Source organism: Shewanella sp., assembly GCF_013214165.1.
In the GTDB taxonomy this organism is placed as follows: Bacteria; Pseudomonadota; Gammaproteobacteria; order Enterobacterales; family Shewanellaceae; genus Shewanella.
This window is the reverse complement of the sequence record NZ_JABSSM010000002.1, coordinates 57,672-115,342: the sequence shown is the minus strand read 5'-3', so window position 1 is coordinate 115,342 and position 57,671 is coordinate 57,672. Positions and strand designations below refer to the sequence as shown.

46 protein-coding genes and 3 pseudogenes (1 of these 49 only partly in view) are annotated in these 57,671 nt (G+C 48.2%); 20 read left to right on the top strand and 29 right to left on the bottom strand.

Annotated elements, in window-relative coordinates; genetic code table 11:
- Window positions 1–216, top strand: partial view of a lytic transglycosylase domain-containing protein gene (locus HRU42_RS01225; protein ID WP_295028348.1) — the 3' end only. Its footprint begins 396 nt before the window's first position; only the last 216 of its 612 coding nucleotides appear in the window; its start codon lies off the left edge, out of view; it ends in the stop codon at window positions 214–216.
- 162 nt (window positions 217–378) lie between these two features.
- Here HRU42_RS01225 and HRU42_RS01220 read toward each other — a convergent pair whose 3' ends face one another.
- Entirely contained in the window at window positions 379–1,818 is a 1,440-nt protein-coding gene (locus tag HRU42_RS01220) for an MATE family efflux transporter (protein WP_295028240.1), read from the bottom strand.
- 148 nt (window positions 1,819–1,966) lie between these two features.
- Here HRU42_RS01220 and HRU42_RS01215 point away from each other — a divergent pair.
- Window positions 1,967–2,173 (top strand): annotated as a pseudogene (locus HRU42_RS01215) (LysR family transcriptional regulator); the annotation flags it as partial.
- Window positions 2,174–2,204: 31 nt separating this feature from the next.
- The gene (locus HRU42_RS01210) at window positions 2,205–2,327 is read left to right on the top strand and encodes a hypothetical protein (protein WP_295028238.1); all 123 of its coding nucleotides are present in this window, start codon (window positions 2,205–2,207) and stop codon (window positions 2,325–2,327) included.
- A gap of 81 nt (window positions 2,328–2,408) precedes the next feature.
- On the opposite strand, the gene HRU42_RS01205 is transcribed toward HRU42_RS01210, so the two are convergent.
- Window positions 2,409–3,251 (bottom strand): 23S rRNA (adenine(2030)-N(6))-methyltransferase RlmJ, encoded by an 843-nt coding sequence (locus tag HRU42_RS01205; protein WP_295028236.1) that lies wholly within the window; start codon window positions 3,249–3,251, stop codon window positions 2,409–2,411.
- Between the two features lie 181 nt (window positions 3,252–3,432).
- Between HRU42_RS01205 and HRU42_RS01200 the strand changes: the two genes are divergently transcribed.
- Window positions 3,433–4,209: a class I SAM-dependent methyltransferase gene (locus HRU42_RS01200; RefSeq protein WP_295028234.1), complete on the top strand. Its 777-nt coding sequence runs from the start codon at window positions 3,433–3,435 to the stop codon at window positions 4,207–4,209.
- 408 nt (window positions 4,210–4,617) lie between these two features.
- Window positions 4,618–6,246: a hypothetical protein gene (locus HRU42_RS01195; protein ID WP_295028232.1), complete on the top strand. Its 1,629-nt coding sequence runs from the start codon at window positions 4,618–4,620 to the stop codon at window positions 6,244–6,246.
- Between the two features lie 88 nt (window positions 6,247–6,334).
- Here HRU42_RS01195 and HRU42_RS01190 read toward each other — a convergent pair whose 3' ends face one another.
- Window positions 6,335–7,312, bottom strand: a complete 978-nt coding sequence (locus tag HRU42_RS01190) for a transposase (RefSeq protein ID WP_295028230.1) — start codon at window positions 7,310–7,312, stop codon at window positions 6,335–6,337.
- A gap of 311 nt (window positions 7,313–7,623) precedes the next feature.
- Between HRU42_RS01190 and HRU42_RS01185 the strand changes: the two genes are divergently transcribed.
- Entirely contained in the window at window positions 7,624–8,100 is a 477-nt protein-coding gene (locus HRU42_RS01185) for a peroxiredoxin (RefSeq protein WP_295028228.1), read from the top strand.
- A 72-nt stretch (window positions 8,101–8,172) separates the two neighbouring features.
- On the opposite strand, the gene HRU42_RS01180 is transcribed toward HRU42_RS01185, so the two are convergent.
- The 4 genes and pseudogenes from HRU42_RS01180 to ompR form a co-directional block, all read right to left on the bottom strand.
- Window positions 8,173–9,030, bottom strand: coding sequence for a hypothetical protein (locus HRU42_RS01180; RefSeq protein WP_295028226.1), 858 nt, complete (start codon window positions 9,028–9,030; stop codon window positions 8,173–8,175).
- 68 nt (window positions 9,031–9,098) lie between these two features.
- A pseudogene (locus HRU42_RS01175) lies at window positions 9,099–11,062 on the bottom strand (methyl-accepting chemotaxis protein).
- A gap of 221 nt (window positions 11,063–11,283) precedes the next feature.
- Window positions 11,284–12,594: a two-component system sensor histidine kinase EnvZ gene (gene envZ, locus HRU42_RS01170; protein WP_295028224.1), complete on the bottom strand. Its 1,311-nt coding sequence runs from the start codon at window positions 12,592–12,594 to the stop codon at window positions 11,284–11,286.
- Between the two features lie 64 nt (window positions 12,595–12,658).
- A complete protein-coding gene (gene ompR / locus HRU42_RS01165; RefSeq protein WP_295028222.1) occupies window positions 12,659–13,384 on the bottom strand; it encodes a two-component system response regulator OmpR in 726 nt (241 codons plus the stop codon).
- Between the two features lie 511 nt (window positions 13,385–13,895).
- Between ompR and greB the strand changes: the two genes are divergently transcribed.
- The 4 genes from greB (at window position 13,896) to HRU42_RS01145 (ending at window position 20,198) form a co-directional block, all read left to right on the top strand.
- Complete coding sequence (gene greB, locus HRU42_RS01160) at window positions 13,896–14,381, top strand: transcription elongation factor GreB (protein ID WP_295028220.1); 486 nt, start codon at window positions 13,896–13,898, stop codon at window positions 14,379–14,381.
- Between the two features lie 27 nt (window positions 14,382–14,408).
- Entirely contained in the window at window positions 14,409–15,293 is an 885-nt protein-coding gene (locus tag HRU42_RS01155; protein WP_295028218.1) for a class I SAM-dependent methyltransferase, read from the top strand.
- Between the two features lie 198 nt (window positions 15,294–15,491).
- A complete protein-coding gene (locus HRU42_RS01150) occupies window positions 15,492–17,822 on the top strand; it encodes a Tex family protein (protein ID WP_295028216.1) in 2,331 nt (776 codons plus the stop codon).
- 321 nt (window positions 17,823–18,143) lie between these two features.
- On the top strand, window positions 18,144–20,198 hold the full coding sequence (locus tag HRU42_RS01145) for an LTA synthase family protein (RefSeq protein WP_295028214.1): 2,055 nt from the start codon (window positions 18,144–18,146) through the stop codon (window positions 20,196–20,198).
- Here the strand turns inward: HRU42_RS01145 and HRU42_RS01140 are convergent.
- A complete protein-coding gene (locus HRU42_RS01140; protein WP_295028212.1) occupies window positions 20,195–20,707 on the bottom strand; it encodes a hypothetical protein in 513 nt (170 codons plus the stop codon). The two genes, HRU42_RS01145 and HRU42_RS01140, sit on opposite strands and share 4 nt — an antisense overlap.
- Window positions 20,708–20,785: 78 nt before the next feature.
- Complete coding sequence (bioH, locus tag HRU42_RS01135) at window positions 20,786–21,571, bottom strand: pimeloyl-ACP methyl ester esterase BioH (protein WP_295028210.1); 786 nt, start codon at window positions 21,569–21,571, stop codon at window positions 20,786–20,788.
- A gap of 36 nt (window positions 21,572–21,607) precedes the next feature.
- On the opposite strand from bioH, the gene HRU42_RS01130 reads away from it, so the two are divergent.
- Entirely contained in the window at window positions 21,608–22,384 is a 777-nt protein-coding gene (locus tag HRU42_RS01130; RefSeq protein ID WP_295028208.1) for a ComF family protein, read from the top strand.
- A 143-nt stretch (window positions 22,385–22,527) separates the two neighbouring features.
- Here HRU42_RS01130 and HRU42_RS01125 read toward each other — a convergent pair whose 3' ends face one another.
- Window positions 22,528–25,074: a M14 family zinc carboxypeptidase gene (locus HRU42_RS01125; protein WP_295028206.1), complete on the bottom strand. Its 2,547-nt coding sequence runs from the start codon at window positions 25,072–25,074 to the stop codon at window positions 22,528–22,530.
- A 252-nt stretch (window positions 25,075–25,326) separates the two neighbouring features.
- Here HRU42_RS01125 and nfuA point away from each other — a divergent pair, with 252 nt between their 5' ends.
- Entirely contained in the window at window positions 25,327–25,905 is a 579-nt protein-coding gene (nfuA, locus tag HRU42_RS01120; RefSeq protein ID WP_295028204.1) for a Fe-S biogenesis protein NfuA, read from the top strand.
- 114 nt (window positions 25,906–26,019) lie between these two features.
- Here the strand turns inward: nfuA and HRU42_RS01115 are convergent, their stop codons facing one another.
- Window positions 26,020–27,357 carry an MATE family efflux transporter gene (locus HRU42_RS01115; RefSeq protein ID WP_295028202.1) on the bottom strand — a complete coding sequence of 446 codons (1,338 nt, stop codon included), beginning with the start codon at window positions 27,355–27,357 and terminating at the stop codon, window positions 26,020–26,022.
- Between the two features lie 36 nt (window positions 27,358–27,393).
- On the opposite strand from HRU42_RS01115, the gene HRU42_RS01110 reads away from it, so the two are divergent.
- On the top strand, window positions 27,394–28,437 hold the full coding sequence (locus tag HRU42_RS01110) for a polysaccharide deacetylase family protein (RefSeq protein ID WP_295028346.1): 1,044 nt from the start codon (window positions 27,394–27,396) through the stop codon (window positions 28,435–28,437).
- Window positions 28,438–28,462: 25 nt separating this feature from the next.
- On the opposite strand, the gene HRU42_RS01105 is transcribed toward HRU42_RS01110, so the two are convergent.
- The 7 genes from HRU42_RS01105 to HRU42_RS01075 all read right to left on the bottom strand — a co-directional run bounded on the left by HRU42_RS01105 (window position 28,463) and on the right by HRU42_RS01075 (window position 37,210).
- Entirely contained in the window at window positions 28,463–29,506 is a 1,044-nt protein-coding gene (locus HRU42_RS01105) for a chemotaxis response regulator protein-glutamate methylesterase (RefSeq protein WP_295028200.1), read from the bottom strand.
- Window positions 29,507–29,559: 53 nt separating this feature from the next.
- Window positions 29,560–30,414, bottom strand: a complete 855-nt coding sequence (locus HRU42_RS01100) for a protein-glutamate O-methyltransferase CheR (protein WP_295028198.1) — start codon at window positions 30,412–30,414, stop codon at window positions 29,560–29,562.
- 153 nt (window positions 30,415–30,567) lie between these two features.
- Window positions 30,568–33,786, bottom strand: a complete 3,219-nt coding sequence (locus HRU42_RS01095; RefSeq protein WP_295028196.1) for a methyl-accepting chemotaxis protein — start codon at window positions 33,784–33,786, stop codon at window positions 30,568–30,570.
- A 17-nt stretch (window positions 33,787–33,803) separates the two neighbouring features.
- Entirely contained in the window at window positions 33,804–34,376 is a 573-nt protein-coding gene (locus HRU42_RS01090) for a chemotaxis protein CheW (protein WP_295028194.1), read from the bottom strand.
- A 110-nt stretch (window positions 34,377–34,486) separates the two neighbouring features.
- A complete protein-coding gene (locus HRU42_RS01085) occupies window positions 34,487–36,496 on the bottom strand; it encodes a chemotaxis protein CheA (RefSeq protein ID WP_295028192.1) in 2,010 nt (669 codons plus the stop codon).
- 40 nt (window positions 36,497–36,536) lie between these two features.
- The gene (locus HRU42_RS01080) at window positions 36,537–36,899 is read right to left on the bottom strand and encodes a response regulator (RefSeq protein ID WP_295028190.1); all 363 of its coding nucleotides are present in this window, start codon (window positions 36,897–36,899) and stop codon (window positions 36,537–36,539) included.
- 2 nt (window positions 36,900–36,901) lie between these two features.
- Window positions 36,902–37,210 carry a lipid asymmetry maintenance protein MlaB gene (locus HRU42_RS01075; protein ID WP_295028188.1) on the bottom strand — a complete coding sequence of 103 codons (309 nt, stop codon included), beginning with the start codon at window positions 37,208–37,210 and terminating at the stop codon, window positions 36,902–36,904.
- A gap of 258 nt (window positions 37,211–37,468) precedes the next feature.
- Between HRU42_RS01075 and HRU42_RS01070 the strand changes: the two genes are divergently transcribed.
- From HRU42_RS01070 to HRU42_RS01045, 6 genes are all read left to right on the top strand, one after another.
- Entirely contained in the window at window positions 37,469–38,719 is a 1,251-nt protein-coding gene (locus tag HRU42_RS01070) for a beta-ketoacyl synthase (RefSeq protein WP_295028186.1), read from the top strand.
- Window positions 38,720–38,874: 155 nt separating this feature from the next.
- Window positions 38,875–39,381 (top strand): hypothetical protein, encoded by a 507-nt coding sequence (locus HRU42_RS01065; protein ID WP_367227131.1) that lies wholly within the window; start codon window positions 38,875–38,877, stop codon window positions 39,379–39,381.
- A 12-nt stretch (window positions 39,382–39,393) separates the two neighbouring features.
- Window positions 39,394–39,633, top strand: a complete 240-nt coding sequence (locus HRU42_RS01060) for an acyl carrier protein (RefSeq protein WP_295028183.1) — start codon at window positions 39,394–39,396, stop codon at window positions 39,631–39,633.
- A 54-nt stretch (window positions 39,634–39,687) separates the two neighbouring features.
- Window positions 39,688–40,242 carry a hypothetical protein gene (locus tag HRU42_RS01055; RefSeq protein ID WP_295028181.1) on the top strand — a complete coding sequence of 185 codons (555 nt, stop codon included), beginning with the start codon at window positions 39,688–39,690 and terminating at the stop codon, window positions 40,240–40,242.
- Complete coding sequence (locus HRU42_RS01050; protein ID WP_295028179.1) at window positions 40,239–41,204, top strand: hypothetical protein; 966 nt, start codon at window positions 40,239–40,241, stop codon at window positions 41,202–41,204. Before HRU42_RS01055 ends, HRU42_RS01050 begins: the two co-directional genes overlap by 4 nt.
- 1,465 nt (window positions 41,205–42,669) lie before the next feature.
- On the top strand, window positions 42,670–46,107 hold the full coding sequence (locus HRU42_RS01045) for an RHS repeat-associated core domain-containing protein (protein WP_295028177.1): 3,438 nt from the start codon (window positions 42,670–42,672) through the stop codon (window positions 46,105–46,107).
- Between the two features lie 205 nt (window positions 46,108–46,312).
- Here the strand turns inward: HRU42_RS01045 and HRU42_RS01040 are convergent, their stop codons facing one another.
- The 5 genes from HRU42_RS01040 to HRU42_RS01020 all read right to left on the bottom strand — a co-directional run bounded on the left by HRU42_RS01040 (window position 46,313) and on the right by HRU42_RS01020 (window position 50,584).
- On the bottom strand, window positions 46,313–47,005 hold the full coding sequence (locus tag HRU42_RS01040; protein WP_295028176.1) for an SCO family protein: 693 nt from the start codon (window positions 47,003–47,005) through the stop codon (window positions 46,313–46,315).
- Between the two features lie 67 nt (window positions 47,006–47,072).
- Entirely contained in the window at window positions 47,073–47,987 is a 915-nt protein-coding gene (gene cyoE, locus HRU42_RS01035; protein ID WP_295028174.1) for a heme o synthase, read from the bottom strand.
- 82 nt (window positions 47,988–48,069) lie between these two features.
- A complete protein-coding gene (locus HRU42_RS01030) occupies window positions 48,070–49,053 on the bottom strand; it encodes a heme A synthase (RefSeq protein WP_295028172.1) in 984 nt (327 codons plus the stop codon).
- Complete coding sequence (locus HRU42_RS01025) at window positions 49,053–49,598, bottom strand: hypothetical protein (protein ID WP_295028170.1); 546 nt, start codon at window positions 49,596–49,598, stop codon at window positions 49,053–49,055. The genes HRU42_RS01030 and HRU42_RS01025 overlap by 1 nt, the downstream gene beginning before the upstream one ends.
- A 149-nt stretch (window positions 49,599–49,747) precedes the next feature.
- Window positions 49,748–50,584, bottom strand: a complete 837-nt coding sequence (locus HRU42_RS01020; protein ID WP_295028168.1) for an SURF1 family protein — start codon at window positions 50,582–50,584, stop codon at window positions 49,748–49,750.
- 132 nt (window positions 50,585–50,716) lie between these two features.
- Between HRU42_RS01020 and HRU42_RS01015 the strand changes: the two genes are divergently transcribed.
- Entirely contained in the window at window positions 50,717–50,935 is a 219-nt protein-coding gene (locus HRU42_RS01015) for a DUF2909 domain-containing protein (RefSeq protein ID WP_295028166.1), read from the top strand.
- Between the two features lie 107 nt (window positions 50,936–51,042).
- Here HRU42_RS01015 and HRU42_RS01010 read toward each other — a convergent pair whose 3' ends face one another.
- The 6 genes and pseudogenes from HRU42_RS01010 to lexA form a co-directional block, all read right to left on the bottom strand.
- On the bottom strand, window positions 51,043–51,918 hold the full coding sequence (locus HRU42_RS01010; protein ID WP_295028164.1) for a cytochrome c oxidase subunit 3: 876 nt from the start codon (window positions 51,916–51,918) through the stop codon (window positions 51,043–51,045).
- Entirely contained in the window at window positions 51,915–52,484 is a 570-nt protein-coding gene (locus HRU42_RS01005; RefSeq protein WP_295028162.1) for a cytochrome c oxidase assembly protein, read from the bottom strand. The genes HRU42_RS01010 and HRU42_RS01005 overlap by 4 nt, the downstream gene beginning before the upstream one ends.
- 2 nt (window positions 52,485–52,486) lie before the next feature.
- Window positions 52,487–54,118, bottom strand: coding sequence for a cytochrome c oxidase subunit I (gene ctaD / locus HRU42_RS01000; protein ID WP_295028160.1), 1,632 nt, complete (start codon window positions 54,116–54,118; stop codon window positions 52,487–52,489).
- An 18-nt stretch (window positions 54,119–54,136) separates the two neighbouring features.
- Window positions 54,137–55,249 (bottom strand): annotated as a pseudogene (coxB, locus tag HRU42_RS00995) (cytochrome c oxidase subunit II); the annotation flags it as partial.
- A 433-nt stretch (window positions 55,250–55,682) separates the two neighbouring features.
- Window positions 55,683–56,195, bottom strand: a complete 513-nt coding sequence (locus HRU42_RS00990) for a cell division inhibitor SulA (RefSeq protein ID WP_295028158.1) — start codon at window positions 56,193–56,195, stop codon at window positions 55,683–55,685.
- 32 nt (window positions 56,196–56,227) lie between these two features.
- Entirely contained in the window at window positions 56,228–56,845 is a 618-nt protein-coding gene (gene lexA, locus HRU42_RS00985) for a transcriptional repressor LexA (protein ID WP_295028156.1), read from the bottom strand.
- Window positions 56,846–57,671: the final 826 nt, after the last annotated feature.

The window sequence follows — 57,671 nt, the reverse complement described above, 5'->3', positions numbered from 1 at the left end:
GGCTTGATGCAGTTGATGCCGGAAACCGCCAAAGAGTTAGGCGTGATTAATGCCTTTAAACCGGATCAAAACATCGAGGGTGGCGCAGAATATCTGGCTCAGATGCTAAAGCGCTTCGATGGTGACATTGAGCTTGCCTGTGCCGCCTATAATGCAGGCCCCAGCACGGTTGTTCATTACAAGGGGATTCCACCGTACCCAGAAACTCAGGTCTAGGTAAAACGAGTGAAAATTCTGTTACAACGTTATCGTAAATCCTAGTTTGATCCGACTCAAAGCAAGCTAAGAAGGGGATTCCAGACTCTCTACCTGGCAGAAACTCAGGCCTAGGTAAAACGAGTTAGGATCCTTCTACAAAGATACCGTAAATCCTAGAACCTAGTTCCTAGGTTCTAGTAACCGATCAACCTCGCGTTCCTTATCTGCCTTCAGATGATGCCAAACCATAGGCGCGACTATGATAAACATCAGCACATTAGAGATAGGCATGGCGAGCCATACGCCTTTGACACCGAGCCAGGGGGGCAAGAAGTAGAGCAAGGGAAGCTGGACGAACATATTAGCTACAGATATAGCTAGCGCCTTCTTGCCCTGATTGACAGCCATGAAAAACATGATCGCTAACACCAGGTAGCCATCGAGAAACATGGCAAACAAGTGTAGTCGTATGCCAGATGTAGCCTCCTGTATCAGCTTGGTATCCTCCGCGTTAAAGAGGCCAATGATGCTACTCGGGAACAGATTCAAGATGAGTAACCAGACTATTCCCGCTGTGATGGTGACCTTAGTCGCTAGAACTAGCACCTTCTCGATGTTTTCCGTTTGCTTGGCACCGAAAAAATAACTCACCGGTGGTTGCATCCCTTCGCCTAATCCCTCGGCAACAAAGTAATAGAGCACCATCAGGTAGCCGACAATGGCAAAAGCACCTACGGTGACTGGTGAGCCATACTCCATAAAGAGTCGGTTATGCAGTGCGAACACGAAACTGGTGTAGAGGTACATGACAAAACTCGATGAACCTAAGAGTAATATCTGTCTGGCTAACTTAAAATCAAACCGCATACTCGCAAACTTAAGAGTTAACTTACTGATTTTCACCTTGGTAAAAGAAGATAGGAAATAGATGACTCCGCAAGTCGCCACGGCTATTTGGGCCGCAACAGTCGCAATTGCTGCACCATGAAGCGCCATGTTCATCTGCACGATAAAAATATAATCCAGCAAAATATTGAGACACGCTCCCATCACCATCAAGCTAGTGGCTAGGTTTGGGCTCTCATCGTTGCGAATTAAGATCGGGATCGCCGCGGCCAGGATGGTAAAAATGACGCTCCAGCTAAAGGGATCTAGGTATTCTTGGGCCAGTATTAAGGTGCTACCGGTTGCGCCTTGTGCCAGTAACAGGCCGGTTCCGCTCATAGACAGCATCAGGGAGCCTAACAAGCCGAAACCTATGATGAGGACTGTTGCAGTGGCTAAAGTATGGTTTGTCTTGAGTGATTGAGCGTGTGTGTTCTTGCCAGTATCTATGTTGGTTGAGGCTTGTTGTTGCCCTCGGTTGATTGATAACAGGCTACCGGAACCCATGCCGATCATCAGGCCAATGCCGGCAAAGAGATAGATGATTGGCCAGGCCATGTTGATGCCGGCTAAGCCTTCATAACCTAGGTATTGACCGATAAAGATGCCATCGACAATTTGATAGAAGCCGTTAACCAGCATGGCTGCTACCGACGGAATAGCATAACGCCAGAAGGTGCGGTTAATGTTCTGTTTCGAAGAGTCGGATATTGGATGGAGCTCGCTGGCCTGCATAGATCACTTCTGCATTGGAAAGTGTGGGATCTGGATGTGGCATTAGGTTACCCTTTATTTTCGGATTGATTAAGTTAGTTCGTATCCGATAATCGGATGCATCAAACAATTTTAGATGAGCCTAAGAGGTGAATATGGGAGAGATAATATGAACTGGACTCTGTATCAGCTGGAAGCCTTCGTGCTTGCGGTGAACCATGGTTCGTTCTCGGCGGCAGCAAGAAAGCTGGGCAGGGCACAATCCAGGATCAGTACCGCGATTGCTAATCTTGAGGTCGATCTGGGATTTGAGCTATTCGATCGCAGTGCCAAGTTACCTGTGCTGACTAAACATGGTGAAGATATGTTTATCCAATGATCTCGCTCAGCTGAGGTATCGGGCCACGATGAAGCAACAGGATGAATATGCTGTCCGTTATTCACTGAGAAGCTCGCTGTGGAAACTGAATGAAGATGTTGGCGAATGGCAGATGATCTTCCACCAAGGGACATACTGTGAGCGGTTTTAATACCATCTTGTGCCTATGTTCAGCTAAAAATAAAGCCGCATAATAGCGGCTTGTTTGTTTTAACGTGTTGGGGTTGGCTGGTTATTCGCCGACTTCCCATTTCACTGTGACCTTGCCACCACCTTGATTGAGTAGCGGAGCAAGATAGTCGAGCATCTCTGTGGCTGTCTCATCTAGCTGCCAAGGAGGGTTGATGATCCACAGGCCCGCAGCGGTCATGCCAAACTCATCACTGTCGGCTTTCACCGCTTGTTCGATTCTAAGCTGACGTTTGATACCACTGCCGATGAGTATCTTAAGCATCTCTTCGGTCTGGGCGCGCTTGACTACAGGATACCAGAGCATGAAAACCCCAGTTGAAAACCGTTTATAGGCCTTGATTAACGCGTTGGGAACATCCTGGTAGTCGGTCTTCATCTCATAGCTAGGATCGATCAGCACCACGCCGCGGCGCTCCTGGGGGGGGACGGCACTTATCAGCCCGGCTAAACCATCGCCTTTGATGACGCGCACTTGCTTATCTGCGCCGAGTTGCTCGTCAAGCAGGGCATGATCGGCGCCGTGTAGCTCATGTAATACCATACGATCTTTCTGGCGCATGTTCATATCGACAAAAGCTGGCGAGCCGGGGTAGAAGCTTAATTCTGACTTGCCTTGGTTGAAGTGTCTAACATCATCAATATATTGCTGTAGTGATTCTGGTAGATCTTGCTTGTCCCAAAGCTTAGCCACACCGTCCAGGTATTCTCCGGTTTTTTGGGCAAACTCATCGGTGAGGGCATATCCACCTGCACCTGCATGGCTATCGATATAGGCCAGTGGCTTATTTTTCTTATGCAGTGATTTCAGTACTTGTAGCAAGAGCGCGTGCTTTAATACGTCGGCATAATTTCCGGCATGATAGCCGTGGCGATAACTGAGCATGAGAGTTCCAAAATTTAGCTTGAACCTAGTGAATGACGTGACAGGTTAGATTCATTCGAGTGATTGCGCGCATTATAGTGGCTTAACCTCCGCAGGTAAATCAGCTTGCAGAGAAGCTCTTGTATTCACTGGGCAGAGCTTTTGGCATAATGGAGAGATAATCGTCCACATTCGAGTTAACGTGATCAAAGACAAGCAAGCCAATCCCACTCTAGGCATTTTCTTCAATGCTCAATATCCATCGCTAGAAGCTATCTGTCAGCGTTGGGGCCTCAGCTTCGATAAAGATGCCGAGTTTGAGCTGGTTTTTGAAAATAATACCTTGATCCTCAACAAGCGTGATGAGCCAAAACTCAAGGGGATCAGTGTCGATTTCGTTGGCGGCGCCGTGGCCCATAGACGTAAATTTGGTGGTGGACGCGGTCAATCCATTGCTAAGGCCGTAGGCTTGAAGCAGGGAGTTAATCCTAAGGTTGTTGATGGCACTGCGGGTCTTGGGCGGGATGCATTCGTGTTGGCAGGCCTAGGCTGCACCGTGACTATGGTGGAGCGTCACCCTGTTGTTGCTGCGCTGCTCGAAGATGGCTTGCGTCGTGCCTACGAGGACCCTTATATCGGTGACTGGATGCGTGAGCGGATGATCTTGGTTCATGGCTCTAGCCTAGAATCGGTTAGCGAGCTAGGTAACGAGATCGATGTGGTTTATCTGGATCCCATGTATCCCCATAGAGAAAAATCGGCGCTGGTCAAGAAAGAGATGCGCGTGTTTCAATCCCTGGTGGGGGCCGACATGGACGCCGATGGCTTACTTGCACCTGCTTTGGCACTGGCCTCGAAGCGAGTGGTAGTCAAGCGTCCAGATTATGCAGAAGACTTAGATGGGGTGAAACCCTCTATGGTTATTGCTACCAAGAAAAACCGCTTCGATGTTTACGTGAAAGCCGCGATGACGACCTGAATCGTTGGCAGCTCTTGTCGCTCTAGCGGCGACAGCCTCGCCTGATTTTGAGCCAAGCGTCACATTCTTCACGTTGAAAGTCACTGACGCGTTATTTATCCCCCCCCAAAAAAAATTTACTAGCCTTTGAATCAAGGCTTAGTACATTTTCTATGTTTAGTGTTTAGTTGAGTTGGTATTGGGAAGTGTGTTTGAAGGTCGTCCCTTCATTGTTACTTATTTGAACTTAATGGAAGTTAAAGTATCAAAAATCTTATGGGTGTCCACTTATCACGATTGCATCAAACTCATCGCCTTGATACTTTAAATTAAAACAAATCATCGTCTTACATGCCATTTATCACTCACAATGTCAGACCTGATATGTGGTCAATGGCTTCATTTTTATGATGGGTGGCTTGATAAATTGTGAAAGAAGTAAAAGAGGGTGATTTAGACCCTCAAAAGACATTGGTTAAAGATCTTACCAAACGACTCGGTGCTAGTTTATCCAGCTATGTCGTTGATAACTTCAAACTTGATTTAGATTCAATTATCAATACCAGCGAAATCGCAGGTACAGGATTCGATGCCAGTGTCTGGACTGAAAAGGCCTCAGGTAAAACCTATGTGGCACTGCGAGGTACTGATTTTAATATACAAGACTTACTCACAGATAGTGATTTAGCTTTAACTGGCGGTGCACAAGATCAAATTGCCAGCATGGTTAACTGGTGGCTAGCCAGTACGACCCCAATTGGCGAACAAGCTCTTCAGATTAAATATCAGGTCACAACGACAACCAATTTTGTTAATTGGGTGGAAGCACCATCGATTGAGGGAACAGGGACACTTGCAGGGATCATGGATATCTCCGTTACCGGCCACAGCTTAGGCGGTCATTTGGCCTCTGCCTTTACCCGTTTATTTGGCGGGCAGTGGAATATTGAACATACCTCAACCTTTAATAGTGCCGGTTTTACTGCGAGCAGTGAGGCAATTTTTAATCAGATTGAAGCCCTACTTGGTGATGGTATGGGCTTGGGTCGCTACCCTGATGGCAACGAGCAATCAAACTATTTTTCCGAAAACGGTATTAACGTAGTTACTAACACCTTTTACTTTGATCAAATTGGCACTAGGATCCCGTTGTTCAATGAGGATAGCAGTTTGGGTGTGCCTAATCATTTTGTTGCCCCACTGACTGATACACTTGCCTTGGGCAATATGTTGGCAGGTTTGGATAGCTCATTTAATATTGCGCAGCTAAACCGTTTGATGGCCGCTAGTAGCAATGCTGCTGATGCCTCACAAGAGACTATGTTAGATCACTTAGGTAGGCTCTTTGTTGGCGATCACATTACAGAAACACCTCTTGGGTCAGTTGTGTCGGGGCGAAATAGTGATATTTTTTATCAGAACCTGTTTATTCTTCAGGCGCAGCTGTTTCAAAACCCAAATGATATTGACTTGGTTGCGAAGGGCGAATACCAAGGTATGTCACTAGTAAACTTAGGTGATTATACGGCATCAAATACGCTGGCAGAGAACGCTAAAACAACTATTGGTTTTATGTATGCGTTAGAAAACCTACTCCCCTTCGCCTTAACTAATGCCGATGCGGTTTATCAGGCTCATAATAAAAATGGACAATTAGATCCGAATCAGTTTTCAGAACAGTATATAGGTGACCGTGCTGGTTTGCTGTATTGGAAATTGAAATATGATCTCACTGATACCAGTTATGGTAGTTATATCAACCCTGATGATTTCGATGATACCAGTAGTTTTGAGGGGAACTGGAGTTATAGGGACCTGAGTCAAAATATCACTTTAAATATTGACGGCAACGGTACAGATGTTTATCGACAAATTATATTTGGCAACTTTTATCACCTTTTATCAAGCCACCCACCACCTTTTATCAAGCCACCCAAAATAAATCAACAATTTAACGCTGCAATAACGAGTTTTCAGCTCAACGTACAACAAAGCTCAGTGATTACCGATATGGCTGCAACTTATGTTCATTACCATCGTCGGACTGGGGATTTCTAGCTAAAATATCGATTTTCAGACAGGGCTGGTGAACTCAAGCTGTTTAAGTAGAAATAATTGTAAAGGAGGGAAAGTCAGCTAATGACTATCAACCATCTTCCAAGTACTTGCAGCACTTAGCAAAATGACGACGTCTTTTCTGTAGATGGTCGCAGTAATTTGTAAGCTCTTGGGTTGTGCCAACAGGACCATGAAATATTTTACCAAAGTCAGAGGTCATCTTTATCCAGTTACCTGGTGATATATTCAACCTGTTGAGTATCTTAGACGTACTGGCAGAAATACTCCCACGCTTGTCATCACGGATTATTCGACCTGTTTCATCCACTAGTTGCAGGTAGTCTTGTAACTCAAAGTTAACCCCTTTGGGCTGATCCTGTTTTTCATTGCCCATGAAGGGAAGTAGCGCCTTAGGTTGCTCACCTTTCAATGCTGCCTTTATACGCGCTTGAATGCTGGTATAGTCTGATTTTTCTGGGATTAGTGCCATCTTGGCTCGAATAGGGTTCAAATCAACGTAAGCCATACAGGTCAAAACCGCAGCTTCATCTAACAGTGCTTGGGACTTGAAACGCCCCTCCCAGAAACGACCGGTACAATTATCTTCTTTATTAGCCATACGAGCGATAGGTTCATTTAAACACCTCATAAACCAAGATATATCGCTTAATCGACTTCTGTACTGGGCAATTGAGTGCCTTAACAGTGTAAGGTTCACCTCTTCAACGAGTTCCCCTTTTGCAAACCTTTGTGTTAGCTCAGTTCCTTTAAACAACAAATGCCACTGCTCGACGACCTCTCTGTCTGTCCAGCTATTGGCTAACTCAATATCTATCCTCAACACCAGATGAAGATGATTAGACATCACCGCATAAGCAGCGATGTCGATAGCAAAGATCGCACCTAACTTAAGCAACTGAAATTCAACCCAATTTCGTCGATGTTCATAGGATTGACCCGTATTAGGATCGACTCCTGTTAGCCAGGCTTTGCGAACACATCTTGAGACTGCGTGGTACCACGGCGTATCTTCAATACTAATTTGAGTTCTTCTTGGACGGGGCATAACAACCTCCTACTTCTACTAATAACCAAAGTTTAGTAGGAGGATAGAAAATACACAATTAACTCTGGGTGGCTCTATTTCTGTGTTTAAGTGGAAAAATTGGAGAAGGAGGGAAAATCAGCTAACGACTAGGGCGTCAATAGTTTATTTTCAGTAGTCTTCTCATCCCACATGGTGCAATCTCTTAACATCGAATTTAGCTTTATCTGTCAGCTAATGTGCCTGTATTCTTAAATAAATCTATATTAGTTATTGGCGAACTAGCCTAATATCGGATCTAATACTATGGCAATATAATGAGGAAATATAAGATGATCGAGCAAGGACAAGTGTTACCAGCAGGCATCACATTAGGTGAGTTAACTAATGAAGGCATGGTGACCCACAATGTGGCCGAGCTATTTTCTGGTAAAAAAGTGGTGTTATTTGCCGTTCCCGGTGCATTCACTCCAACGTGTTCTGAGTCTCATCTACCTGAATACGTGGTATTAGCCGATCAGTTTCAGGCTAAAGGCGTCGATATTATCGCCTGTGTTTCTGTCAACGATGCGTTCGTGATGAAAGCCTGGGGCCAAGCTCAGAATGCATCTGAGTTGATGATGTTGGCCGATGGCGATGCCAGTTTCACCCAGGCGCTAGGTCTAGAGATGGACACGGCAGGTTTCGGCGGCGTGCGTTCACAACGCTATGCCATGATCATCGAGGACGGTGTCGTGACTCAGCTAAATGTCGAAGCGCCCAAAGCCTTCGAAGTGAGTAAGGCAGAAGCGCTATTAGCGGCCCTGTAATAGCGTTTAAAGGCCGAAATAACCAGGGAGCCTGATGGCTCCTCGGTTATTTATAGCAATATGTTTTGCCGATTAAAAATAGTGAATGTATTCGACTGCCACACGATATAAGCTGTCTTTGAAACCGAGTAGATCTAACTCATAGTCACGATTTATGTATTGGCTGGTGAAATGCAGCAGGTTGTTTGCATTGGCAAGTGGCATTACCGCGCCAAACGTGAGGCGATCGACGGTATAGAACTGACCTTTATCATAGGACCAGTTGCCGTCATAGTGACTGAGTTTAGCTATCAGCTGAACACCGCTATGGGCGAATGTGTAGGCGTTGCTCCACTCGAAGAAGTAACCAAATCCGGCCCGATTAAGCACATCTTCACCATGACCCATCTCTTCACGGGGCCAATCATCATCTTTTTCCTCTTCGCTATAAGCTAAGCCTAAAGTCAGGCCAAGATCATAGTGGTTGACGTCGGTGAAGCGGGTGTTAAGGGCTAGGCCTGCCACAACCAGCTGTTCTAACTCTTCCAGTTGCTGACTATTGTAGTGGCCCTCATAGCGGCCATGAAAACTGAGCAGGTATGCTTGTGCTTCACCGAAACTGGCGAAAGGACGCTGATAGTTGAATCTCAGATCTGCGGAGTTTCTGAATCTGTCTTCATCATATTTTTCTGAATCAAGTTCGTAATAGTAAGTACCACGGACCCTGAAATAATGGGTGTCTAGTTGATAAGTATTGTCATAGCGCAAGTCATCCCAAATAAATGACAGTCCGCCGCCCCGTGACATGGAGCTGGAGTCAGAGTCGGGATAGGATTCTAACCCAGCCAAAATAGAGACAGCGTACGGATTTAGTGTCGTCTCTTCGGCTGCTAAGGCTGGCATTGTGGCCGCCGAGATGGCAAGTCCGGCTAGCAAGTGAATATGTTTCATCTTTATTCCACAAAGTGATCATGATGATTTGGTTCTAGATATCTTAATATTAGAGTATACAAAAGAAACTAGGTAGCCTGAGTCAGTCTGGTCTCTTTGATTGAGATGCCTAAATGAGCCTCGATATCTTGCACGCTCTGTTGCACTTCGCCGCCAATCACTTCGCTCTGCTTCGAAGCAGATTGAGCCTGATCCTTGAGTAAACTCATGGCGTGTACAAATGCATCCAGATAATTGACCTGTTGTTGTGCATTGATGGAACCTTGCTTTGCCGTCACCGCCATCTCACTCGCCTGAGCCTGTACAGACAGGGCTACGGCGGATAAGCCTTGAGCTCGTTCCCTTTGCCTTTGTGTAGCCCGCTCTATTCCCGTCATACTGAGTTCGAGTTCGCCATTGGCCTGATTCAGTTGATTAAGAATTGCCATGATCTCTTTCAATGAGTCCTGAGTCCGGTGTGAAAGGCTCCTGACCTCACCGGCAACCACAGCAAATCCTCGGCCTTGCTCTCCGGCTCTTGCGGCTTCGATAGCGGCGTTGAGCGCGAGCAAGTTAGTTTGCTCGGCGATATTACCTATCACATCGATGATCTTTGACACATCTTCAACTGAAGTCGTCAGGCTGGACAGGGATCTATGGGACTGAATTACGGCTGTTTGTGTCTCTTCTGTGGCCAGCAGCATAGCTTCGGCCTCTGTCTGACTGGCCTGCATCTGGAGCCTGGTTTGTTCGGCGCTATTCTCCACCAGAGTCGAGGTGGTGCTGACCTCATGGGCCAGGTTGCGTATCTCATCGGTCTGAGATTGGGCCAGACTCACCACGCTCTGGGTCTCATCTGCACTGCGAGTGATCAGAGAGATCCGTTGGACTAACCTAGATAGGGATTGAGATACCAGTGACATCTGCTGACGCTGGGATTCATCTTCATCTTCGAATCTTTGTAGCAGTTGATTGAGTGGCCTGCTATCTGTCCTGTCTCGCACCGTCTATTGATCTCGAGTCGTTCACGGCTATTGGACTCGCTGAGTGTTTGGAAGGCGTGGTTGAGACGCCTCAAGGGAGACACCACTCGGTTCTGTTGCAGCATTAAGTAGATGACAGCGAACAAGGCTAATAGTGAAACGACGGCGTAGAGAGCGAATTTCAGTTCCTGCTTCAGCCTTTGAGCTTGCTCCGCTTGAGTGGTGCTGAGGGTGAATATCGCCTGTTCTACCTCGGCGATAGAGTGCTTGAGCTGCTGCTGAATGTGCTGGTTATCCTGCAGCAGGTTATAGCTGTTGCTGACTTCTCTCTCGTATCTGTTGCTCAGACTCAGTAACTCAGATCTATAGCTCTCACCAATTTCGATCACTTCCTCATCGGCACCGCCTAAAGCAAACTCATCGATCTCTAGGGTATCGAAGATGCCGAATAATGGCAGCGAGTCTAGCTGGTCATGCCAAAGAGTGAGTTCATCGATTGTGCTTTGCAAAATGGTTTGTAATCGTAGGTCCTTGCCGATGAGATAGCCTTGAGTCAATTGTGAAAGTCGATAAACCAGAGGAGGCAACTGACGAGTCAACCCCAGATATTCATGGGAGAGCGAGTCATTCTCTGTCTGGCCAATATCGGCATAGTTGGCCAGTTGACGATTGTTGTCCAACAGCTCAGCTTCAGCATGAGCCAGAAGTTGTCTCGGGTTACCGGCAAGTTTTCCTGCTGCGCGATAGTCAGTGTCCAGACTCTGAATAAGCTGTTGCAGTAAGATTCTAAGGGAACCCACATCAGGATTTCTGTTTTGTGCTAACGATGATTCTATCTGCTTTAGCTGAGTCTTGGCACGCTCTAATTGACTGGCATCCCCGTTATGTAAGTAACCGTCAAGCTCTCGCCTCACGTCAACCAAGAAACGCTGTTGTAACTGCTGCAGGTCATTTGATTGTGCTTCAATAGTTTGGCGTTGCTCATTACTCCAGATCACCACTGTGGCTAGCAGGGCGGCGAGTAAGAGTAAGGTGGCAGAGGCTGAAAGTGAAAGGGTGGAAATTTTCATCGGTATCACGCCAATAAACGATATTTGCCGCAAGACTAGGGGATTGGTGTGACAGATCCGTGTCACTAATGTGACAGTTTGCTCGGCTGATTATTTTCATAACCCATGTTGGACAAGTTATAGCCATTGGTATTAATCACGGGTGAGCAAGTTATTGAATGAGACCAGAATTTACTTATCTAGAGTGCTAAATTTTCGATTCATCACGCAAATAAAGCAGTTTATTCGAGTGGTAACCAGACCTGAGCATGCAAACCGCCGACGACTCTGTTAGTCAGTATGATTTCGCCTTGATGCCGATCGACAATACGCTTGATGATGGCCAGTCCCAGTCCAGAGCCGACACTACCTCTGGCCGTATCGCCCTGAGTGAAAGGTTGAAATAGCTTAGGTATCTCAGATTCAGGAATACCCGGACCATCGTCTTCTACGCTAAAGCCTACACGCCGCCCGTCGAAGTGAGAGCTTAGCCTGACCCAGCCATTGCCATAACGGAAGGCATTTTCTACCAGGTTACTCAAGATACGTTTAATGGCAATACTCTGAACCGGGATCTCCGGACACTCATTGAGTACCACTTCCATCTCACCTGCCCGATTGGATTCGGCCTGGGCGATATCTTGAATGAGATGATTGATCTGTTCCTGCTCGCGCACACTTTCCTGATCTTGTCTGATATAGGAAATGAACTGACTGATGATGGCATCCATATCTTCGATATCATGGACGATACCATCTTTTAAATATTGATCCTCGGCAACCATCATCTCTGAGGCTAGTCGAATGCGGGTCAGAGGGGTGCGTAGGTCATGGGAGATCCCCGCCATCAACAGCGCCCTATCTTGCTCTAACTGTTTCATGCTGTGGGACATCTGGTTGAATGCGTTAGTTACTTCGACGATCTCGGTCGAGCCACTCAGAGGCAGGGGCTGTGGATACTCTCCCATAGACACGGATATAGCCGCCTTCTGCAGTCGTCTGAGCGGCCTGTTCTGCTGTCTGGCAAACCACCATCCTCCGGCGACACTCAAGGCGCCAATAACCATCAGGTAGAGGGTGAGGGGGGATAGGTCATAATCGTTGAAACTGGTGAGAGGGATCTTGATCCAAACTGAAGGGGCCTGAGGAGGACGGATCCAGATCTCAAAAAACTCGCCTTGAGCGATTCTTACTTCGGCTTTACCGCCTAAGTGTTCCGACATCTGCGAGGAGAGCAGTGCATAATAAGTGGCTTGTTCTATACCAGCTTCACGAGCCTGTTTCTGATTATAGATATGCATACCATCGTCGGGAACCTTGGCATTGAGAGCGTCGACCATAGTGAGGTGTTCACGGCCCACATCGACACCATCGACAAATAGTAGTTTCACCTGACGCGCTATTAACTGGTTGATCTGCTGATAGGTGGGCTGAATGAAATAGGCCGCGACCGAGAGGTAGGAAACCAGTTGATTGATCAGCAAGAGGCTGCCAATCAGTACGACTGTTTGGCTAAATGCACTACGGGGTAAGAGTCTTGTCAGCCACTTCATGTAACTGGTTTACCCCTTAGATAAGCAATTAAGTGAGACTAATGACATCAGATATAAGGCTATCTTAACGACGCGAGGTGCCATCGGGCACGAAGACATAACCGAGTCCCCAAACCGTCTGGATATATCTGGGGTTGGCAGGATCTTTTTCAATTAAGCGTCTCAAGCGGGATACCTGCACATCGATAGAGCGTTCGAGAGCCGAGTAATCTCGTCCTCGGGCTAGATTCATCAACTTATCGCGAGACAGGGGTTCGCGTGGGTGGCTCACGAGCACCTTAAGTACCGCAAACTCACCACTGGTGAGGGAGATAGCTGCTTCACCATGATACATCTCACGGGTTGCTAGGTTGAGGGTAAACTCACCGAAGGTGACCTCCTCCTCTTGCTGAGTCGGCGCACCCGGGACATCCTGGCTCTGTCTACGCATCACAGCCTTGATTCTGGCGAGTAATTCACGGGGATTAAATGGCTTAGGCAGATAATCATCGGCACCGAGTTCCAGGCCTATGATGCGGTCGACTTCATCACCCTTAGCCGTCAACATTATGATAGGTATTGTATTGGCTTGCTGGCGGAGTCTGCGGCAGATGGAGAGACCATCTTCGCCGGGCAGCATTAAATCCAGCACTAGTAGATGAAAATTTTCACGTTCGAGTAATCTATCCATCTGCTCGGAATTGGCAGCGCTGCGAACCTGATAACCTTGCTCCATAAGATAACGCTCGAGTAAGGCTCTTAGCCTCATATCATCATCGACGACGAGAATTTTAGAGGTTTCCTGTCCCATGCTTATTATCCTTTTACTTGGAACCCGATGGTGGTCGGTAGCCAACTGGCTGATATTGAATATAATTAAACCTACATTTAGTCGCTAATATAGCCGTTTTTTAATCCCCCTTACCAGCGACTCTTTGCTCGGATACTGATGCTAGCTTGTTTAGGGGCGAAAAAAACTCACTAATTCATTGAAAATAAATGCCTATTCCTTGTTTTCCAGTATAGCTGTAAAATTGTAACAATTGGAGTTTAAAGCTTGCCTTAGCCATGATGAGGTATTCGCCAAAGTATTAGATCCACAAACCCAAGATCTGTTTGGTCTGGAAGAACCTATGGTGAGGGTCGAACAATGAGTGAGTCGCTGCTAGTTATCAGGCACTGGCTTTAACTCGGTGGGGGGTTATCTCTATGAGAAACTGGGTTAATTTCGCCGTGACTCGAGTAGTCGTTTGCCACCGAATAAGTGATAATTGAACGCTTAACAGGCATGATGCTGTTCGGTGGAATTAAAGAGATCGACAATGAAAGCGTTATTAATTACCCGTAAAGGCTGGCAGGCTCTGGACAAGGAACTCAAGTATCTTTGGAAAGAGTATCGCCCTGAGATCACTAAGAAGGTGCAGGAAGCTGCGGCTCAGGGAGACAGATCCGAGAATGCGGATTACACCTATAACAAGCGCCTGCTGCGACAGATAGACGGCCGGGTACGTTATCTGGTGAAGCGGGTCGAAGAGTTGAAAATCGTCGATTATTCCCCCCAACAGGAGGGGAAGGTGTTTTTCGGTGCCTGGCTTGAGCTTGAGAATGAGGCCGGTGATGTGGTGCAGTATCGCATCGTAGGTAAGGATGAGCTGGATACTAAGCTGGGTTACATCACCATAGACTCGCCCATGGCCCGTGCGCTTATCGGTAAACAGGTCGATGACGAAATCGTGGTACAAACCCCTTCGGGTGCCAAGGAATGGTACGTGAACAAGATTCAATATAAGGCATTTAAGGATGAATGAGCCTATGGCGGCTAATGAGGGGGTCATGTGAGTGAGCCCACTAGCGATCCATTAATATTAGACTGGCAGAATATTGACTTGCCTCGCACCTGGGCCGATGAAATTAATTTTAAGACTCGGACCAATGTGGGCAGGCTATTTCGCAGTATTTTTAAGCGGGGCAATGGCCGGGCGGAAATCCCGGATAGCTTTTGTGAGGGGATATTGGGTAAAGACAGTTTACCTAAATATCTACAGCAGGAGTTTCACGGTATACCTAACGGTAACTACTCCAATAATATTACCCGTGGCTATATCAGTGGCTTCGATACCAGTATGCTAGGTAAGATGAAACCGGTGCGAAGAGAGATAGCCTCCTGGTTCAGCGGCTGTAAACATGTGTTAGATCTCGGCTGCGGCGGTGGTCAGATGGCCGCGGCACTCAAAGATGAAAATATCAGCGACGTTTGGGGGCTAGACCCTTCGCCTTATCTGTTAAAACATGCGGCCAAAGCCTATCCTGAAGTGAAATTTGTTCAAGGCCTGGCGGAAGATCTTAAGTTTTCCGATAGACGTTTCGATGGTATTACCGCGAGTTTTTTATTTCATGAGATGCCGCCTAAGTATATTGATTTGGCGTTGGATGAGAGTCACCGTGTGTTAGATGACGCAGGTTTGTTGGCTATCTGCGAACCTTCATCGATTCAATTCAAGTCTGGCTGGTGGAAGATGTTTAAGGAATATGGTGTTACCGGCTTGTATTTCAAATGGCTGGCCCATCATGTTTACGAGCCTTTCGTGCCAGCCTGGCATAAGCAAGATATCGAACAACGGCTGCAACGACATGGCTTCGAGGTGTTGATCAACCGCAGAGGCATGCCCGCACATATGGTGTTGGCGAGAAAATGTACTCAAAGCTCCCCCATTCACTAGATGAGCCCCCTCTTTGAGCCGTTCGTTAGTCTCGGTTTGCGCTCCCCAGATTAACTTATCTAATCCATAGGCCGCAGTCCGGTTGAATGTCCGGTCACAAGATCGATTATCTGTGCCGCTTTCACATGCAAGCACACCTTAGCCTGTGGTATCTTGATGCTCATCAGAACTTTTCACTCCAGGCACGACCATACTTTTATGCAAATGACGCAAAATATTGCCCAGATCATTGCTCAGGAACTCAATGTTCGTGAGCAACAAGTCAGTTCGACAATCTCCCTACTCGATGATGGTGCCACTGTGCCGTTCGTCGCTCGTTATCGTAAAGAGGCGACCGGAGGCTTAGATGACACTCAGCTGCGTACGCTAAATAGCAGGTTGAGTTATCTGCGTGACTTGAATGACAGACGCGATGTGATCATCTCCAGTATCGATACTCAAGGTAAGCTGACTCCTGAGCTGAAACGCGCATTATTCGACGCCGATAGTAAGACGCGTCTGGAAGATCTATATCTGCCCTATAAGCCGAAACGCCGCACTAAGGGCCAGATAGCCAAAGAAGCAGGTATCGAGCCCTTAGCCGATCACTTGCTCAATAATCGCAATGCCGATATTGAACAAGAAGCTGCCAAGTATATTAAGGCGGGATCAGTTTTTTCAGACTGTAAACTCGTGCTCGATGGGGCTCGTTTCATCTTGATGGAGCGTTTCGCCGAAGATGCTGCCCTGTTGCAGAAGGTGAGGCAGCACTTGAGTCAGAATTCTGTTCTCGAAAGCCGCATGGTTAAGGGGAAAGAGAAGGAAGGGGCTAAATTTCGCGACTATTTCGAACACACGGAAAAACTAAGCAAGATACCTTCTCATCGCGCCTTGGCCATGTTGCGTGGGCGCAATGAAGGCATGCTGAGTCTCAGCATGAACGCAGATCCGGGCAATGAGTCTAAGCAAGGCAGTTACTGTGAGGTGATTATCGCCGAGCACTGCAAACTAAACCTGGGCACAACTGGTGTCGACTCCTGGTTGAAAACCGTAGTCACGGCTAGCTGGCGTATCAAGATCGCACTGCAGATGGAAACTGAGTTTATCGCTAAGATGCGTGAGCATGCAGAGTCCGAGGCGATAAATGTATTTGCCCGCAACCTTGGGGATCTACTGATGGCTGCGCCGGCGGGAGCCAAGGCTACTTTAGGGTTAGATCCTGGACTGAGATCCGGTGTTAAGGTGGCTATCGTTGACAATACTGGCAAATTTGTCGCACATACGACTATCTTTCCCCATGCGCCACAGAAGCAATGGGATAAGTCGGTACGCACCTTAGCCAACCTTGCCAAGATGCATAAGGTGGAGCTGATTGCCGTGGGCAACGGCACCGCTTCGAGAGAGACGGATAAGCTGGCTGCTGAATTGATTGCCAGCGTCAACACTGAGCTGCCAAGACTGACAAAAATCATGGTGAGCGAGGCTGGGGCCTCTGTCTATTCGGCTTCCGAGCTCGCGGCCAATGAATTTCCCGATCTCGATGTGTCTATTCGTGGCGCCGTTTCTATCGCTCGTCGGCTGCAGGACCCTCTGGCCGAATTAGTCAAGATTGAGCCTAAGTCTATCGGCGTAGGCCAGTATCAGCATGATGTGAGCCAGAGTCAGCTTTCCTTGTCACTGGAAGGCGTGGTGGAAGATTGTGTCAACTGTGTCGGGGTCGATCTGAATATGGCATCTGCGCCGCTATTGGCTCAGGTGGCGGGTCTCAATAAGACATTAGCCCGCAATATCGTCACCTACCGAGACGAACATGGTCAGTTTACTCAGCGTAAACAGTTATTGAAAGTGGCTAGGCTCGGGCCTAAAGCCTATGAGCAAGCCGCAGGCTTCCTGCGAATTTTCGATGGCGATAACCCGTTGGATGCCTCTTCGGTTCACCCTGAAGCCTATTCTCTGGTTGAGACGATAGCTAAGGCTAAAGGCAAGGCGATTGAGGCACTCGTGGGTAACACTGAATTATTGCGTAGTTTATCGGCGGCAGAGTTCATCACGGACAAATTTGGTTTGCCCACTGTGACGGATATCTTAGCCGAGCTGGATAAGCCTGGACGGGATCCTCGTGGTGAGTTCAAGACGGCCACATTTAAGGAAGGCGTGGAAAAAGTTAACGATCTTAAGCCGGATATGATCCTCGAAGGTGTGGTGACCAATGTGACTAACTTCGGTGCCTTTGTGGACGTAGGCGTTCACCAGGATGGTCTGGTACACATCTCATCTTTGACCGATAAGTTTGTCAGCGATCCCCATACCTTAGTCAAGGCCGGGGATGTGGTGAAGGTGAAGGTGATGGAAATCGATGTGGAACGTAAGCGCATCGCTCTCACCATGCGTTTGGATGAGAAGGCCGGTGATAAATCCGCGCCGAGAGCGAGTCAAAGGCCGACTTCAGCGAGTAATAAGTCGAACCAGCAGCGTAAGCCTCAGCCTAAGCAAGCTAATGCCGCCATGGGCAATGCGTTTGCCGATGCTTTTTCTAAGCTGAAAAAATAACATGTAAGCGAGAGCTTATGTACTAGATAGCATTAAATTAATGTCGGAAGAGTTTTCTCTTTCGACATTTTTTTTATACCCCTTTCGCTAATCTACCCTTGGGTCAGCACGCTTGTTGGTTTTGTGTGTTGCTTGTGTTTCATGATTATTAAGTTAAGGTGAACTTTTATGGGTGAACTCTGTCATAATATTTGGCTATCACTCCACAGAGGGTGAAAACCATCATGGACACTCTAATCTAGAGTAAATCACGCAGGGACCACTCCATCGCTCTGGATACAGAACTTTGGATTTTAACACTAGGTAAATTTTGGGTGCTCTATGGCCTCTCGTCTTTCTTTTTTGGGTCCCTTTAGATCCATTTTATGTTTCTGCTTAATTGCATTAATTATCGTCACCCTGAGTCGTGTAGGCTTAGGGCTCTGGCAAATCGAACGTGTTTCGGCCGTGGATGGCTGGTCACATCTCTTGCTGCAGGGCCTGAGGGTGGATCTGGCTACTTTATGCTGGTTGTGGGGCATTGCGGCCCTAGGCAGCGCCATTTTTTCCGGTGAGCACGCTATTGGCCGTGGTTGGAACAAGATATTACGTATCTGGCTGACGCTAGGACTCTGGCTTATTCTATTCTTGGAAGTCTCATCTCCTTCTTTTATTCAGGAATATGGCATTCGCCCAAATCGTCTCTATATCGAATACCTCATCTATCCTAAAGAGGTGTTTTCCATGCTCTGGGGGGGACGCAAGTTTGAGGTGATCTTAGGTTTTGTTATCAGCGCTGCAACGCTTTTTGGTGGCTGGAAGCTCAGTGGCTACTTGCTGCGAGATCTCATTTATTCGCGCTGGTACTGGCGTCCGGTTATCGCAGTCGCTGTGATTGTGCTGACCTTGATCGGTGCTCGTTCGAGTCTAGGCCATAGACCGCTTAACCCTGCCCTGGTTGCTTTTGCCGATGATCCTCTGGTTAACTCTCTGGTGGTTAACTCTGCATATTCACTCTTCTTCGCCATCAATCAGATGGGCAATGAGGCTAATGCCGCTAAAATTTATGGCCGCATGGATGAGCAGAAAATCATCGACACCATCAGGCGAGAAAGTGGTCGAGATCCAAGTGCATTCCCGTTAGCGGCAGCCCCTAGTGTTTCTTTTAATCCCGCCAGTTATCAGGGAAAACCTAAGAATTTAGTGATCATCTTGCAGGAGAGTCTGGGTGCTCGCTTCGTGGGGAATCTGGGCGGCCTGCCTTTGACGCCAAATATAGATGCGCTCTCTAAGGAGGGCTGGTCATTTGAGAATCTCTACGCCACCGGGACGCGTTCGGTGCGCGGCATCGAAGCCATCACTACTGGTTTTACGCCTACCCCGGCACGCTCTGTGGTTAAGTTAGGCAAGAGCCAACAGGGTTTCTTCTCTATCGCCGGACTATTGAAAAGCCATGGTTATGAGACTCAGTTTATCTATGGTGGCGAGAGTCATTTCGACAACATGAAGAGCTTCTTCCTGGGAAATGGCTTCAGTAATATTGTCGATGAAGATGATTATGACAATCCCTCTTTTGTGGCGTCCTGGGGCGTGTCGGATGAAGATCTTCTGCGCCGGGCAGATCGGGAGTTTAAGAAATTTCATAAAGAGGGTAAGCCATTTTTCAGCCTAGTATTTAGCTCTAGCAATCACGAACCCTTCGAGTTTCCAGACGATAAGATTGAGCTCTATGAGCAGCCTAAGCAGACGGTGAATAATGCGGTTAAATATGCGGATTATGCCCTGGGACAATTTTTCAAATTAGCTAAGAAGTCAGATTACTGGCAAGACACGCTATTTTTGATCGTGGCCGATCACGACAGCCGTGTCGGTGGTGCCAGCTTAGTGCCGATTTCTCGCTTCAGGATCCCGGGCATTATTCTGGGTGATGGCATCGAGGCCAAGAAGGACCAGCGAGTGGTGAGTCAGATCGATATGGCACCGACGCTATTGTCTATGATTGGCATATCCGACAGCTACCCCATGTTAGGACAGGACCTGACGCGAGTCAGGGATGATTGGCCTGGACGCGCCTTGATGCAGTATGACAAGAACATGGCATATATGCGCGGCGATGATGTGGTGATATTGCAGCCGGAGCGGGAAGCCGCTGGCTTCGAGTATGACTTCAATACTGAGACGCTCAGTGTCAAACCTCAATCCGATGAAATGAAGCAAGCGGCACTAGCTTGGGCGTTGTGGGGCAGTATGGCTTATCAGCAAGGCCTGTATAGGAGTGCTTCACAGGAAGAGAGGCTAGCGTTTAAACAGCTTGAGGATGATGCTAGGTTGTCGTTGGCCTTGGAAGATGAGACAGATAATACGACTAGCCAAGCCACAGAAGTGTTACTGCGTTAAACAAAATATGAGATAGCAGGCTCAGTTTTTGGAAGAGCCTGCTCTTGATAGAAGCGGGTTATATGCAGGGAAACCGCCTGATAAAACGCTTTGGACTGGCCCAGCCCCTGACTCTTCTGAGGCTGGGTTTGTTTGTGGTTACTTGTAGAGTTCGGCTGCTGGGCAATGCGAATATCACGTCTGTTTAGCGCGGGTCTTCCTCTGAGAGGGTCTCTGGCTATCTTGGCCACTCGTGTCGGCTTCTCTGCTTCTTGCCGTTGTTGTTCTTCTTGCTGTTGCTGACCACCGCCTTGGTTTTTTCCCAGCTGCCGCTCATTGATCTTGGCCTGAATCTCTGGCTGTTCGGCTACGCGCTCGTGTTGTGGAGTGAAGGGGCGCTCTTTGTGGTTCTTGACTAGCACGGGTGTCGGTACTACAGGCGGTCTTTGCTGGCTATCCACGCGCGCGGCATCGGTAGCGGGGTTTGTCGTCGCTATTGGTACCTGAGGATAGTTTGTGACCACTAACATAGCGAGTTCCTTAACGTTTATGGTTAAATAATAACCGCTATTAGGTTAAAGATAAAGCTATGTTAGCCGGTTGAGAGTTTAATTTGAAATATCTTCTATCCAGGTCATAAAGCCTGCTAAAAATTCATCTTTGTGCGAGACAAAGGGCGCGTGAGAAGCCTTCGGCAGTATGATGTCTCGGTAAAGCGGGTCATTTACCGGCATAAGAGGGGGGACGCGTCTGGGAACGAGTCCATCTAACCGACCCCAGATCCTCAGCCAAGGTAGGTTAATTTTATCGAGCTGAGGCCTGAGATCGACACATTCCAGCATTTTTAACCCCTGAATCAGGGCTCGGGAGTCTGGCAGCGGCCTCGAGAGCAGCAAGTTTTTAAGTTGCTTGATATCTGCTTTCGCCGTGGTGCTGCCCATCGCCTGAATCGCCAGGAATCGTTCGATTGTTTTACCAAGATCTTTATGCAGGGATTCAGCAAACTGAGACAAGACTAAGGGGGGGATCCCCGGCCATTTCTCTTCTTGCCGGGCCATAAAGCAAGGGGATGAAGCTATGGTCACCAGTCCTCTGACTCTGGCCGGGTAGTTTAGCGCCGCTAAGGTTGCCAGCAGTCCTCCCAAAGACCAACCCACCCAGATAGCCTTATCGGGGAGGCGTGTCATCAGTGCCTCCAGCCAAGCGTAAATATCGCCTGCTATGGCTGGGCTATGGCCAAAGCCGGGCAGATCCACATAGTGCACCCTATACTCAGACAGAGACAGATGAAGTGGCGTAAAGACTGCGCTGTTCATTCCCCAGCCGTGAAGCATGACAATTTGCGGAGCAGATACCGGGCCTATAGACTCTATATGCAGTTGTGCTTGACTCACTTATCTACCTCTTAATGGAACTTTAGTGGGAAATTGATGAAAACCGCTAAGCTCACTAGACTAAAACCTTATGCAGAGAAAGCCTTACAGAGGGGGCTTGCATGGCTGAAGCTGTGGCTGGCCGCAAGTTTACCCAATCGCTGTCTTATGTGCCATCAAAGCGTCACTCTGCCACGCACCGGGATCTGTACTACATGTTTACATTCTGGTCTTTACCAACAGCCAGTGTGTTTAGGCTGTGGGCGCGGTTTACAGATCCAATCGCGCTATTGTGGTGCGTGCTTATCAACTGAGCCCCTACTGGTTATCTCACCTTGTAGTTATCATCAAGGCTTAGGACGGTGGATAGGTTTAATCAAGTATCAAGCCCAGTTCGCGGGGCTGGCCGCCTTATCCGCAGCACTGATCGCGCGTATTCATAAATTGGAAACCGCCGGCTTAATCCAACGTCCTCAGGTGTTGGTGCCAGTGCCGCTACATGAGAAGCGGCTTAAGGCTCGTGGTTTCAATCAGGCCTGGATAATTGCCGATACTCTTAGCCAACGCCTCAATATCCCCATAGCAACACATGCTCTAGTGCGAAGTTTAGACACTCAGTCTCAGGCTGGTTTAACGGGCAAACAGAGACGTAACAATCTAAAACATGCCTTTTATCTTGATGATGACTTTCCCTATCAGCGCATCGCCTTGATCGATGACGTGGTGACGACAGGCACCACGGCAAAAGAGATCGCCTCCCTGTTCGAGAGGCGGCATATTCATGTGCAGGTATGGTGTTTGGCGAGAGCAGAAGCACCAGGACTCTTAGATTAGGTTGGAATTAACCGAAGTAAAATTTGAGATTGTGAATATTTGTCAGCTTGCTGTTGTTCAAGGGCTCAGTTTAATCTATTGCCTGCAGCATGCGGAGGTAAATAATTACACATAGATCACTTCCTAGAATCTAGGCACTGGTGTTAATTCAATGCGGGGACGAAATAGAGAGCATTGGCGTATATTTTCTCTGAGCCTAGCCAGATGTTGCGGAACAACAGGTTATCGGCGAGGCCGACTATGGCGCCTTTGCCTCGGGTCTCTAAGACTATGGCTGGGTTATTAGCGAAACTTGCCTGATATTCCTTGGCGAGATATCCGCTGAGTAGAGGTTCATCGGCGTATTTAGCCGCGACAGTGAAGGGAGTCGAGCTGGCGGTTAAGCCAATAGCCATATTTTTGAGTATGGGCAGTCGCTTGCCTCTAATGCCGAAACTTATTGGATTGCTGGGGTCGAGTTCTAGCTCCACTATGGCACCGCCTATGGATTGACGGGCGGCTAGCTTCTCCTTATCACTATAGTTTAACCCTCTGGTGTCGAATAACTGTTTATAGAAACGTTTACCCTTGACGTCACTCTTGAGCAGGTTGTGTTGATTTAACCAAGTCAATGCGCCTTTCTGTGCGATCACAGTGCCACCATCTGAGGTGAATTGGCCTAATTTTCTGGCAAACTTCTTGTCTAAAGAGGAGTAAGTACCACCTGCCATGATCACATGTGTGTATCGGTTTAATTTTACTTTGGAAATATGACCCGTATCGACTAAGGTCACGGGGACAGCAAGTTTGCTGTCTAAGTAATTCCACAGCTCGCCGACTTCGGCGGCATCTGTACCTCGACCGGTAATTAACAGAGGTTTTATGGGTTTTATTACCTTGAAACTAGGACTGCCCAAGTCGATGCCGGTTATGGCGGCGCTGGTGGTGACTGGATACAAGGTCAGTGGATATTGTTCGGTCAGTTTAACAAGCTTGTTATTGAGCTCATCCAGCGACAATCCGGGCTGTATTAGTGGTATCTGCAAGGTGCCGGCAGGGAATGTCTCAGCCTCTCCAGCGACGTCTATGGTGAAGGGCTTCTTAGCAAATTTGACTAGCACCTTCTCTCGTAACAAGGCCTGTAGCATAGGGGCGGCGAAATCCTGCTGCCAATTGACGAGTACGGCTACGGCTTGTTCATTCATCTGGAAATTGAACTTAGCGGGAGCTTGGCTGGAAAGTACATCGATATCTAACTTGCTGTTGCGTACCATCTGCAGATGATAGGCATGTTCCAGGTTCCAGCTCGAGACATCGTAAAATGTGGGGTCTTTAAACTCAGTGCTGTTATCAAACAGGGCTAAAATAAGACTCTTCTGGGGCTGATTGATAGGGATAAACACGCTGCTATCTGCGGCAAAGTCCAGACTGCCCTGGCGAACTGTTTCAGTCAGAAAGTAAAACTTGATCTTGTGTTGGGCCAACACTTGGGTGAGATCTTCAATGCGCTCTCGGTTAGCGGGAGCTCCAAGAAGCAAGCCTGTTTGACGCCCCCGCTGCAGTACCTTGTCTCGGCCCTGATAAAACTCGCTCTGATATGCAATCAGCTCATCTTTTAATGCCAGACTGCCTTTTAGACTCGATATAGAGGTGGCGACTTGATTATTGATGGCTTGGCTGAGTCTTAGTTCGCCGTTGTGGGTGATTTGTACCTGTCCTCTGGGGCTAGCTTGTTCGAATAAGATGCCAACTGAGCCGTTGATATCTGGATAAGTTGAGCCCTTACCATAGTAAAAGTCGTCAAACGCCTCACGACTGAAATAGCTCTGCTTTAACTCATCTAGGGCTGCTCTATGGAATTGAGCCAGTTTCTCCGTCAGAGCCTGATTAGCCTTCGGTGTGGCAGGGTTGGTACGCGATGGCACCCCAGGTTGGAAGAAGTAGCTCCTATCCCGGCTCATCTCATGAAAGTCTCCTACATAGTGAGGTTGCCATTTATGGAACAGGGCGACTCTACCTCGGGTTTCCGGGTGTCTGAGGAACAGGAGATCACGATTAAGATCGGCGAAATAGTGGTTGGTTCTGCCATTGGGCCAATTTTGCCTGTGTTCCTTATGATTGCTATCACTGACATCGGTCTGGCCGCGGTAGTTGTTGGTCCAGGTTGAAAACCTGTCCATGCCATCTGGGTTCTGGCTCGGAGTGATTAATACTATGGCTTCATCGAGCAAGTCTTCGACCCATTCATCTCTGCTGGAGGCCAGAAAATAACTGAGGGCCAAGGCGGCATGGGCACCACTGGCCTCATCTCCATGAATGGAATATGCCAGCCAGATCACTAAGGGACCATCCTGTACTGCCCCAGATTTAACGGCTCGACGCTGGGTTAAAACCTGCTCTAAATTTGCCTGATTTTTACTCGAGGTGATAATGGCCGAGAGTTGTTGCCTGGCTTCATGGCTCTGACCCGTACGCTCTATGGATACCTTGGCACTGTCGCGGGCAAGTTGCTGCAGGTAATAGTTGACTTGGTCATGACGCAGGTGCCATTGGCCTAACGGGTAGCCTAAGAAGGCGTCCGGCGAGGTTATTTCAGGATCTAAATTAGCATTTGAGATCGAGAATCCCGTTGGTGGATCTGCAGCTATGACCGGAGACGTCAGGCTTAGTGAGCAGAATAAGGTCAGCAGGAAAAGGCCAGTTTTCAACATATATGGTGATCTTTATACTTGTAATATAAGGTTAAATTATCAGTTGGCGTAGGTTATTGCCACAGTTAACGTTAGGTTCTGGCAGAGATAAAGTCTAATTTTAAATGATGTCTCATTGAATCTTGCTGCCATTGCGCCCTTTAAAAAGGTCAAAGCAATTTACAATGGGACTACAAAGCTGGCCTGAGTCGGAGTATCATACCTGTATATCTTACTAAAACAGTCAAGTTTTACCAGACGGAGCATGTCTTAATGATCACCATTTCCGATGCAGCTCAGGCTCATTTTGTTACCTTGTTAGCAGATCAGCCCGAAGGAACTCATATTCGTGTATTTGTAATCAGTCCTGGTACTGCTACAGCTGAATGTGGCGTGTCATATTGCCCACCTGATGCTGTCGAAGCCGATGATACTGAGCTCGAGTTTACCGGCTTCAATGCCATGGTCGATGCCAAGAGTATCCCTTTCCTTGAAGATGCCAGTATCGATTTCGTTACCGATCAGTTGGGTTCACAACTTACCCTCAAGGCACCTAATGCCAAGATGCGTAAAGTGAACAGCGATGCCTCACTCAACGAGCGTATCGAATATGTGATCCAGTCCGAAATCAACCCACAACTAGCAAGCCATGGCGGCAACATAATGCTAATGGAAGTGTCTGAAGAAGGCGTAGCTATTCTGCAGTTCGGTGGTGGTTGTAACGGTTGTTCTATGGTCGATGTGACCCTGAAGGATGGTATCGAAAAGCAGTTACTCGAGATGTTCCCTGGTGAACTGACCGGTGTTAAAGACATTACCGAGCATGAGGCTGGCGAGCATTCGTACCAGTAAAGCCGGTATCTAGATCCGAGGGCTTAGGCCCTTGTTCTAGGTTCTAGCAGACATTAAAAAAGCGAGTAGGCTAATAACCGACTCGCTTTTTTATGTCTGTGGGTAACGCCCCTCCTACATCACTGCGTCTCTCAATTTATAACGGTAATGCAGTGTCAGGGTGATGCTTCTGGCCAGCATAAAGCAGCTCATTGCGGCCCAAAGAGCATGGTTGCCACTGTCTTGCAGCACAAACCATACCGGAAAAAACACGCCAAATGTCGAGATGATCATGCTATTGCGCATCACCTTGCCCTTGGCTGCTCCTATGTAGACGCCGTCGAAGAGATAAGAGCCGAAGGAGAGAATGGGGAGTAACACGATCCAAAATAGATATTCAGCGGCGACCGAGCGTACCGCTTCAATATTGGTCAGCATCTTGATGATACTTTCTCCGCCGAAGGCAAACACTAAGGTGAATAGGAGCGCCGATATGGCCGACCAGAACCAGGCCAATGTGACGGCTTCTCGCATCTTGGTCTTATTCTTCTGGCCATAGGCCTTACCCACTTCGGCCTCGGCGTAATAGGCTATGCCGTCCAGGGCATAGCTGATTAGCAGCAAGAGATTGAGTAGCACGGCATTGGCCGCGACTGTGTTGTCGCCTAGGCTAGCACCATGAAACGTCATAAAGGCGAAGGCGATCTGCAAGCAGAGGCTACGAACGAATATATCGGCATTGAGACTGAGTAGTTTATGAAAGCTGGCCAAATTGAGGCTGTTACACAGCTTGAAAAAATCGAAGCCACCGGTTTTCTGAACTTGTTTATAGACCATAGTTAAGGCAACCAGGAAGCCGGCAATGTCGGCAATCACAGACGCCAGGGCTGCCCCTTGAACGCCCCAGCCCAGACCTAGGACGAACAAGAGATCCAGGCCGATATTGGCTAGGTTGGCGACGATTAATTGCCACATGGCGGCCTTAGGTTGCTGCCTGCCAAGTAGCCAGCCTAGTAGCACCAGATTGAGTAGGGCGAAGGGAGTCGACCAGATCCTTATTTCAAAATACTCCCGGGTATACCTCTGCACTTCCAGACTGGCATCGGTGAGCATCAGGGCAGTATTGAGAATTGGGAGTTGCAGAAGTACGGCGCTTAGCCCTAAAATAAGCGCTAAACTGCCTGCTTGCAGCAGTAATCTATATTGGGCTTGTGTGTCTCCGGCGCCATAGGACTGGGCGACGAGCCCTGTGGTTGCCATACGAAGAAAGCCCAGCATCCAAAGAATTAGGGTGATAATCGTTGACCCAACGGCAACCCCGCCCAGGTAATAGGCGTTGCTTAGGTGGCCTATTACTGCCGTGTCTACCAGACCCAGCAGGGGCACTGTGATATTGGACAATATCATGGGCAGGGCGAGTGCCACTAGCTGTCTATTTTTCTGTTTGTTACGGATCAGTTCGACAGGGGTCATATCATCTCAGAGGTTTTAATTATGTTTAACAATGTCATGATAACGCTGCTGGTGTTATTCAGTTTATCCTTGCAGGCCTTCACGGCTCGGGCCGCGGTGATCTTACAGTATCACCATGTGTCGGAGGATACCCCGGCCATCACCAGCGTGACACCGACTCAGTTTAAAGAGCAAATGCAGTATCTGGCCGATAATGATTTTATCGTGACGCCCTTGTCTCAGCTTGTGGATGCGATTCGAAACCAGAGGCCGATAGCGGAAAACACTGTGGTGATCACCTTCGATGATGGCTACAAGAGCATTGCCGAGACGGCACATCCTATCTTAAAGGAATACGGTTTTCCCTACACGCTATTTGTCTCTATTGAGCCTATCAGGGCTAAATACGCTGAGATGATGAGCTGGAAGGCCTTGCTCCAACTGTCGAAAGAGGGGGCCGAGATAGCCAATCATAGCTGGGGGCACGAACATCTTATTCGTCGGTCGGAAGGTGAATCAGCAGCTCAGTGGATGTCGCGTATCGAGACGAATATTCTCGAAACAGAAGCCGAAATTAGTAAGGCCACAGGGCAAAATCATAAGATGTTGGCTTATCCCTATGGTGAATATAATCAGGCTCTCGAGGATATGCTCAGTCGTAATGGCTTTGTCGGCTTAGGTCAGCAGTCTGGTGCCGCCGGGGCATATTCGTCTCTGACGGCCCTGCCGCGTTTTCCCGTGGCTGGGGTCTATGCCGATCTCGCTAGCCTCAAAGTGAAGATACACAGTTTGAATATGCCGGTCTTATCGATAATGCCTAGCGATCCTGAGCTTAAAGATGGAAATTGGCGACCCGAGCTCAAGCTTACTCTGGATATGAGTGATATCTATCCCCATCAGATGATGTGTTTCATTCAGGGTCAAGGTGCTAAGAAGCCACTCTGGTTGAGTGAAAATGAGTTTTCCATTCGGGCCGAATTCGATCTGCCACCAGGAAGATCAAGATATAATTGCACCGTACCCAGTAAGACTAAGTCTGGTTACTACTGGTTTTCCCAGGCCTGGGTACGTGTAGGACCGGCTTCAGCCGGGAGAGAATGAATAGATTGAACCTAGGAAGCCCCTCCTACAAGCTCGCCTTACTGTTTTCCGTCTTAAGTAGGAATAACAGCTTTTGCGGGATCTTATCCAGATGCATCAGCTCGTAATGGGCGTCTAGCTCTACCGCGGCTCCCGGCATGCCCCATACTACCGAGCTGGCTTCATCTTGGGCTATAGTGTATGCGCCCTTATTTTTCAGGTTCAGAAGTCCTTTGGCGCCATCACTGCCCATGCCAGTGAGGAGCATGCCTATGGTGGATTTGGCGCTAGTCTCGGCGACACTGTTAAACAAGACGTCAACCGAAGGCTTATGGCGATTAACCGGGTCGCTGTCTACCAGTTTGGTGAAGAGTAAACCGCCCCTACGCTCTATGAGCATGTGCATATTCCCCGGAGCTAAGTAAGCGGTTCCAGGTCTGAGTCGCTCACCTCCCTGAGCCTGTATCACGTTCATTGGGCAATTATTGTCCAGACGTTTAGCAAACGAGGCACTAAATGCCACCGGAATATGCTGAGCTATCACTACGGGCGGGGTGTTTGACGGCATTCGCATAAGTACACTCTGGATAGCTTCGGTGCCGCCGGTGGAGGCGCCGATGGCGATGAGTCTGTTGCTGAACATCTCCCCACTGAGTGGTTTTGTCGTCGCAGCAGATAAGGACTTGGGACGCGCTTTACTCTTGTAGGCGAGGCGTACCTTGTCTATGAGTTCCTGCTTATAGCCCATAAGTTGATTGGTAAGGTCGGACCTAGGTTTAGAGATAAAGTCGACAGCGCCTATGGAGAGGGCCTCTAAGGTAACAGCAGCCCCCTTGGCCGTCAGGGTCGACACCATGATAACGGGCATAGGTCTGAGCTTCATGATGTTCCTTAAGAAGGCGATGCCGTCCATCTTGGGCATCTCGATATCTAAGGTGAGTACATCTGGATTTAATTTCTTGATTAGATCGCGCGCTTCATAGGGATCTTCAGCGGTGGCGACGACCTTGATATCGTCGTCATTGTTTAGCAGATGACTGAGCAATTTCCTGACTAATGGTGAGTCATCGATCACTAACACGCTAATCATAGTTTCATCCTTGTGGTCAAATCTATACCTTGGCTTCGACTAACCGTTAAAGCCTAAACTCGCTGGTTGTTTCTAGCCAATAAGGGCATTTTTCTTGCGTTAGTAACCTTGGCATGACCGCCTCGCAGTGGCTGATAAATTGTTTGGCCTATCAGTTCGAATTCATCTGATAAATTTATCAGAGTTTCTGAATGTCCGATGAAGAGTAGTCCATCCGGTGCCAGCAGTTTTCTAAATTTAGCGATGATCTTGGCCTTGGTTTCATTATCGAAATAGATGAGCACATTACGGCAAAAAATCACATCGAATGGACCAGTCATGGGCCACTTGTGTAATAAGTTGAGCTGTTTAAAGTGGATCTTGTTCTGAAGACTCCGCTTCATCTGGATGCCATTTGCGGTCATCCTCATATACTTTTCACGGTATCTAACGGGTAGACCTGTGATGCAGTCCTCGGCATAACAGCCTTTAGCGGCCTTGCTAAGCACGTTAGTATCGAGATCCGTGGCCAGTATTTTTAGATCCCACTCGGCTCCAGCAAAGTGATTAACCAGTGTCATGGCGATGCTGTAAGCTTCTTCGCCGGTTGAGCAGGCAGAAGACCAGATCCGCAAACGTTTATCTTGTCGTCTTCTCCACAGTGGGGCTATCTCTTTATCCAGGTAGTCGAAATGGTGTTCCTCTCTGAAGAAAGCGGTTAGGTTGGTGGTCAATGCGTTGACAAAATTCATTAACTCCTTGGGTTCCTTCTGTACTCGATCACAATATTGGTTAAAGTTTTCCAAGCCTAAATGACGCAGGCGCCTACTGAGTCTGGAGTAGACCATATGTTTCTTTCTTTCCGGGAGAAGGATCCCCGTCTCTTCGTAGGCAAGAATTTGAATAAACTCGAAGTTTTTCTTTGTCATAGAAAATTCTTTTTCGTCTATGAGCTCCAATGTCGCTACCTCCCTGTTAATACTCGTTGCTATAATTTTCTGTGGTTACCGAACCTAGACAGACCTTGGATGAAAACAAGGCCTGTCTATGATGTAAATCCTATCCATTATGAAACTAGGTCATTAAAACTCGTTCCACTCATCTTTGTTGATACTTAGACTACCGTGGCTGTCTCCCGAGACCAGGGCCAGTGGCGCGGATGCTATCCCCGAACTCGTATTGCCACTGGTCTGGAAGAAGCCAAGTTGGGTCTTCATGTTCCTGGCTTGGTCAGCCATGGCTTCACCGGCTGCCGAGACCTGTTCTACCAGGGCGGCGTTCTGTTGGGTCATTTCATCCATCTGCGAGATAGCCTTATTGACCTCTTGAATACCAGCAGACTGCTGAACCGAGGCGATACTGATCTGGCTTATCATGTCGGCGACCTTAGTCACAGCTTGCACGATATCTTCCAGAGTTTCACCGGATTGGTTCACTAGCTGGGTACCGTCGGTCACCTTGCCCACGCTGTCGCGAATAAGCTCCTTGATCTCCTTGGCGGCGCCGGCACTTCGTTGAGCAAGATTACGCACCTCGCCAGCAACTACCGCAAAACCGCGTCCCTGTTCGCCCGCTCGTGCTGCCTCTACGGCGGCGTTGAGTGCAAGTAGGTTGGTCTGGAAGGCTATCTCGTCGATAACCCCTATGATATCGGAGATCCGCTTACTCGAGTCGTTGATGGCTTCCATGGCTGCGACAGCCTGCTCGACCACCTTACCGCCATGTTCGGCCTTGGAGTTAGCTTCCTGGGCCAGCTCATTCGCTAGGGTGGCATTCTGAGCACTCTGGGTCACAGTCGCCGTCATCTCTTCCATGCTGGACGCTGTCTCTTCCAGAGACGCAGCCTGCTCCTCGGTTCTTTGACTCAAGTCTGCGTTGCCCTGAGCTATTTCTTCTGCGCCAGAGGTGACTGTGTTGGCCGACTCGTTGATGCCGCCTAAGACTTCGGTGAGTCTCGATACAGTCGCATTGGCATCTGTCTGTAGCTTACCGAACTGACCCTGGTACTCGCCTTTGATCTGACGGGTCAGATCTCCCTTGGCTAGGCCATCGAACATGTTAACCACATCTGAGATGACGTTATCTGCGATACCCACTAAACGGTTGAGGCCGTTAGAGAGGTTGAGGAAGAAGCCGTCCTTACCTTCGGTGGAGACTCTATGACTCAAGTCACCTGCCGCTGCCGATGAGATGATGGTGTCGATCTCGTGCTCGATGGCTACTTCTGCGGTGCGATCTGTCCATTCGACGACTGTGCCTATGCTATCGCCATTGTCATCCTTGATGGGGTTCGCCACCACCTTGAAGGTGCGCCCGCCAATTAATAGCTGGCTCGAGTAGGTGGATGTGAGTCCACCTAGCAGGCCACGCTGATGGGCCGGATTCTTATGAAAGTCATCGATATTGACGCCGATAAGCTTATTGGCATCGAAGTTAGGCAGATCCTTGATTATGTCGGACTGTGCATTTCTGAACATGTTACCCACGGCACTGTTCATATAGATGATATTAAGGTCGGCATCTGCCACCATGGTATTGGCGGAGACATTGTCTAGTGCCTGCTTGATGCGGGCGTTTTCCGCTGCTAGCTGCTGCTCCTCACCTTCTCGCGCTAACTTATCGGTCAAATCTTGCCACTCGACAACCGTGCCGGTGCGTTCGCCATTATCGAACACTGGGGTGGCGATTAAACCGAAAGTCAGGCCTGACACCTCTATGTTGGTCTCGAAGGTTTCAGTGAGCCTATCCAGCATGCCCCGTTGATGAGCCGGGTTCTGATGGAAGATATCGATATTACTGCCCATCAGAGTGCGCATATCGAAGCGACTCAGGCTCTGTTTCAGGGTCCTCTCGTTCGAACCGAGCATCTGGTTGAGTGATTCATTGAAGTAGATGATGTTGTAGTCCGCATCGGCCATCATCACGTTGGCCTTACACACATCCAGCGCCTGCTTGATACGGCTTGTCTCGGCGGCCTGCTGTTTATCCTCCTTCTCTCTAGCTAACTTGGCGGTGATATCTTGCCATTCGACCACAGTACCTGTTCTTTCACTGTTATTGAAAACCGGGGTGGCGATAAGCTCGAAGGTGAGCCCTGAAATTTCTATGCTGGTCTCAAAGGTGCTGGTTAGCTTGTCTAGCATGCCCCGCTGATGAGCAGGGTGCTTATGGAAGATATCGATATTAGCACCCAATAGTGTCTTCATCTCGAAGCTTTTAAGTTCCTGCTGTAGCGTTTTTTCATTATTACCGAGCATCTCGGTGAGTGAGTCGTTGAAATAGATGATGTTATAATCGGCATCTGCCATCATGACATTGGCCTTACATACATCCAAGGCTTGTTTAATTCGTAGGTTCTCACCCGATGTTTTTGCCGCGGTGACTTGTTGGCTTTGAACCGTATCCATCAACTGATTGGCGGCGGATTTTATATTATGCAGATCCCCTTTTAAATCCGTGGTAATTCTTTGGTCTTGATCTCCGTTGGAAAAGGCTGCCATTGTTTCATTAATTGAATTTAGTGCATTTTGCGTCTCATTCATCAAGGCATCAAATGCCTTAGCGGCTTTACCAAATTCCTCAGTTGATTTCACATTCAAACGAGTAGAGAAATCACTGTCCTGTTCAACACGACTCATGCCGTCGATTAAATTATTAATCGGTTTAGTCACGGACTTTGTCGTAATAAAGGCGGCGATAGAGCCTAAAATAACGGCTAAAATACTGCCAAGAACGGTCACTAAATCGGTGAAGTCAGCGGTGGATTTTTGCTCCTCTGCACGTACCAAGATCAAATCAGATTCCTCGGCAACAAACTCATTTAAAATGGAGCGCATCTCATCCATATATTGTTTGCCAATTCCTCTTTTAACAAACTCAGTGATTTCACCTTGGTAAGAGTTTTCTCTTAAATTGATGGCCACTAGCACATGCTGCTGTAACCATTGACGCTGAATGCTTTCAACTTGTTTAATTCTAGCCACTTGAATCGGGTTATCTGACACCGTCTCTTGCGCTTGCTTGGTTAATTCTGCAAAGTCTTTTTTACCTTGATCGAAAGGTTGCAAAAATTCTTTTTCACCTACAACAAGGTAGCCTCGAAATCCTGTTTCCATATTAACCAAAGATGCGGTAATTGAATTACCAATATCGATAGCCTTATAAGTATGGGTTACCCATTGACTGGTAACCAAAAGCTTGGCTAAACTGCCGTGAACTATGGCAGCAATGGTTAGTATTAATGCTAACGGAATTGCAAACCCTATGGTTAATTTCCATTTCAACTTTAAATTATCAAACATGCGGTTCTCACTTTATATTATCCGTTGACGACCTGTTTATCGGCATCAAGATTATGCATTAACTGCGAAAGAAGCTCTGCTTCAGGTAAGACTTCATTACCGAGTAATCTATTGATATCAAGCAAAATAACCATCTTCTCATCGGCATTGGTCAAGCCCTTGATGAAAGATAGATCTGTGTCTTCACCGAAATTGGGTGCGTCGCGGACATCGTCATTATTGACGCTGAATACATCGGATACTGCATCGACGACTATGCCTATGACCTTATGTTCGTTAGCGATGGCAACTTTGACCACGATAACGACAGTTGTGGCACCATAATCTAAGACCTCGATACCGAAGCGTTGGCGGAGATCTATGATGGGGACTATGGTGCCCCGCAGATTAATAACCCCCTTCACATGACTCGGTGCATTGGGGATCACTGTGGTGGACTCCCAGCCCCGGATCTCCTGTACCGATAGTATTTCGACTCCATACTCTTCGTTGGCCATGATGAAGGTCAGGTACTGCTGACTGTCTTCATCGTTATCTTGCTTCATCCCCTGATTATATTTGGGCTGCATATTTTTAATTTTCTCTGTCATTGCTCCAGGCTCCATCTTGCTTAATCTGTTATTTTCAGCGCTATCTCGCGTGTTAATTCTGAGTCTTGTTTCATATTGGTCATTGGCTAGCGTGTTAATTGTGCGCCTTGTTAGGCAGCATGTTCTTTCATATTGGTAATGCCGGCTAGGCTGACTAATCCGGTAACATCTATGATGAGTGCGACCGTGCCATCACCCAGTATCGTCGCGCCAGATACGCCAGGCACCCGGTTGTAGTTATCTTCCAGGCTCTTGATGACTACCTGTTGTTGTGACAATAGTTCATCGACCAGTAAGCCTATCTTGTCGTTATTGGAGTCGACTACCATGACCAGGCCGTCTTTGATCTCTTTGGCATCTGAGGTGTGACAAAATTCTTGGTACACCTTGATCACTGGCAGGTATTCGTTTCTGAGCTGTATCAGTTCATGGCCGTCACTGAGGCGGTTGATCTTGTTAGGCTTGACCTGTAATGACTCATGAATGGAAACCAGGGGCACGACATAGATATGCTTGCCCACCCTGACTAGTTGGCCATCGAGTATGGCGAGTGTCAGGGGTAACCTGATGGTGAAACGGCAGCCCTTATCTTGGGTGGATTTAAGTTCTATGCTGCCGTTGAGTTCATTGATGTTTCGCCTGACTACGTCCATGCCCACACCGCGTCCCGAGAGATCTGAGACCGCATCGGCGGTGGAGAAACCTGGCTTAAAGATCAACTTATGGATCGCCTCTGTGCTGAGCTCTTCCTCTTGACCGACGAGCCCTTTCTCCCTTGCCTTGCTCAGAATTCTATCGGTATCCAGACCGGCTCCATCGTCTATGATCTCTATGATGATGCTACCTCCCTGATGAAAGGCGTTGAGTGTGAGGGTGCCTACTGCTGATTTTCCCTTGGCGAGGCGTTCTTCCGGTGTTTCCAGACCATGATCCAATGAGTTACGCACCAGATGTACCATAGGGTCGACAATCTTCTCCATCACAGTCTTGTCGAGTTCGGTATCTTCCCCTTTCAGCACTAGATCCACCTTCTTCCCTAGCTGCTGACCGATATCTCGCACTAGCCTGGGGAAGCGATTGAAGGCGAAGCTGATGGGGAGCATACGGATCTGCATGACGCTCTCTTGCAGATCTCGGGTATGGGTGGCGAGTTGTTCCAGTCCTTGCTTGAGTGATATGAGTGATTCTTCGTCTATCTTATCCTGCTGGCCTATTTGACCAAGCATGGCTTGGGTAATAACCAATTCCCCCACCATGTTTATCAGCAGATCTATCTTGTCTATGCTGACCCGAATCGAATTGGTTTCGGGGAGTTTAGCCTGTGAGGCTGGCTTAGGTTTTTTCTCTTGGTTAGCTTGTCCACCGTCAGGGTTAGTATTGTCATTAATGACTGAGGTGGAGGAGTAATTGATGCTGCACTCATCTTCGACCCATTCGAATACCTCTCTTAGTCGCTCTAAGGGCTGGTCTGTGATGAGTTCGAGCTGCCAGTTGAGGTAACAAGCTTCCGGATCTATATCATGAAATTCAGGTGATGAATGCTCGGCCAGGTTGACGCTGAGCTCTCCCAACAGTCTTAGCTCGTTGAACATGAGGTAAGGATCGTTACCACAGCGCAGTATGTCGACACCCGCCTGGAAATCTATGGCCCAACGTCGGAGTCCGGGGGACTCTTGCTGCGCCAATGTGTCGCTATTCGAATCGGACTCTTCAGGCCTAGCATTGTGAGTACTCTTGTGGATTTCGAGCGTAAATTGCGTCTCGAGTTGAGCGAGCTGGGGGTCGTCGAAATCGATTTTTCGCATCAAGGCATCGATCATGTTTCGTAGTAGATCGACGGAGAGCAGCAGCATGTCTTGATGCTCGTTGGTCATCTGTCTGCGCCCATCACGGATCTCATCGAGCAAGGTCTCCAGCAAATGAGTGTAGTTAGCGACCTGACTGAAACCGAAAGTGGCACTGCCACCCTTGATGGAATGAGCCGCGCGGAAAATGGTGTTGATGGCTTCTGCGTCGGGGTTATTGACGTCGAGGTTAAGCAGCTCAGACTCCATGGCGCCTAACCCTTCTAGACTCTCCTCGAAGAATACCTGACTGAATTGACTGAGATCGATTTCCATATTAAATGTCCGTTAGATCCATCTGATGATTTGGATGTTGTTAACCAAGCACCTTACGCACGGTTGCAAGTAGTTGATCTGGGTTGAAGGGCTTGACTATCCAGCCGGTAGCACCTGCGGAGCGGCCCTCTTGCTTCTTTTCTGTGCCTGACTCAGTTGTCAGCATCAGCAAGGGAGTAAATTTATAGTTTGGCAAGGTGCGTAGATTACGAATTAGAGTGAGTCCATCCATGATGGGCATATTCACATCCGAGATGACCAGATCGTATTCGCCTCGTTGGGCTGCTTTCAAGGCCTCGTCTCCATTACAGGCCTCTGTGACATCGAAGCCCGCCATTTTTAGGGTGAAACAGACCATCTGACGCATGGAAGCCGAGTCGTCTACCGCAAGTATTTTTTTCATCGTTACTTTTCCTCATCCAGTTCGGCTTGTAACACTGGAATGGCTATTTCTGGAATATTAATACCCAGATTTTGTAAATTGATTTGAAGTTCTGGCTGACAGTCTAGCCAGTGGACTCTTAGGGAGCGGGATGTACATGTTTGGGAGAATAGATAGAGGAGCTGGGCCCCGGCAGTATCGACCCTGGTCAATTGACTGGCATCTATATGCAGCTCTTTGTCATGGGTTAATAGTTGTGAAAGTTGTGCGAAAATGGGCTGAATATTTCGAATGGTTAATTCAGAATCCAATCTGATTGTTTGTTCCGGCATTTGATTTCCTTTGGCTGGCTTTCTTCATCCCTGCAAGATAATAAGATAGTCGTAAATTTGAGTATTGCCTCTTTTGTCGGAGTTTTTTTTGATTATTTATTTGAGTTATCGTTACAAATTGGCGCGCTCTAGCTGTCGAACAACGGCTAGAACGCGCCAATAAATATTGCCATTTTTCGCTTTTATTAGATTGTAAATAGTATTGCCAGGCGGTCCTATTCCAAATAAATTACATGCAGATAACTAATGGGATGAAATATGCAAAGTTGTAACCGTGTAGTGGTCACAGGTATGGGAGCGATTACTGGCATGGGTAGGTGTCCCGCTGAAATCTGGCAGAGTGTGTTGTCAGGGGCCGTGGGCTATGGTTACCGGGACTTATCTGAGTCGCACATTCATGCGCGTTTTTTCAGTTTTATCGAAGACGAACACTCTGTGGGAGAGGCGTTGCCTGCAAGATTGAGCCGGGCTCTCGGACGGGAGGGGGAGCTGGCGTTTTACAGTGCACTACAGGCGATGACACAGGCGTTCCCTGATGGTAATTGGCCCGAACATTACGCTCGGGAAAAAGCCGGATTGGTCATGGGCACTGGCTGGGGGGGCGGGGACGCAGGTCGCTGGCTGGCGGACAAGTTTGCGCGTAAAGGCAGCAGCCACCCACTCGGTAACCTGAAAAGCATGCCCAGCTCAGCTGCTGGGGCATGTGCTACCCATTTCGGTCTTCACGGCACTCAACTCACACTGTCAGGCGCCTGCGCTGCAGGGGCCATGGCAGTCGGCCAGGCTTATCGGGAAATTCAGCGGGGCGGGGCTGATATGATGCTGGCGGGTGGTTCTGAGTCGATAAGTCACCTGTCGGCCATCTGGGAGATGGATGTGCTTCAGGCGCTGACAAAAGAACCGCAGGACATTCGCAAAGCCTGCTGTCCGTTCAGTTCAGATCGCAGTGGCTTTGTGCTCGGAGAAGGGGCGGCCGTACTGGTACTGGAGAATTACGACAGCGCTAAACGCCGTGGTGCCACCATCTTGGGTGAGATAGTCGGTTATGGGTATCGCTGTGACGCTAGTGGCTTTGTCAGTCTCAGTGAGGATCTCAGTCATAGGGCAGGTGCAATATCTGCCGCTTTGAACGAAGCTGGACTTGATGCTGCAGATATTAACTACATTAATGCGCATGGTACATCCACTCCCGCTAACGATGTTCATGAAACTCTGGCAATAAAGCGTGCGCTGGGTGAGCAGGCCTATCACGTGCCAGTGTCTTCGACCAAATCATCAACCGGTCACCTAATCGGTGCCGCAGGGGCGCTGGAATCTCTGTTTTGTCTGCATGTTTTAAATGGGGGAGTCGCTCCGGCTACCTGGCATCTGGACTCGCCCGACCCACAATGTGACCTAAATTACTTGGCCAATCGTAATCTGAAGGGGGACTTCAAGACCGTCATGAACCTGAATTCAGGGTTTGGCGGGCATAATACCGCGCTTATTTTTCAAAGGATGGGTGCATGAGGTTTAGTGAGCATGAGGTGCAGCAATGGCTACACGATAGTGGAGACCGCAATCCGATTCACCGCTCACTCGCGCACGCCAAAAAGTGCGGGTATCCAGCTATTGTCGTGCCAGGCATGTTGGCGGCCATGATGCTGAAACGACGGCTTCTGCTGTTGCCTGGCGCGTCGGATCTGGGCGTTCAGGTCCGCTTTTCTGGTCCTGTGTATGTAGAACGTGAGTACGAGATGCGCCCTTACGGGGACGGAGTGGGGTTGTGGGAGATACAGGCGAGTACGCCAGCGGTGAGCGCATTTGTGTCTGACGGTGAATGGCCGCAGCTTGCTTCTCTGCCTTTAGCGTCTAATGAGTGGATTTTATCATCACCTGGGAAGGGGGATCTGGTGAATTGGGAGGCCCAGATTTTCGGATGTTTACTCAAAACGCTATCAGATATTCCCGTTGCCGGCCAGCCGTTGAACCGCTGGTTTGAAGATGGGCGGGTTGTGCAGACCGCGAGTGTCGTTCGCGGCAATGTAGCCGCGTGCATGCCAGCGTCGGTGATTGAATGTGATGCCACGACGGTAAATGCCGGAGAGTGGCACATGATGACAATGAATGCCCGCGCCATGGCCAATGAAAGTTGGCTGGAGATGCGTGTATCAATGATGGTCAAACCTTAGTGGGAGATAAATATGCAAGATGAAATTTTTACTTTTTTACATCAATTCATCATCAGGATAAAACGTGAACTTAAGCCGAGTGATGTGACACCACAAAGTACCGTAGTAGCGCTTGGGCTCGACAGTCTCGATTTCGCGGAATTGCACGTGGAACTGATGGAAAGGTACCAGTTTGATTTTTTCCGCAATAAACCGAAAGACTTCAAAAACACGACTCTGCAACAGCTGGTTGAGCAAGTTGTAGGTCAATAAATGTTCCTGGGTAACCGGGAATGTCATCACGTTATTCAATAGGATAATACTTACATGGTAGTTTTAGAACAAGAGCAGATAACGGCGCTGTATCGTCATCAAAATACAGCAGATTGGGTCGGGGAAACTCAAATGACCAGCCGCTGGTGTGAGTGTGTGCCTTTTACGGTCAATGGTCAGCGTTATCTGGCTTCTTTCTTTCGTGCGAATTACATCAATGGCTTTGGTAGTTACAAAGAAATGCTGTTTGCCACGACCGATGGCGGCGTATTTATGCCGAAATACGAGCATCGTCACATTAGCCTGCATACCATTAGCGACGCAGAACAGCTGATACAGCTGGATGCGGACGCAGTACCACCGGAGTTTGCATCCTTGTTTGTTTTTACGTTGCTGAAGGCAACGTTGGAGTACCAGCGTTCAAATCGTCATGTGAATCAGTATTTCTTTCACTCTGACGGGGAACTTGGGCCGCTGGTTAAAATGCGTGCGGATGAGCTGCTGACAGAAATCGGCGGGGCGTTGAGTATAACCTTTTATGAAGAGTTGGCAGCGCCTATGGTGGGTTTTACGCTGATAGCAGCCCAAAGAGCGGAGACAGCAAGATGATTAAGAGTGATTATACGGTTGGTGATGTGAGAATGGAGACCCTCGAGATCATGTTCGATGGTTTCGATGGTTTTGTTTATGCGAATGGTCGCCAGCAGGCAAAGCTGAGAATCAAAGCGAGAAAGCAGATTGTGAATCAGGATATGCGTTGGGTCAATATGCCTTTGAGTGATGATGAGAAGAACAGTATTGAATTAGTGACACTTAATAAGCACAAAAACCCACCAAAGGGTGTGGTGTATAAATTCTGTTCGGATGGCTATAACTTTGGTCCTTTGAATGTGCAAAAAACTATGATTGACGAGAACGCTTCAGTGGAGGGTGGTGAAGGATATGAATACATTTCCCTTTTTGTATCCACCAACACTACACAAGCTCATGATTTGGCTGTATTCATTAATCTTGCGGGTGAGAAAAACTGGTGTTATTCCGATGATGCAGGCACAGACAAGTTCATTACTCTTGAGGGGAAGACGCCCTACTCCATCAATGCATCGGATATGAAGGCGAGTGTTGATGATGCGTATTATTACCACAACGCTTGTACTCATATTCATGATGTTGATGTGTATTATTGGACATTGCCTCACGGTTTGACAATGACATCGTTGGCAATATCGGGGGGGATGAGATATGCAAATAATGAAATATACTTCTTCCAATCCGGTTGGGATATGGAATATATACGCTGGAGCAGGCTGTATGACATGAGTATTACAAGTCTGACTGTAGGCGACTGCACTCCAAGTAGTGATAGGAGATCAGGTGACCCTGTGCCGTATAACGCAAGTAATGTGCATCTGACTGCCACGAGATACAAGTTAAGTGGTAGCTCATATCATGATGCAGAGACTAGGGTTACCGGAATCTACCAGTTTGTTGATAATTTCGGTTGTAAGCATGAATTACACGTTCAGGAACAAACTGGTGATAGCAACCTCATCGAACTAATCGACGCGTAATCATTCAATACATAAAAACAGGGAGCAGTGCTCCCTGTTTTTTTTGGGAATAACAATGTCTAATATTTATTCAAATGCAACCAACTTTTCCTCTTTCATGAACGGCTCCGTGGACTTACGTACCGGCCAGTACAGCGCAGTGATGAAACTCTGTACTCTGCATGCTTTGTTTGACAGCGAGAGCAGTCGTGATATCAGCCTGACTTATTCGCTGATGAATACCCTGAATACCGGTTTTGGCATCGGCTGGAACCTATCGGGTCTCTCTGGCTGTAGCACGACCGATAATATGCACTGGACTCTGAGACTTGCCGATGGCCGCACGTTCCAGATAGACGGGTTTTACTCCGATATTCTGACGTTTAAAGATAAAAAACTGGATGATTTCTTTGTGACCAGAGTCGACGATTGGGTCCTGTCGGTGGTGTACAAGAATGGCACTGTGGAGACACTGGAGCGCTTTTCTGACGGTGGGCCATATTATATGACCGCGGTGGCATTTGAAAACGGTGAATCATATACGTTCACATACGGCTCCGCCTCCGGCTTTGACGGCCTACTGGAAACCATTACCGATATGGACGATAAGGTTCTGCTATCACTGACGTATGACGGATTGTGGGTTGATAGCTGCCGGATTCAGACGGATTCAGGGCGTACGGCGGAAGTTGGGATCGCGTTTATGGCGGGCCAGCTTGAGCAAATGACGGTGCCTGGTGAAACCTTGAACTGGGATGATATGACGTGCTTTGTGTATGAAGCGGTCGGTAGCTACAGCGCCCTGAAAGAAGTGCATTCGCCGATGGGCAGTGTGCAACGAGTGTGCTACGACGCAACAGGACACCGCATTGATGAGAAAGACTATCTGCCCAATGTTGTCCGTTGGGAAGTCGAACCCGGAGGCGGTCAGCCACCCGTTGTCAGAATTTATAATTACTCAGATCGGAACTTTCTGGGCTACGAAGATGGCATGAGTCACGAATATGGTGCAGATAATCTGTACCGACACATCGGAGACTATAACTATTGGGCGCAAGAAACGTTAGTAGACAGTGATGAACAGATACTGAGCACCCGAGAGGCGACCTTTAATAAATACCATTTGGCGACTCAGGAAATCCTCACCGATCAGGGCTGTCAAGTAACGACAGACACGGTTTATAACGAAGAGCCTGGTCGGGATTTCTATGGCCAGCCAGCCAACCTGCAGCTGCCGCGTAAGGTGACGACCACCTACAGTCAAGGCGGAGCGTCACGGAGTGAGGTGACGGTAAGTAAAACCGACAAATTTGGTAATGTGACGTTCAGTCAGGATAGCACCGACCTAGCCGTCACTAACACGTATTATCTCGCCGCAGGGGAGAGCGGCTGCCCGCCGGAGCCGTTCGGTTATTTTGTCCGTTATCTGCAACGCTCCTCGCAGTCTTGCAGTACTGAAGATGAAAAAGTGTGGGATTATGAATACGTGTCTCTGAAGGTATCCAGTGATCAGGGGAACGGCACCCTGGTGTTGGAAAACAAGGTGACCTACAGCAGCGGCGCATCAGTGAAGGTGATGGAGACCACTTACCTGGAGCAAACGGCTAGCCGCCTGCATGCATTGCCATTGTCGCAGGGGGTCACTATCAATGGCTGCACCACTAGGGAGCGTTATGACTATACCTTGAATGCCGGCCTGCTGATGATGGTGACTACTTTTGAAGGCGATGATGGCGTGTCGGTGCAGACCAGCGAGCACTCAGATGTGATCCAGAGTGTAGTATTAAGCCATATCGATGTAGAAGGCCGGACAGAGTCGCGTGAATATGACGTTCAGGGAAGACCGGTGAAAGTCACTTTTGCACCGGGCAGCGAATACGAAGTATCAGAATTGGCGCAATATGTGTTTGCGCGGGACGGTGCTATGGCGAAGGCGATAGTGACGAATCGCTGGGGCGTGTCGGAGCGGGTGGAATTCGATGGCCTAGGGCGGATGGTATCGGTCAGTATACAGGATGATGACGCTACAAGTGATTGTGATGGTCGATGCACTGGAACATACCGGCAGATAACCAGCAAGCAGTACAATCAAGTGGGGCGTTTGGTTCAGGAGGTTGAAAGCGATTATTTGGACGGGAAGGAAGTGATTCGCCGTCAGCAAGATCACACCTATGACGGCTGGGGACAAATCAGTACTACAGTCTATGATGACGGTGTCATCGACATCAGTGTTTATGACCCCGTCGCCCTGACCCTGACGCAGGGAATGAAGAACTCAGCAGGCTCGGCTTTAGCCTCTCGTCGCCTTACGTATAACCAGTTTAAAAAGCCGGAAAAGATCGAAGAACTCGATGCGAAAGGAGAGGTATACGCAACTATTTCAGCTGTTTATGACGGGTTTGGCCGACCGAAATCGGTGACTATGGCGGATGGAGGACAGCTTGCTATTAAGGCGTATGATGGTTTTGACCGTCCCGAAAAAGTTGAGCATTTGGATGGCAGTCTTCATGATTTGACTTATTTTACTGCATCATCAGAGATGCAGTTGAGCCGCATCGATGCTCTGCGGGATGGGGCTGTCCCAGTAACCTTAGGCACGCGTGAGTTTGATGGGATAGGGCGTATAACCTCGCAATCTGTGAATGGGGTAAGCCGCCAGTATCGGTATCATACCGGCAGTATGCTGCTGTCTTCTCAGACCAATGCTCGAGGGCAGACCGTTGCCTGTAAACGGCTGGTAGAGCTGGAACGCATAGCATCCGTTGATATGACTGGCAATGGGGCTCCAGAGGTGAATTTCACGTACTCCAAGACGTCGGACAGTACGCTGCCGGCGGGCCTGGTAACGCAAGCGACCAGTGCGACGGGTGGATACGAATACATATACAGTCGCAGAGGAAACTTGACCGAGGTGATCCAGACGGCACAGTCGCAAGCCCAATCATATCAGGTCGGTTACGGGGCTTTTTTACTGCGTGGCGGCGCCAGTGAAGTCACCGCTGGTGAGCGGATTGTATCAAGGTCTTATAATCTGTTGGGGCAAGTCACGGAAAGTCGCGACGACGCCGTAACGGTCAGTAATCAATACGACAGCTTCGGGCGTTTGTCGGTCATGTCTGTCAGTGAGGACGGGCAGCTGGTTCAGAGCACAACACTGACGTACGACGAATTCAGTCGTGAAACACAGAGGAAGATTACGGCCCAGGAGCATACTCTCACCATAGGGAGTGCGTATGACACACTGCACAAAATGATATCCCGAAGCGTGAGTACGGGCTGTGGTGAGTCTCTAAGAGAAAGTTATCGGTATGACGTTAGACACCGCCTTACTGGCTATAACATCAGCGCTGATAGCAGTGAAAGTTTGTTACCTAAAAATGAATATGGCCGCGCTATTTCGAGTCAGGCACTGGAATACGATGACCTGAACAACCTGATTAAGCAGAGTACGTTCTTTCCGTCGGGTGAATGTGATGAGGCGATACTGACTTATGACGTGCAGAGGTTGTTGGGTGTCAGCCATTCTTTGTTGACTGGTGATAATGCCTACCCGCAGAAGACGGTGCTGGATTACGATAAAGATGGCAATCTTGTATCCGTCACTGACGATGGGGTGGCGCGTCATCATTTTGCCTTTAATGCGCTTGGCAGTGTGGTGCAGTGTGATGACGTAGCGTATGGCTATGATCCTTATGGCCAGTTACTGAGCAGCGGCGAGACAGTGCGTTACTATCAAGGCGATCAGGTGATGAGCGAGCATTCACCGACAGGCGAACGCCGCTTTGTGTCTCAGGGAAAGACGACGATAGCTGAGATAACCGCTGGTGAGACTCGGTGGTTACAATCCGATGCTAAAGGCTCTGTGGTTGGGGTCCTCGAGGGCAGTCGCTGGACTTACAGCCCGTATACCCCGTCTGGTGAGGGGCAGGGGCTCAGCCGCACAGGGTTTAACGGTGAACTCAGAGATAGTGTAGCGAACAGTGCGTATCCGCTGGGTAATGGGACTCGTTGGTATTTGCCGGGTCTGGGGCAGTTTTCGGGCATGGATGTACTGTCGCCGTTTGGGGAGGGGGGACTGAATCCTTATCGTTACTGTCATGGTGATCCGGTAAACCTAGCTGATCCGAGTGGGCACATGTCGGTGGGAGCGATAATCGGTAATGTTATCGGTGTGATAGGTGCGGTTGCCGGTATTGTCATGGCGATACCAACCGGAGGAGCATCATTAACCCTGACAGCGGGCGCAGATATTATGCTTGGAGCCACAGAGCTAACAGCCACTGTAACGAGTATTGGTTTATCGGCGGCCGGCGATGAAAAGGGTGCTGAGATAGCGGGAGGCATTGCTACTTTGGCGGGGCTTGGCTCTATGGGGAGAGGCATCAAGGCTCATGTTTCAGGAGGTAGCCCTAGAGTAAGATTGCACAAGTGGAGCACCACAGAGATGAGTGCTGATTTGCTTGATAAAAAAGCAGGAACGCGAGATCCTATGGGGTATACAAATAATTTTAAAGGTACAGGAGAGGAGGCGATACTGTTACACGGTTCTCCAGATGGGAAAGTGCAAGTTGGAGCGTGGCCAAGACGACTAAAGAAAGGGGGATGGGAAGTCGACGATAGTCACGCTCTCTCATTGTCAGGCAAGGAACTTCCCAAGTATATGAAAAGGCATCATGGGATAGATTTATATCAAGGTAATAAACCTGTGCACTTATTAGCTTGTTATGCTAAATCCAACACTGCACAAGATTTAGCGACTGAAATTGGCAGGCCTGTTATTGCTTATTCTAAGCAGCCGATCTGGACCCCGAGCCTGAGCCATATCGAATCGCCAAATTATTCTATAGGAGCAGAATATCGAAAATATGACCCAAGAAGACTCTTTTCCGTGACTCATCAGCCAAAGGCGAGAGAATTTGTCTAAATTATAACACTGAGCGTTTGAGCTGAAAACTCGAACGCTAAGGCGTTGTAACGTACTCAAGTAGCACTCAATTATTCCATTATGACTCAGTTCATGGCAGGGCATTTTAATAGTCCTTGCCATGAACACTATCCTCAAGCTGATAAAATCAGCGTCGTTCTCGACACCATAAGCTAGCCGAACTGGTGTGATCCGGTACTAATGCCTAAGATCTAGCTGCTGCCTTATAATTGGCTATTATGGTTTGTATATCTGCGATGAGATTTTGGTTTGAAATTTGGGGTAGCTTACCCGGAGCAGAGGATCTAGGTTTTATTATCGCCACCTTGTTTCCATCCGGTGATATTAGCGCCATAGATGCACTGTGGTCGACCTGATAGTCTTCCCCATCGCCGACCATGGCATAGACGAAACCTAGGTCTCGCGTGAGCGGGAATAGCTGGGCATGCTCGCCGGTGATGGCGATAAATTGAGGGTTGAAGAAGTTCATATAGCTTAACAGCTTAGTCTGGGTATCTCGTTGAGGATCGACGGAGAGAAAAACCACTTGTAGCTCTGCATTTTCTAGCAATTTGGGGTAAGCAGCAGTGAGTTTGCCCATAGTCGTAGGGCACACATCCGGGCAAGAGGTGTAGCCGATGAAGAATAGGCTCCATTTATCGGTTAAGCTGGTATTGGTAAAGGTTTTGCCATGTTGATCCGTGAGAGAGAAGGGGGCCAATGGCTTAGCGATTGGAAACACGAAGCTGGTGGCAAGATCCAGCTCTGTGTCCTGTAGGGAATAGATGATGGCATTGGTCTGCTTACTCTTCTGCAACTGAACCGCGGTCACACCGCCGAGGCCGAGTAAAACTAAGCCTGAAAGCGCTACGGCTATTAGCCTAAGTTTTTTTTCCATCTAATAACACCCCTTGCAATCACTGAACTGTGAAGTAGTAATAAACGAATATATTATGCTTTGAGGTTTATACCCAGAGGTAATGATCGACCAAGAGCAGGATAAATAAGATCATCAGATGATAGATGGAGAAGCGAAACACCTGCATTGCCAGACCAGGTTTGTCATCATATTTAAGCTCCCATGCCTTATAGAGGAAGCCGCAACTCAATATCGTCGAACCCACCAGATAGATGGGGCCGCACATTCCCACTATAACGGGTAGCAAGCAGGCGATAGCCAGCAGCAAGGTATAGAGCAAGATACAGGTCTTAGTAAACTCGACGCCATGGGTCACAGGTAGCATAGGGATATCGACCTTGGCATATTCCGCTTTCCTGTGAATGGCCAATGCCCAGAAATGTGGCGGGGTCCAAGTAAAAATAATAATAACTAGTAGCAGGGCATGACCGTGAAACTCTCCGGTTATCGCCGTCCAGCCAAGGAGTGGCGGCATGGCTCCGGCGAGTCCACCGACGACGATATTTTGTGGGGTGGCACGCTTGAGGTAAGTGGTATATATGATGGCATAGCCTACAAGACTGGCAAAGGTGAGCCAGGCGGTGAGCTCATTGACTAAGGTGTACAGCAAGATGAAGCCCAATAGAGCTAGGCTGATAGAGAAGGTGAGAGCCTTAGTGACAGAGATACGTCCCTTAGGCAGGGGGCGATTATAGGTACGGGCCATCAGGCCATCTATGCGTCGATCGATGAGGTGGTTAAAGGCGGCGGCTGCACCAGCCATCATGCCTATGCCTAGCATGCCAATAATTAAGGGCTGCAGAGGCACGGCGCCAGGTACCGCCAGACACATACCGACTAAAACTGTGAGCAGCATAAGCGCCACCACTTTAGGCTTGGTCATCTCATAATATGCGCGCCACTGCAGTGGTTCGCCGTCGGTCTTAGGCTCAGTGGCCGAAATTGAAACTGGTTTTGCCATGGCTCTTCCCTCGCTTAGGCTTTACGCCCTTTAAATTATTATTCTGCTTAAAACTTAAAACTTAAAACTTAAAACTTAAAACTTACGTATTTCGCCGCAGGGCGTAGTTGATAAACACTAATGTCAGTAGCAGCATGGCTGCGCCGGCATTATGAGATACGGCTATGCCCAAAGGCAGATGCAAGACAACATTGCTGATCCCCAGCCCGACTTGCAGTATGACTAAACCGGTCAAGACCAGTGCCGCTCGCTTCAAGAGTGCCGATTGAGACTGGGTAAAAAGCTTGTAGGCCAGCCAGAGCAAGATACCTGTGGTCAATATCGCGCCAAATCTATGGGCAACATGTATGGTCATACGTGAATAATAGTCGAGTACGCCAAATTCATAAGTCTCGTGTTCGCCTTGAAAAGGATTAAAAGCCTGAGTGAGCTGTAAATTCTGGTACCAGTTCCCCTCGCAGATAGGCAGTGAGGTACAGGCCAGCGCCGCATAGTTTGATGAGGTCCAGCCACCGAGTATGATCTGTAAGATCAAGACTCCCATGCCAGCCAAGGCTAATGGGGCCAGTCTTTTAGCGGCAAGATCTGCCCCAGGGAGCCCCTGTGGTTTAGTCCTGAGATAGAGCAGGAGTAGTAGTGAGATTAAGCTGAAGCCGCCGATGAGATGAGACATGACCACAACCGGCATGAGTTTCATGGTAACGGTCCACATCCCCAACGCGGCCTGAAATAGGATCAAGATGGCGATGATTGTTGCTAGCTTCTTGGGGGCATCCGGTTTTTTTAAACAGAGAATGAAGATCACCAGCACGAGTAATCCTAGGGCTGCGGCGATATATCTGTGGATCATCTCTAGCCAGGCTTTCTTTGGCTCAACTTGCTGCCCGGGGAAGGCATCTTGTGCCTTCATCAGCTCACTGTGTTGGCTGGGGACTTTCATCATGCCATAACAACCGGGCCAATCGGGACAGCCGAGGCCTGCATCGGATAATCGGGTATAGGCCCCCATTAAAATGACACAAAGAGTGAAGACAAGGGTGATTCTGAGTAGGTTTTGGATCCCCATTAGCCGACTCTCGATAGTTTGAGCATCTTTCTTAAGTCAGCTATGAGTGATTTACCCTGCATGATCTGCTTGTCCATGCCATTAACCGCGGGATAGCGCATGACCAGGCTGCCCAATGGGTCGACCACAATCATTTGCTGACTGTCCAGCATCTTTATCATGGCGCCATTGGCCTTCGCCGTGTCGAACTTGTATGCAGTCAGGGCGTGGAGATCGCTATCTTGGCTGAGTAATATCAAGGTATGAACCCTGTCTTGATCTCGTCCCAGGGCGATATGGCTCTGTTGCAGGATATAGAGATGATCCTGACATTGCTGATCACACTTGTTTGGTAGCAGGTAGAGGAGTTGCCACTCTCTAGGCTTAGGGTTGTCCATCATAAGGCTCTGGTAACTAGTGCCGATAGGAAGTAGTTCTCCCTTATTGGTGGCACCGCCTCGATAGAGATCTAAGCTGAGCACAATTTTGGCCGCGGCCACAGGCAGGATGAAGACTAAGAAAAGTAAAATTAAAGGTTTAGCGCCGCTCTTTTTGGGGGAGTTCATACTCTCTCCTAAGAAAGCCCATATGAACGCCCGTGCAGGCAAATAAAATTCATATGAGTCATACTCATTCAGTTTCCCGAGACGGCTAGGAAACGCATGTTTTATAGTCACTTCTTATGGTTCGAAGTTTTTACTGCTTAATCTCTAACCTACTTGGTCTTGTTTACATTGGCAACTGTCATTTCATCGATATTGGTCCGATGAGGAATATTATTTTTTATAGAACCATCTTGTTGTTTTGTTGGCGTTTTAACTCTTCTGCTATAGATGGAATATAACATTAGCAGGGCAAAAGCCAGTGCCATGGAAAACCACTGCAGGGCATAGCCTCTGTGTTTCTGTGAGGAAAGTGGTATCGGTGTCCAGGGGTGGGGCAAGTCAATTCCCTCGAGATTATCCGGCTGCAACACGGCAGGAGCCAAGGCTTGACCTAGCAGCTGGCTGATCTCGCCAAGGTTAAGGTTTTGGATACGCTTGGGCCAGCCTGATTCAGGCATTAAGGCCGAGCTCATAGGATTCGCTTGTTTCTGATACAAGCGACCATTCAAGTTGACCTCTTTATCGATGACATCAACATAGGGCAGTATTCGTCTATCTAGGCCAGCAGCAATGAAGCCGAGTTCTACTAGCATCCAAGGGCCATCGGCTGTTATCTGCATGGGCTGTAGTGCTAAATAGCCAACCCTGCCGTTGAAGACCTGATTATCCAACAGGAATATTTGACTCGATGGGGGAGATGCCGAGACCGACAGACGGTAACCCGTGAGCTTATCTGTCGGGGGGAATGAGACCAGCTGTGCATATGATAACGGCGCAGATGACTGGCGATGGGTCAACTCGCTCTGCCATTGCTCTTTCATCTCGGCGCGATCGAGTTGCCAAAAACCGAGTTTCACTAAGATGAGGAACATGATAATAGCAAGCATAGCCAATGCTGCTCTGGTGGCCCATAAATACTGACGGCTACGTCGAGAGAGGCTAGTCATTATTTTCTCTCCTGTGTATTAAGAAGACAGCTAAGCTGCAAAAAAGCTAACTTGACCAAATGGATAAACGGCTCCAGAGTAGCAATAGCGAACCCGTCACGAGTGCCCCATGACTCAATATGAGGATGACCGATGAATCTATTAATTATCTTTAAAATCGTCTTAGTACTGCTAGTGCTATTCATTATGTTTAATCTGGCCCGAGCCCTGTTTATCTTGGTGAAAGGTGAGAGTGAGACGCCTGCGAGCCATTTCCTGGGGCGTCGGGTCATCTTCTCTGTGCTGGTGGTGCTATTCATCCTAGTGGCATTAGGCACTGGGATCATCACCCCCAACCCAAGACCTTATTAGTCTAAGACTCATATTCAGACGCAATAATGTTAGCTCCGGTTTAGGAGTTAACATTATTCATATTGAATCTCACCTAGTGACATACATAGAGAAGCGTAGCGGCTCTATCAGAGGACGTAGACGAAGATAAACAAACCCAGCCAGACGACGTCGACGAAGTGCCAATACCAGCTGCCCGCCTGGAAGGCGAAATGCTTATCCGGGGTAAAGTGTCCCTTCAAGACGCGCAAAAATAACACGATCAGGAATACCGTTCCCAGAGTGACGTGCATGCCGTGGAAACCGGTCAACAGGAAGAAGGTATTACCGTAAACTCCAGAGGCCAAGGTTAAGCCCATCTCCTGGTAGGCGTGAATATACTCTTCGACTTGTAACGTCAGAAAACTCATGCCCAGCAAGATGGTGATACCCAGCCAGAAGGTGATTGCCGAGCGTTTACCTTTCTCCAGACTCACGTGAGCCATATGCAGAGTCACAGATGATGTGAGTAGGATGATGGTGTTATACAAGGGCAAGCCTGTCCAGGGCATGGCCTCAGTTTTTGTGCCATCGGGTGTGGTTAATAATGGCCAAACGGCTTCAAATCCCGGCCAGAGTACCTCATTGGTCATGGCATTATTGGAATCACCCCCCAACCAAGGTACAGCAATCATTCTGGCGTAAAGTAGGGCACCGAAAAATGCACCGAAGAACATCACTTCGGAGAAAATAAACCAGCTCATTCCTTGGCGAAAAGACCTGTCCATCTGCTTGGAATAGAGGCCGCTCATCGACTCGGCGATAACGGTTCTGAACCAGCCAAAAATCATAAATATAATCACGGCTATGCCGGTGAGTAAGATGATTCCGCCACTGCCGCCATCGGATTTGAGTTGCTGTACATAACTTCCGGCGCCAAATGCGATAAGGAATAATCCTACTGCCCCTATGATGGGCCACGCACTCTGTGCGGGAACGTAATAGTGTTCGTGCTTAGTTGTCATCTTGCTGCTCCTTGCTCAACTGAACCGACATAACCAGAGTCGGTGATGTTGTAGAGGGTATAAGAGAGAGTTAATGTGGTTATGGAATCGGGAAGAGCCGGATCCACGAAGAAAATAAGTGGCAGCTCGGCACTTTCTTTGGCCATTAGCCTCTGCTGGTTGAAGCAGAAACACTCGGTTTTATTGAAGTAAGCGGCTCCCAGTCCAGGTGAGACCGAGGGGATGGCCTGGCCGATGGTATCCTTTAGAGACAGGTTCTTGGCATTGAAGTTAGTGCGGATCAGCTCTCCGGGATGCACCTGCATGCGTTTGACTTCAGGCGTGAACTCCCAAGGCATATCACTCTGTATCTGCGCCATAAATTCTATGGTAATGGTGCGACTCTCATCTATGGTGATCGGCTTGTAAGTGCTAGCGCTGTTCTGGGTCTTGCCATTGATGCCCAATTGTTCGCAAAGCACATCGTATAAGGGCACCAAGGCGAAGCCGAAGCCGAACATGCCCACAGCAGCAGCGATCAGCATGCCGATGAGTCTTCGATTAGACTTACCCTGCTTAGTGCTCATCGCTACTTTATCTCGGGTGGTGTAGTGAATGAGTGATAGGGGGCCGGGCTAGGCAGTGTCCATTCTAAGCCTTCGGCGCCTTCCCAAGGTTTCGCCGCTGCTTTTTCGCCACCGCGTATACACTTGATGACCAGCGCGAGGAAGATAAACTGCGATAGTCCGAAGGCGAAGCCGCCTATGGAAACTATCTGATTAACATCGGCAAATTGCACTGCATAATCGGGAATTCGTCTTGGCATGCCCGCTAAGCCTAAGAAATGCATAGGGAAGAAGAGCACGTTGACCGATATTACCGAACACCAAAAATGTATCTTGCCTAGCCTCTCGTCATACATGTTACCGGTCCACTTCGGCAGCCAGTAATAAGCGGCTGCCATGATGGAGAAGATGGCACCTGTTACCAGCACATAGTGGAAATGTGCCACCACGAAATACGTATCATGGTATTGGAAGTCTGCCGGGGTGATGGCCAGCATCAGGCCCGAGAATCCGCCTATGGTGAAGAGTATGATGAAGGCGATGGCGAACAGCATTGGTGTCTCGAAGGTGAGGGAGCCTCGCCACATAGTCGCCACCCAGTTGAACACTTTCACCCCAGTGGGCACCGCGATCAACATGGTGCAATACATGAAAAACAGCTCGGCGAATACCGGCATACCTGTGGTGAACATGTGGTGTGCCCAGACAAGAAATGACAGTATTGCTATGCTAGATGTGGCGTAAACCATAGAGGAGTAGCCAAACAGCTTCTTACGGCTGAAGGTGGGCACTATGGCCGAGATGATACCGAAGGAAGGTAAGATCATGATGTACACTTCTGGATGGCCGAAGAACCAGAAGATATGCTGGAACATCACAGGATCGCCGCCACCTGCGGCATCGAAGAAGCTGGTGCCGAAGTATTTGTCCGTGAGCACCATGGTCACTACACCTGCTAAAACAGGCATCACGGCAATCAGGAGGAAGGCGGTGATCAACCAGGTCCAGACAAACAGTGGTAGCTTCATCCAGGTCATGCCAGGAGCACGCATATTCACTATGGTCACGATCACATTGATCGCTCCCATGATGGAGCTTATTCCCATGATATGAATAGAGAAAACAAATAGCGCCGTGCTGTCAGGACTGTAAGTGGTCGACAGCGGCGCGTAGAAGGTCCAGCCAAAGTTAGGTCCGCCTCCTTCCATAAATAATGAGCTAAGCAGGATGGTGAACGCAAAGGGTAAGATCCAAAAACTCCAGTTGTTCATCCTAGGTAGCGCCATGTCCGGCGCGCCTATCATCATAGGTATCAACCAGTTTGCCAACCCAGTGAAGGCTGGCATGACGGCTCCAAACACCATGATCAGCCCATGGACTGTGGTCATCTGATTGAAAAAATTAGGCTCTATCAGCTGTAGTCCTGGTTGAAATAGTTCAGCGCGTATCACCATAGCCATGGCGCCACCGGTGAGGAACATGATAAAACTGAACCAGAGGTAGAGGGTGCCTATGTCTTTATGATTGGTGGTGAACAGCCAACGTTTAATCCCCGAAGGGTGTTGTTGGTGCTCATGCTCATCATGGTGATCACTGGTCGCTTCGATCTGGCCGATTTCCATATTGGGTTCCGCCTCGCGGGTTAAAGTATTCATATTGCCTCTCTATTGGCCATGCTGACTGACATCAGCAGCCTGAACCGTATCGCCGGTATTATTGTCCCAAGCGTTACGTTCATAAGTAATCACTGCGGCAATCTCTTGTGCGGTTAATTGCTTGCCAAAAGCCTGCATCGCAGTGCCCGCCTTCCCATTGATAACCATCTCTAAGTGATCCGTTAATGGTCCTGTGGTGATTGGGCTAGCTTTCATTGGCGGGAATACGCCGGGTAAACCCATGCCGTTAGGTTGATGGCATGCAGCACAGCGAGACATGTACACCTGTTCACCTTGGGCCATGAGCTCATTCATGGAGAGGGACCGACTCAAGGAGGCTTGTGCCTCTGCTGCGGCTGTGCTGGCTTGATTTTTTTGTGCGGCAACCCAGATATCGAAATCGGCTTGGCTCAGGGCCTCGACCACGATTGGCATGAAGCCATGATCTTTACCACAGAGCTCGGCACACTGGCCGCGATAGGTACCCGGGATATTGATACGCGTCCATGCTTCATTGATGAAACCTGGGTTAGCATCTTTCTTGACCGCAAATGCCGGAACCCACCAGGAATGGATCACATCTTCTGATGTCATCAGGAAGCGAACTTTTTTATTGATGGGAAGCACTAAGGGTTTGTCGACTTCGAGGAGATAGTGCTCTCCCTTCTCCTCGGTGCCCTCTATCTGTTCTCTCGGGGTTGAGAGTAAGCTGTAGAATTCTATATCTTGATCGAAATAGCTGTAATGCCATTTCCATTGAGAGCCGGTGATCTTGATGGTGATGTCGGCATCACTAGAATCTTCCATGGCGATTAGGGTCTTAGTCGCCGGAATAGCCATAACAATGAGTATGATGAAAGGTGCAATGGTCCAGGCTATCTCGACCTTGGTACTTTCGTGGAAATTGGCTGCTACTGCCCCCTTAGACTTTCGGTGATTGATCATGGAATAGATCATCACGCCGAAAACTACCACACCTATGGCGCAACAGATATACAAGATGATCATGTGCAGGTTGTATACCTGTCCACTGATATCCGTGACACCCTTGGTCATATTAAGGGGCATTGCTGATGCCAAAACGTAAGGCGTAAACAGCAACGCCAGAAAAATATACAACATTCGCTTCACTAGACTTCTCCTCTGTCAAAAATTAAGACAAAGAAGAGTCACACAGTAAGTCTCTGCTCTATGCAAACTCTTCAGTTCCCAAAAAAGCAACGATGACTTCAAAGTGCAGTGGCGGTTCACTTGTTATTTTAGTTTGGCAGTCACTTATCTACCAGAGTTAACCACACTCGCACCTACGGCTGAATATATCAGTACCGATTTCAGCGAGGTAAACATCTGGCCTTCCACATATGGCAGGGCTTTACTACGCCGACTACTAAATCGTTTGGATATAACAAATTATCGTTGTTATATCTCTAACTTACTTGGTGTTGAAATATTGATCAAGATCACTTTTAATGAATTTTTTAAATAATTCGAATAAAAATCAGCTACAAAAAAGTCCCTTGCGGGACTTAAATAATCATTTTCAATTCGTTAAATAGACAGGAAATTAGTGCAGAGAGCCAAATAAACAGGCCTGGCTGAAGTGAGTATCGGTATGGCTATGGGCTTTAGCATGTAAGTGACTATTCGCATCTTCGATGACAACGCCAAGGGCGCGAGCGCTCTTTTCTACCAGTCTGAGTCGGCGGTTATCACGGGAATCTAAGACCTGAGTCCAGCAGATCACAGCACTGGATGTACCACTTATGAGTGCTTTTTCCATGGCCCATAAGGTTTCGACTTCGTCTTTAGCATGAACCAAGAGGACGCGGTCCATCCTAACACCGGCTTCGGTTAACATCTGCTTGTAGCCGATGTTGGGAGGACTGATCAATACGATCCATTGCCCCTGATGGCTCAATGTGGCGAGCCGATTACTCACCTTTTTCAGTTCCACCCGTCCCTGAGTCTGGGTACTTACTGTGGTGATACTGCCACACTCTTGGGCGATGGACGATTGGTCAAGGGGATTGGTCCATAAACCTGGGTGTCTAGGGCTATTGCCGATTAAATTTTTCATTACCAAGCTCCTTCGCCTATGTGGGATTTTATCTATTGCCATTTGCCGTTACGGATCACGCCGACTGCCAGACCCTCGATACTCAGGCTCTGACTGGTGAGATCGACCACTATCGGTGCATAATCTTCATTTTCAGCATGGAGATAAACCATGCTGCCCTTTTTCTCGAAGCGTTTTACTGTGACATCGTCTTCCACTCTAGCCACAACAATTTGACCATTCTTAGCTTGTGAAATCTTATGTACTGCGAGTAGATCACCCTCTAGGATGCCGATATTTTTCATGCTGTCGCCGCGTACCCTAAGTAGAAAGTCGGCACAGGGACGAAACATGCTTGGGTCGACCTTATAATGTTGTTCTATATGTTCCTGGGCGAGGATGGGCTCACCTGCGGCAACCTGGCCGATCAATGGTAAGCCTAAATCTTCTGGCTCCGCAGCTTGGGTGAGTCGGATGCCACGGGATGTACCGGGAATGATCTCGATGCGACCTTTCTTGGCCAGTGCCTTAAGATGCTCTTCTGCAGCATTAGCGCTCTTGAAACCTAGGCGCTTAGCAATTTCGGCTCGAGTCGGAGGCATCCCAGTATCGGAAATATTACGCTTGATGAGTTCTAGGATCTCGGCTTGTCTTGGTGTCAAAGGTCTCATGATGAATCCTGTCTTTTTATACAGTTACTGTTAGTATATACAGTAACCCGGTCAGTGCAAGGATTAACCAAGCTTATTGTTAGGCTCGTGGCTGCCTCTGTGCCTACTTTCTTCTTATTCTTGGTAGTAATATGTAGTAAATCATAAATAAATTATAAATAAATCATAAATAAATAGTAAGAATAGCCTTGCTTAAATAGAGGGTTTGAGTATGACTTACTAGTATTACTTCTTATTATTTTATTTACGTAAGAGTCCAGTTAAGATTTTAGAAATAATGTTAAGGGTAATGTTAAATTCATGTCTTAATAAATTATATCCCTGCTAACTTCTATGTCGTAACCATAATCATTATCGAATTTTGTTCAATCTCATCATGTCTGACACTCGAAAGATCTTGAGTTACTTTTCATGCATGCATAGCCCAAATAGCTAATTTATATGATTGTGAATATGTTCCTGCTTTATCATGATCTGCAATTAACATATCGAGTGGTGCCGCGGCCTAGTGTCACGTCATTGTTTTATGTTGCTGCTCTAGAGTTTTACTGTATCACGTTGGTTTAATAGGTGTTTTAATGTTTTATGGTGAGTTTTAATGAGCATGTAGCGACTGCTTTTCAGGCTGTAGCATGTATGTAGAATCATATAAGATGAAACTGTATGTAAATGCTAGATCTAAAAAACACTAGTATATAGTTAATCTGAACTCCATTTTAAATAGAATTTAATAAGTTTAGCTGCATTGTGCATGGTTACAGTTAGGAACATTTGTGAAGTCACACCTATTAGTTGTTAGTTATAAAGTTAGGTAGGGTAATAACAA

What these genes read in the sequence shown, in the direction of transcription:
- HRU42_RS01005 (WP_295028162.1), bottom strand. Translation starts at nt 52,484, where the DNA reads ATGAGCACTAAGCAGGGTAAGTCTAATCGAAGACTCATCGGCATGCTG.
- greB (WP_295028220.1), top strand. Translation starts at nt 13,896, where the DNA reads ATGAAAGCGTTATTAATTACCCGTAAAGGCTGGCAGGCTCTGGACAAG.
- lexA (WP_295028156.1), bottom strand. Translation starts at nt 56,845, where the DNA reads ATGAGACCTTTGACACCAAGACAAGCCGAGATCCTAGAACTCATCAAG.
- HRU42_RS01110 (WP_295028346.1), top strand. Translation starts at nt 27,394, where the DNA reads ATGATAACGCTGCTGGTGTTATTCAGTTTATCCTTGCAGGCCTTCACG.
- HRU42_RS01115 (WP_295028202.1), bottom strand. Translation starts at nt 27,357, where the DNA reads ATGACCCCTGTCGAACTGATCCGTAACAAACAGAAAAATAGACAGCTA.
- HRU42_RS01210 (WP_295028238.1), top strand. Translation starts at nt 2,205, where the DNA reads ATGAAGCAACAGGATGAATATGCTGTCCGTTATTCACTGAGAAGCTCG.
- HRU42_RS01085 (WP_295028192.1), bottom strand. Translation starts at nt 36,496, where the DNA reads ATGGAAATCGATCTCAGTCAATTCAGTCAGGTATTCTTCGAGGAGAGT.
- HRU42_RS01100 (WP_295028198.1), bottom strand. Translation starts at nt 30,414, where the DNA reads ATGACAAAGAAAAACTTCGAGTTTATTCAAATTCTTGCCTACGAAGAG.
- HRU42_RS01015 (WP_295028166.1), top strand. Translation starts at nt 50,717, where the DNA reads ATGAATCTATTAATTATCTTTAAAATCGTCTTAGTACTGCTAGTGCTA.
- HRU42_RS01090 (WP_295028194.1), bottom strand. Translation starts at nt 34,376, where the DNA reads ATGACAGAGAAAATTAAAAATATGCAGCCCAAATATAATCAGGGGATG.
- HRU42_RS01190 (WP_295028230.1), bottom strand. Translation starts at nt 7,312, where the DNA reads ATGCCCCGTCCAAGAAGAACTCAAATTAGTATTGAAGATACGCCGTGG.
- HRU42_RS01050 (WP_295028179.1), top strand. Translation starts at nt 40,239, where the DNA reads ATGATTAAGAGTGATTATACGGTTGGTGATGTGAGAATGGAGACCCTC.
- HRU42_RS01220 (WP_295028240.1), bottom strand. Translation starts at nt 1,818, where the DNA reads ATGCAGGCCAGCGAGCTCCATCCAATATCCGACTCTTCGAAACAGAAC.
- ctaD (WP_295028160.1), bottom strand. Translation starts at nt 54,118, where the DNA reads ATGAATACTTTAACCCGCGAGGCGGAACCCAATATGGAAATCGGCCAG.
- nfuA (WP_295028204.1), top strand. Translation starts at nt 25,327, where the DNA reads ATGATCACCATTTCCGATGCAGCTCAGGCTCATTTTGTTACCTTGTTA.
- HRU42_RS01025 (WP_295028170.1), bottom strand. Translation starts at nt 49,598, where the DNA reads ATGAACTCCCCCAAAAAGAGCGGCGCTAAACCTTTAATTTTACTTTTC.
- HRU42_RS01145 (WP_295028214.1), top strand. Translation starts at nt 18,144, where the DNA reads ATGGCCTCTCGTCTTTCTTTTTTGGGTCCCTTTAGATCCATTTTATGT.
- HRU42_RS01055 (WP_295028181.1), top strand. Translation starts at nt 39,688, where the DNA reads ATGGTAGTTTTAGAACAAGAGCAGATAACGGCGCTGTATCGTCATCAA.
- ompR (WP_295028222.1), bottom strand. Translation starts at nt 13,384, where the DNA reads ATGGGACAGGAAACCTCTAAAATTCTCGTCGTCGATGATGATATGAGG.
- HRU42_RS01040 (WP_295028176.1), bottom strand. Translation starts at nt 47,005, where the DNA reads ATGGAAAAAAAACTTAGGCTAATAGCCGTAGCGCTTTCAGGCTTAGTT.
- HRU42_RS01095 (WP_295028196.1), bottom strand. Translation starts at nt 33,786, where the DNA reads ATGTTTGATAATTTAAAGTTGAAATGGAAATTAACCATAGGGTTTGCA.
- HRU42_RS01020 (WP_295028168.1), bottom strand. Translation starts at nt 50,584, where the DNA reads ATGACTAGCCTCTCTCGACGTAGCCGTCAGTATTTATGGGCCACCAGA.
- cyoE (WP_295028174.1), bottom strand. Translation starts at nt 47,987, where the DNA reads ATGGCAAAACCAGTTTCAATTTCGGCCACTGAGCCTAAGACCGACGGC.
- HRU42_RS01010 (WP_295028164.1), bottom strand. Translation starts at nt 51,918, where the DNA reads ATGACAACTAAGCACGAACACTATTACGTTCCCGCACAGAGTGCGTGG.
- HRU42_RS01140 (WP_295028212.1), bottom strand. Translation starts at nt 20,707, where the DNA reads ATGTTAGTGGTCACAAACTATCCTCAGGTACCAATAGCGACGACAAAC.
- HRU42_RS01125 (WP_295028206.1), bottom strand. Translation starts at nt 25,074, where the DNA reads ATGTTGAAAACTGGCCTTTTCCTGCTGACCTTATTCTGCTCACTAAGC.
- HRU42_RS00990 (WP_295028158.1), bottom strand. Translation starts at nt 56,195, where the DNA reads ATGAAAAATTTAATCGGCAATAGCCCTAGACACCCAGGTTTATGGACC.
- HRU42_RS01185 (WP_295028228.1), top strand. Translation starts at nt 7,624, where the DNA reads ATGATCGAGCAAGGACAAGTGTTACCAGCAGGCATCACATTAGGTGAG.
- HRU42_RS01205 (WP_295028236.1), bottom strand. Translation starts at nt 3,251, where the DNA reads ATGCTCAGTTATCGCCACGGCTATCATGCCGGAAATTATGCCGACGTA.
- HRU42_RS01150 (WP_295028216.1), top strand. Translation starts at nt 15,492, where the DNA reads ATGCAAATGACGCAAAATATTGCCCAGATCATTGCTCAGGAACTCAAT.
- HRU42_RS01130 (WP_295028208.1), top strand. Translation starts at nt 21,608, where the DNA reads ATGAAAACCGCTAAGCTCACTAGACTAAAACCTTATGCAGAGAAAGCC.
- HRU42_RS01080 (WP_295028190.1), bottom strand. Translation starts at nt 36,899, where the DNA reads ATGAAAAAAATACTTGCGGTAGACGACTCGGCTTCCATGCGTCAGATG.
- HRU42_RS01070 (WP_295028186.1), top strand. Translation starts at nt 37,469, where the DNA reads ATGCAAAGTTGTAACCGTGTAGTGGTCACAGGTATGGGAGCGATTACT.
- HRU42_RS01075 (WP_295028188.1), bottom strand. Translation starts at nt 37,210, where the DNA reads ATGCCGGAACAAACAATCAGATTGGATTCTGAATTAACCATTCGAAAT.
- HRU42_RS01030 (WP_295028172.1), bottom strand. Translation starts at nt 49,053, where the DNA reads ATGGGGATCCAAAACCTACTCAGAATCACCCTTGTCTTCACTCTTTGT.
- HRU42_RS01105 (WP_295028200.1), bottom strand. Translation starts at nt 29,506, where the DNA reads ATGATTAGCGTGTTAGTGATCGATGACTCACCATTAGTCAGGAAATTG.
- HRU42_RS01060 (WP_295028183.1), top strand. Translation starts at nt 39,394, where the DNA reads ATGCAAGATGAAATTTTTACTTTTTTACATCAATTCATCATCAGGATA.
- HRU42_RS01180 (WP_295028226.1), bottom strand. Translation starts at nt 9,030, where the DNA reads ATGAAACATATTCACTTGCTAGCCGGACTTGCCATCTCGGCGGCCACA.
- envZ (WP_295028224.1), bottom strand. Translation starts at nt 12,594, where the DNA reads ATGAAGTGGCTGACAAGACTCTTACCCCGTAGTGCATTTAGCCAAACA.